The sequence below is a fragment of the Kitasatospora sp. NPDC056181 genome, from assembly GCF_042266225.1.
In the GTDB taxonomy this organism is placed as follows: Bacteria; Actinomycetota; Actinomycetes; order Streptomycetales; family Streptomycetaceae; genus Kitasatospora.
The window spans coordinates 1-56623 of the sequence record NZ_JBHJUK010000040.1; the positions used below are offsets into that span (position 1 = coordinate 1).

Here is a 56623-nt window from a genome sequence, read left to right on the forward strand (position 1 = left end):
CGCCACCGGTGCGCGGGCCGGGTGCGACCGCCCGCTGTCCCGCCCCCCGCCGGCGCCCGGGGGGGGCGCATCGGCGCCATCGGCGCGCCCGCCGCCGTTTCAGGCCCCCCTCCAGCTAGGTTGGATTATCAAATTCTCCAGGCTAGGGTGAGTTCCGATTTCAAACCACCTCATCCGTCGGCGCCCTGGAGCCCCCAGTGACCCTCCCCCGCACCACCGCGACCCGTACCCCGGAGGTGCCCGATGCCGCGCACTGACCGCAGCGGGACCGTCCTGCTGGCCGCCTGCCTCGGCCTGTTCACCGTCTTCATGCAGACCACCCAGACCATCGGAACCCTCGGCGCCGTCCGCGCCGGCCTGGGTCTGGACGCCGCCGACCTGGTCTGGATCCCGAGCATGTACACCCTGGTCGTGGCCTCCGTGGTGCTCGGCGCGGGTGCCTTCGCCGACCGGTGGGGGCGGCGGCGGATCTTCCTGATCGGCACGCTGGCGATGGGCGTCGGCGGCCTGGTCCTGGTGTCCGCCGACAGCCTCGCCGCCGTGCTCGCCGGGCAGGCGGTCGCCGGCTTCGGCGGCGCGCTGATCACCCCCAGTTCGCTCGCCCTGGTCACCCACGCCTTCCCGGACCCGCGCCGCCGGGCCGGGGCGATCTCCGTCTGGGCCGCCGCGTCCGGCCTCGGCCTGGCGCTCGGGCCGGTCACCGCCGGTCTGGCACTGCGCTGGTCGACCTGGCACACGGCCTTCTGGCTCGGCCCGGCGATCGCCGCACTCGCCGCGGCCGCCGCCCTGCTGGGCGTGCCGGAGTCCCGGGTCGAGGGCGGCCGGCTGGACTGGCCCGGGCAGTTCCTCGCCACCGCCGGGCTGGCCCTGCTGATCTACTGGCTGATCGACGGCGGCCACCACGGCTACCTCGCGGGCAAGCCGCTGGCCGCCGCCGTCACGGCGGCCGCCCTGCTCGCCGGTTTCGCCGTCGTCGAACTGCGCCGCGACCACCCGCTGCTCGACCTCCGGCTGATGCGCAGCCCCTCGTACAGCGCCGCCCTGCTGCTGGCCGCCACCGTGCTGTTCGGATTCGTCGGCCTCTCCCTGCTCCAGGTGCTCTGGCTCCAGCAGGTGCGCGGGCTGACCGCACTCCAGGTCGGCGTCCAACTCCTCGCCGAGTTCGGCACGTTCATCGTCGCCTCGGCACTGGCGGGGGTCCTCGGACGGCGGGTCGGGCCGGCACCGCTGATCTTCGCCGGGCTGCTGCTGGCGGCGGCCGGCGCCGCACTCTTCGCCGGCGTCGGAGCGGCCGACGCCTTCGGCGACTACGCCCCGGCACTGGTGGTCTTCGGCCTCGGCTGCGGCCTGGCCAACGCGCCGTCCACCGCGCTGGCCGTCGGCCAGGTACCGCGCGGCAAGGAGGGCGTGGCGGCCGGGACGGTCAACGCCGCCCGCCAGGTCGGAGCGGTGCTCGGCACCAGCATCCTCGGCACGCTGATGACCACCCGCTTCGCGTCCGGCCTGGGCCGCCTCCCGCGGCCCGAACCGCTGGACGTGGCACGGGCGTTCACGGACGCCGTCGGCCACGCCGCCACGGTCTGCGCCGTCGTCCTGCTGGCCGGAACGGCGGCCGGCGCGGCCCTGTCGGCCCTCACCCGCCGCAACCGGCCGGCGCCGCCCGCGCCCGCCCCGGCCCGTCCGGAGACGGTCTCCGCACTGAGTTGACGGATCGTCAGCCCCGGGGCGCGCGCCGCCACCACTACGGAGGGCGACGCTCGGCCGGGGCCCGGCCGTACCCCGGCTCCTGCCCCGGCCGTACCCCGGCTCCTGGCCACGACCCGGCCACGACCCGGCCACGACCCGGCCCCGGGGACCGTCGTGGGCGCGGGATGCTCCGCCGTGGGCGCGGGCGCCGGGGAGGACGACAATGGAAGAAGATCCGGCCGGGCCGGCCCCGGCGGCAACCGTCATCGCGAGTCGAGTGGGGACGTGCCCATGGGACAGGCAGCCATCAGCGTCGTCGGTCTCACCAAGCGGTTCGGTGCGGTGGTCGCCCTGGACGGGGTGGACTTCGAGGTCCCGGCCGGCACCGTGTTCGGCCTGCTCGGGCCCAACGGCGCAGGGAAGACCACGGCGATCCGGATCCTGACCACCATCCTGCGCCCGAGCGGCGGCCACGCCGTCGTCCTCGGGCACGACGTGGTCCGCGAGGCGGCGACCGTGCGGCGGCTGATCGGACTGGCCGGCCAGTACGCCGCCGTCGACCCCAACCTCACCGGGCGGGAGAACCTGCGCCTGATCGGGCGCCTCACCCAGCTCCCCCGCGCCCGCCTCCGCCCCCGCGCGGCCGAACTGCTGGACCGCTTCGACCTCATCGAGGCCGCCGACCGCCCCGTCCGCACCTACTCGGGCGGGATGCGGCGGCGGCTCGACGTCGCCGCGGCCCTCGTGCCGGAGCCGCCGGTGCTCTTCCTCGACGAGCCGACCACCGGCCTCGACCCGCAGAGCCGCACCGCGCTGTGGGAGCTGATCCGCGAGCTGGTCCGCGACGGCACGACCGTCCTGCTCACCACCCAGTACCTGGAGGAGGCGGACCGGCTCGCCACTCGGATCGTGGTGGTCAACGAGGGCCGGATCATCGCCGACGACACCCCCGCCGTCCTGAAGACGCGGCTCGGGAACACCGTGATCGAGCTGGGGATGGGCGACGAGGGCCGGGCCGTCCGGGCGGCCGCCGTCATCGCCGGCCGCACCGGCGAGCCACCCGAGCGCGAAGGGGCGCTGCTCCGACTGGCCTCCCGGGACGGGTCGCGACTGCTCCTCGACGTCCTGCACTCGCTGGACACCGGTCACCTCGCCCCGCACACGGTGACCGTCCGCGAGTCGAGCCTCGACGACGTCTTCCTGGCCCTGACCGGGCACCGGACGCAGGACCCCGCGCCCGCCGCCGGGGCCGCTCCCGCCGGGACCGTACCCGCCGAACCCGCGCCCGCCGAAGGCGCCGCTTCCCCCGGAGGCCCGTCATGACCGTGACCGACGCCGGCCGGCTCGGCACCCGTGCCGGCGAGCTCGGCGACCGCATCGCCGCGCCGGTGCGCGACGGCCTCGCGGTGGCCTGGCGCAACCTGATCGCACTGCGCCGGGTGCCGCGGCTGCTGATCTTCTCCACCATCCAGCCGCTGGTCTTCGTGCTGATGTTCCGGTACGTGTTCGGCGGGGTGGTCGGCCCCGCGCTGCCGCCCGGGGTCGGCTACGTGGACTTCCTGATCCCGGGCATCTTCGTGCAGACCGCCGTGTTCGGGTCGATGAACACGGCGATCGGCCTGGCGACCGACATGCAGACCGGGCTGATGGAGCGGTTCCGCTCGCTGCCGATGGCGAGGTCGGCCGTGCTGTCCGGGCGCACCACGGCGGACCTCGCGCGGAACGTGTTCGTGGTGACGCTGATGACCGCCGTCGGCTTCGCGCTGGGCTTCCGGATCCACGCGGGCGTGGCCGCGTTCCTCGGCGGCGTCCTGCTGGTGCTGGCGTTCGGCTTCGCGATGTCGTGGATCTTCGCGGTGGTCGGCCTGGCGGTCGGCGACCCGGAGACGGCCCAGGCCGCCGCCTTCCCCGTCCTCGCGCCGCTGGTGTTCGCCTCCTCGGCCTTCGTCCCGGTGAGCACCATGCCCGGTTGGCTCCAGGCCTTCGCCGAGCACCAGCCGGTGTCCAAGACCGCCGAGGCGGTCCGCGTCCTGGTGCTCGGCGGCCCTGCCTCCACAGCGGTCTGGGAGGCACTCGCCTGGGACGCCGGGATCGTCGCGGTCTTCGCCCCGCTGGGCGTCTGGTTCTACCGCCGGGCGGTGTAGGGCGTCTCCCGCCCACCGGGTGCGCGCCGGCGTCCGGCCGACGGCGACTCCCGAGCCACGGGTTCCACCGGCCCATGGCGTTCACGGGCCCACGGGTTCCACCGGCCGACGGCGTTCACGGGCCCGCGGGGCCTGCCGTGTCTGGAGGACTCGCCGCGCCTACGGGAGCTCCTCGTGGTGGCCGCAGAGCCAGGCCAGCGCGCCGTACGCACCCAGGGCGTAGTCGGCGTCCACCCCGCGCCCGGCGCCCGCGCGGATCTGGACGGCGGCGGCCTGGAACTCCGCCAGCAGCTGGGCCCGGCACGGGCCGGCGGCGCCGACGGCCGCCGACGCGGTCACCGGGGCGCCCACCTGGGTCCCGACCGCCCAGCGGTAGGCGCCCAGGACGCCGTGCTCGTAACGCGTCCACGGCTGGCGGCGGCTGTTCACGGCCTCCAGGGCGGCGAACACCTCCGCCACCGAGCGCACCCCCACCGCCACCATCGTCGTCTCCTCGGCAGTCATGCCCCCGACGCTACGACCGCACCGGCGGCCCCGCCGCCCGGCGCCCTCCCGTGCTCCGGCCCGCCGACGGCCCCCGGACGGCCGGTCGGAGGGCCCCCGGGCTGCCGGTCGGACGGTCCCCCGGGCGGTCACGGCCGGGCCCCGGCGGGCGGTGCGCCACTGACCCGACCGGGTGAAAAAACGCGCGCACGGGGCCGCGGCCCCTCAACGGCTCTCGATGGCCACCGTCCCGTGCAGCAGCCGGCCCGCCACCCGCGCCCTCTCCAGGCTCCGGGTGAACGCCGCCACCCGCTCCTGCGGCTCCAGGCTCATCAGGCCGACCGGCCAGGTGCCGGGCGGGACCACGATCACCACCACGCCTCCCCGGCCCTCCGCGGCCGCCAGCCAGCCCGGCGACACCGCGACCCCCGCGGCCGGCTCCCACACCTGCCGCCCACCCACCAGGACCAGCCGCTCGAACCGCTGCGCGCCCACCTCGACCACCCCGGTGGTGGGCGGCGGCTCCCCCGCCGCGAGCACGAACCCGCTGTCGACGGCGTCCACCACCAACTCGCCGTGCAGCCGCGCGCCGACCTCCACGATCGCCTCCGCGACCAGCACCCCGGCCGATTCGCGCACCGCAAAGGCCCACACCATCGGCGCCCGCCGGGCGCCCTCACCCGCCTCGTCTCCCACACCCTCACCAACGAGCCGGCCGCCCCTGCGGCTTCCCCCGACCGGGAGAACGCGTCGCCGAAAGGCCCCCGCCGGGCTGCGCGGGCGCGCCGACCGTCACGGCACCGCGGTCGCCCCGTGTCGTGGTCGCCGACCTGCACGCCCTGTTTCGACCCTGCATCCCCGCCACGGCCGGGCGCACGGGGCCCCGGCCCGCCGCCCGACCACTCCCCGCAAAGGCCTAGACCATTGACGTCGGCGCTCGGGCGGGTTTAGATGGCGGGACCTCCGGTGCGACAGGGGGCCGCACCGCCCGAGTCCGGTGCGACGCACCGGGACAAGAGACGGCCTCCTGCCGAGCACCCTCCCCGAGGGCGGAAGGAGCCCCCGAGAAGGCGGTGCCATCCGTGGACGCTGTTGTCTCCGAAGTGCTGCACACATCCGGCCGCACTTCCCCCGCCACCCCCTCGAACCGGGCCGGGCGGACCGGCCCGCTCTGGATCGTCGAGATCCCCGTGACCGCCGGCGCCGGGAACGGCCGGCAGATCTGCGCCGTCCGCGCCCGCTCGGAGCGCGAGGCCCTCGACGAGGCCCTGCGGCGGGCCCTCGACCCCGCCGCCACGGCCCGCCGCCGCGGCGCCGCCCTGGACCCGGACCGGGCGACGGTCACCCCGTGGGACTGGCAGCAGACCCTCCTCTGATCCCTCCGGCCGTGACCCCTCCGGCCGGCAGTGCGCCCGAGCGGCGCACCGAGAAACGCCCCCCGGCTCAGCCCCGGGCCGGGCGCGGCGTCGCCGCCCGGGCGGCGAGCGCGAGCGGGCTGAGCGCCGCGCCGCGCCGAGCAGACGAACGCCGGTCCGGCCGGCCGCGACGTGCCACCGAAGGGTGAGGACTTCCCCTCGTCGTCGCACTCCGCCCCCTGGAGGTGCCGGCGCGGCCGCAAGCGTGCCCGCGGCGCCCGCCCGGCCGCCGCCGACGGGAGCGCCCGGCAGGACGGCCCCCGGGGGCCTCACGGCGGCCGGGGGCCGTCCAGGGTGCTCATCCTGACCCGTTCGGCGCAGCCCGGATCGTGGTGACGGCCCGGTGTTCACAGACTCGGATGCGGGGGTGGACTCAACCGGAGAGGCATCCTCATGACCAACGCTCTTCGCCGCGCCCTCGCGGTGGCCGCCGTGCTTTCCGTCGGGGCCGGCCTGGCGTCCTGCGGCAGCGCCAAGCAGTCGACCGGCAGTACGTCCTCGGGAACGGCGAGCGGGACCGCAGCCGGGGCGGTGAAGATCGGCCTGCTGCTGCCGGAGACCAAGACGACCCGGTACGAGCAGTTCGACCGCCCCCTGATCGAGCAGAAGATCAAGGAACTGGCCCCGAACGCGCAGATCGACTACTACAACGCCAACCAGGACGCGACGACCCAGCAGACCCAGGTCGACACCGCCCTGACCAAGGGCGACAAGGTCCTCATCCTGGACCCGGTGGACTCCAAGTCGATCCAGTCCTCCGTCCAGAAGGCCCACGACGCGGGCGTCAAGGTGGTCTCCTACGACCGCCTGGCCCAGGGGCCGGTCGACACGTACGTGTCCTTCGACAACCACAAGGTCGGCCAGCTGCAGGGCCAGGCCCTGGTGGCGGCGGTGGGCGACAAGGCCGGCGCCGGACAGATCATCATGATCAACGGCTCGCCCACCGACCCGAACGCGGCCGACTTCAAGGCCGGCGCGCACAGCGCCATGGACGGCAAGCTGAAGATCGGCAAGGAGTACGACACTCCCCAGTGGGACCCGAACATCGCCAACCAGGAGGCCGCCGCGGGCATCACCGCGATCGGTGCGAACAACGTCGTCGGCATCTACTCCGCCAACGACGGCATGGCCGCCGGCATCGCCACCGCGCAGAAGGCGGCCGGGATCAACGTCCCGCTCACCGGTCAGGACGCCCAGCTCGACGCCATCCAGCGGATCCTGATCGGCACCCAGACCATGACGATCTACAAGCCCTTCAAGCCGGAGGCCGACGCCGCGGCCGAGATGGCCGTCAGCCTGGCCACCGGTGCGACCCTCAACCCCACGGTCGTGCCGACGACGGCGACCAACGGCAGCAACAACAAGACGCTGGCCAACCTGATCACGCCGATCGTCGTGAACAAGGACAACATCAAGACCACCGTGGTCCAGGACGGCCTCTACACCGTCGCCCAGATCTGCACGCCGGACTACGCCGCCGCCTGCACCGCGGCCGGCCTCCAGTAGTCCGACGCTACCCCGACACGAGCATGCCCCGTCTCCGAGCCGGAGACGGGGCAAGGGAGTTGGTCACTGTGGCAGGTGAGACCGTACTGGCCCTGCGCGGGGTCTCCAAACGGTTCGGCGCCGTCCAGGCGCTCACCGACATCGAACTGGAGGTGCACGCGGGCGAGGTGGTGGCCCTGGTCGGCGACAACGGCGCCGGCAAGTCCACCCTGGTCAAGGCGATCGCCGGGGTACACCAGCCCGACGACGGCGTCATCGAGTGGCACGGCAAGCCGGTCACCATCCACCGCCCGCAGGACGCCCAGCAGTTGGGCATCGCCACCGTCTACCAGGACCTCGCGCTCTGCGACAACCTCGACGTGGTCGGGAACCTCTTCCTCGGCCGCGAGATCCGGCGCTTCACCATCCTCGACGAGGTCGCGATGGAGAAGCGCTCCCGCACGCTGCTGGACACCCTGTCCATCCGCATCCCCAGCGTGCGGATCCCCGTCGCCTCGCTCTCCGGTGGTCAGCGCCAGGTGGTCGCGATCGCCCGCGCGCTGATCGGCTCGCCGAAGATCGTGATGCTGGACGAACCCACCGCCGCCCTCGGCGTCGAGCAGACCGCCCAGGTCCTCGACCTGGTCGAGCGGCTGCGCGAACAGGACCACGGCGTGATCCTCATCAGCCACAACATGGCCGACGTGATGGCCGTCGCGGACACGGTCGCGGTGCTGCGCCTCGGCCGCAACAACGGTGTCTTCGACAAGCGCTACACCAACCAGGAAGAGATCATCTCGGCCATCACCGGAGCCACGGACAACGCCGTGACCCGCCGGAAGGCCCGTGGCCAGGAGGATTCCCAGTGAGCGAGAACTTCCCCGGGGGCACTGGGGGCGGCGAGCCCGAGCGCCACCACGTCCCGCTGCCCGAGGACAGCATGCCCAAGGGCGGCGTCAACGCGCCCGTCCCGGTGGCGCCCGAGGCCACCCCGGCCATCGATCCCCGACTGATCGTCCGTCAGGAGGGCGTCAAGGGGTACCTCGGCGAGTTCCGCCGCCGGCTCGGCAGCGGCGAACTCGGCTCACTGCCGGTGGTGCTGGCCCTGATCGTGATCTGGGCCGTGTTCGGCAGTCTCAACAGCAGCTTCCTCTCCGCCCAGAACCTCTCCAACCTGTCCCAGCAGATCGTCGGCACCGGCATGATCGCGATCGGCGTGGTCTTCGTCCTGCTGCTCGGCGAGATCGACCTCTCGGTCGGCTCGGTCAGCGGGCTGTGCGCGGCGATCTACGCCGTCCTGAGCGTCACCGACGGCGTCAACCAGTACCTCGCGCTGCTCACCGCCCTCGTCGGCGGTGCGGTGGTCGGCTGCATCCAGGGCGTCTTCTTCGCCAAGGTCGGCGTCCCCGCCTTCGTGGTCACCCTCGCCGGTAACCTCGGCTGGAACGGCCTGATGCTGCAGATCCTCGGCACCAACGGCACGGTCAACCTGCCCGGCAACGACTTCGTCTCCAAGCTCTACAGCACGATCTACGGGCAGCAGATCGCCGCCTACGGCACGGCGGCGGTCGGCGTCCTGCTCTTCCTGGGGGCCTCGTTGTTCGACGCGCGCCGCCGCCAGGCCGCGGGCGTGCCGTCCCGCCCCGTGTCGGACATCGCGCTGCGGACCGTGGTGCTGGCGATCATCGCCTTTCTCGCCGCCTACACGCTCAACCAGTACAAGGGGCTCCCGCTGGCGCTCCTGATCTTCCTGATCTTCATCGTGGTGCTGGACTTCGTGCTGCGCCGCACCGCCTACGGCCGGCAGGTCTTCGCGCTCGGCGGCAACATCGAGGGCGCCCGGCGCGCCGGCATCAACGTGTCCGGGATCCGGATCAGCGTGTTCACGATCTGCTCCACCATGGCCGCGGTCGGCGGCCTCTTCCTGGCCGCGCAGATCCAGTCGGCCAGCCAGACCTCCGGCGGCGGCAACCTGCTGATGAACGCCATCGCCGCGGCCGTCATCGGCGGCACCAGCCTGTTCGGCGGACGCGGCTCGACCTGGTCGGCCCTGCTCGGCGCGCTGGTGATCGGCTCGATCCAGTCCGGGATGAACATCCAAGGCCTCAGCAACGCCATCCAGTTCATGGTCACCGGCTTGGTGCTGCTGGCCGCGGTGGTCATCGACTCGCTGGCCCGACGCACCCAGAAGGCGGCCGGCCGCGCCTGAGCGGCGGTGTGCCCCCGGCCTCAGGGTCCCGGCCGGTCGACTCAGCCGGTCGACTCAGCGAGTCACCTCAGCCGGTCGACTCAGCCGGTCACCGCGAGTTCGGCGACCACGGCGCGGTGGTCCGTCCCCGGCAGCCGGTGCTCGGCGACGGACACCGCCGTCAGCGCGTCACCGTGCAGCACGTGGTCGATCTGGATCACCGGCGGCAGGTACGGGAAGCCGGCGTTGTCCTCCGGCCAGGTGGGCGAGACCCCGCGGCCCAGTTCGGCGTGGGTGTCGGTGAGGCCGGTGGCGAGCAGCTCGCGCATCGGGGCGTGGTCGAGGGTCGCGTTGAAGTCGCCGAGGAAGACGGCGTTGCGAGTGGCGCCGGTGGCCGCCGCCCGCAGGCCGGCGAAGTCCCGCGACCAGCGCCCGGCATCGCCCAGCGGGTAGTAGGTGTGCACGGCCGTCAGCCGCACCGTCCGCCCGCCGACCGCGACGTCGGCGGCCACCTGGGCACGGGCCGCCTCCGGCGCCGAGGCGTCCAGCGGCGCGAGCGGCAGCCGGGAGTAGAGCGCGCTGTCCCGGCCCGGCCGGACCTGCCGGTAGGGCAGCAGCTCGGCGATCCCGGCCCGGTCGAGCGCGGCGGGCGCTGTGCCCCAGAACTCCTCCACCGCGAGCACGTCCACCCGCTGCTCCCGTACCAGCCTCACCAGCGCGGCGGCGTCGACCTGGCCCTTGAAGGTGTTGCTGGTGGCCACCCTCAGCCGCGGCGCGTCGGCCGCAACAGAACCGCTGTCCGGCACGAACCTCGGCGCCAGCCAGCAGAGTTGGAGTACGGCGAGCGCTCCGGCCACTCCGGCCGCCCACCACGAGCGCACCGCGAGCAGCACGGCCAGCGCCACCAGGGTGCCCGCCGCGACGTAGGGCAGCAGCACCATCGGCATGGCCAGCGAGGTGCCGTCGTCCCAGCCGCCGAGCCGGACCACGGCCAGCGCGGCCGGCACCGTCAGCCCGACCGCGCAGAGCCCGACCAGGACCCGCCTGGCCCAGCCCCACCGGCCCAGCCCGGCCCCGTCCCCCGCCGCCTGCTTCCCCACCCGCCACTCCCGTCACTCGACTCCGCCGGGAAGACGCCGACGGGCGAGGTCCGGTTCCCGGCGCCCGCCGGGCAGGCGGGCACCAGGCACACGGACAGACGGGCAGACGGGCAGACGGGCAGACGGGGACGCCGTAGCCAGGTCCGGGGCCCTACCGGGCTGCCGCGTCAGGCGGAAGCGAGGCGGGCGGCCCACTTGGCGCGCCAGGCGAGGGCGTCGGTGACGCCCTCGGCGATGGTGCGCTGCGCCGTCCAGCCGAGCAGCTCGCGGGCGGTGTCGACGGCGGCGTAGCAGCCGATGACGTCGCCGGGGCGCGGGTCGGCCTCGCGGACGTCGAGCTTGGCGCCGACGGCGTCCTCGAAGGCGGTGACCAGCTCGCGGACGGTGGTGCCCTCGCCGGTGCCGACGTTGATGACCCGGTAGCGGTCGTCGGCGGCGGGCTTGACCACCTCGTCGAAGCGGGTGAGGGCGGCGACGTGGGCGTCCGCGAGGTCCTGCACGTGGATGTAGTCGCGGATGCCGGAGCCGTCGCGGGTCGCCCAGTCGACGCCGGTGACGGTGAACGGCGTGCCGTTGGTGTGGGCCTCGATCAGCTTGCCCAGCGCGTGGGTGGGGTTGAGGTCCTGGAGGCCGGTGCGCAGCTTCGGGTCGGCGCCGACCGGGTTGAAGTACCGCAGTGCGATGACGCGGATCCCCTCGGCGCCGTCGCCGCGGGTCCAGTCCTGGAGGACGTGCTCCATCATCTGCTTGGTGCGCGCGTACGGGCTGTTGGCGTCGACCGCGCAGGTCTCGTCCACGCGGGCGTCCGGGGTGGGGGCGTAGATGGACGCGGAGCTGCTGAAGACGACCCGGGTGCAGCCGTTGCGCTGGAGGGAGTCGAGCAGTTCGACGGTCTTGGCGACGTTCTCGCGGTAGTAGAAGAGCGGCTTGGCGACCGACTCCGGCACGACGATCCGGGCGGCGCAGTGGAGGGCGGCGTCGATGTCGGGGTGTTCCGCGAAGATCCGGTCCAGCAGCGCACCGTCGGCGGTGTCGCCCTGGTAGAACACCCGGCCCTCGACGAACTCCGCCCGGCCCTTGGACAGGTCGTCGAGGATGACGGGCGTGATGCCCTGGTCGAGCAGCGCGGACGCCACGGTGCTGCCGATGTAACCCGCGCCACCGGTGATCAGGACCTTCTTCATACGCGGATGCTCCCTTGCCTGGTCGGGCGCCTCCGTTCGGCGGCCCGTTGACAGCGGGGACGACCGGGCCGGACGTGTCGGTTCCCCGGCCCGCCGATCGGTCCGCGCGGCGGCGGTCAGGCCCGGCGGGAGCAGCGGCGGCGCAGCCAGAAGCCGGTGGCGACCAGGACGACGGCCGCGGCGGCGGTGCCGATGGCCGCCCAGGTGGCCGCCTCGGAGGTGCCGGCACTCTTCTCGTCCTGCGGGGTCTGCACCGAGGTGACGGGCTTTCCGGCGCTCTGGGCGGAGGGCGTGGGCGCGGCGGTGACCGTCGGCGTCGCTGCGGCGGTCACGGTCGGCCCGGCCGTGGGCGCGATCGTGGTCGTGGGCGCGGTCGTGGTGCTCGGCCCGGCGGTGGTCGGCCCGGAGGTGGTCGTCGGCGGGGTCGGCAGCACCGGGTCGACGATGGCCGCCGCCTCGACGTCCATCTCGCGCTCGCCGTGCCCGAGGGAGGGGAACGCGCAGTCGACGGTGATCCGCCAGTGTCCGGCGGGCAGGATCTCCCGGGTGGTGTAGGAACCGGGGTGCCCGGGGACGGCGACCAGCCGCCACGGTCCGGCCGAGCGGCCGTCCGCGGAGGTGGCGGCGAGCGTGCCGGCGAACTCCTCGACGACCGGTTCGTGGTCGTTCTCGAAGGTGGCGACGGTGGTGACGTGGCCGCCCTCCTGGCCGGTGACGTCGAGCAGGACGTTGTCCCCGTGGGCGGCGGCCGGGAGGGCGGCGGGTCCGAGGACGGCCGCCCCGGCGAGGGCGAGGGCGACGGCGAGCGGTCTGATGCGCATGTCGGGGGTTCCTCGTGGGGGGATGGCCGGATGCGGCCGTCGCCGGTGTGTCGTGGCGACGGCCGCACCCGGGTGGGTGGTGGGGGCGGGCCGGCCGGAGCCGGCCCCCGGTCAGCTGGTCTTCTGCAGCGTCCAGGACTGGTAGGCCTGGCCGTTGGGCTTCTGCAGCTCCAGCAGCCAACCGCCGTAGTACCAGCGGTTGCTGACACCGAGGACCAGGGTCGAGCCCTCGGCGCTCAGGGTGAACCCGCCACCCGACGGGGTGAGCACCCACTTCTGGGAGGACGCGCCGGAGCAGGGCTGCTGGGCGAGGTACTGGCCGGCCACCGGGCCGCCGCCGAGCTGGAGGCACTTGTCCGAACGGGCGGACTTGATCCGCACCGCGCCGGATCCGGCGTCCTCGAAGGTCCACTTCTGGTTGGCGTAGCCGGTGCGCTGGTAGGCGATGGCCACGGTGCCGTCGTTGAGCGAGCTGCCCCAGAGGTCGGCGGCCTGGCCGGTGAGGCCGTTCACCATGGTGTACCGGGTGCCGGGCTGCGGCCGGCCGCCGTCGGCGAGGGTGCTGAAGGTGGCCGCGCGGCCGGGCTGCGAGACCGTGCCGGCGGCGTCACGCACGGCGACGGCCACGGTGTACGAGGTGCCGGGGGCGAGCCGGACCAGGCCGACCACGGTGGCGCGGACGGTGCCCACGGACTGCCCGTTCAGCAGCACGTCGTAGCCGGCGGCGGACGGGACCGCGGTCCAGCTCAGCACGGCCGAGTTCTGGGTGATCTGGCTGACCGTCATGGCCGGGGCGGTGTTACCGCCGGTGGGCGTCGCGGTCGGGGTGGGGGTCGGGCCCGGCGTGGTGGTTCCGGTCGGCGACGGGGTCCTGGTCGGGCTCGGGGTGGTGCTCCCGGTGGCCGTCGGGGTCGGGGTGGTGGGGGACGGCGTCGAGGTCGGGGACGGGGTCCGGGTCGGCGTGGCCGTCGGGGTGGGCGTGGGGGTCGGGTTCGGACCGGTGCCGCCGCCGGCGATCAGGAAGCGGTTGTTGGCGACGTTCCAGTGCGTGGCCAGGTAACTGCCGGCCGCGGGATTGGTGTTGTAGTAGTCGTCGTGGTGGCAGTCGAGCCGGTTGTCACTGGCGTTGTCCGGGCAGACCGTCTTCATCGCCGGGTAGTACGGGGCGTCCGAGTAGCACATGAGGTCCCACTCGTCGACGCAGTGGCCGGCCTTGCTCGAATTGGGTGCGCTGTTGCTCACCGCACCCAGGTTGTGGCCGAGTTCGTGCGCCGCAGTGGAGCCGCCCCAGCAGCCGGAGTCGGTCCGCCCGTACGAGGGGCCGAAGTTGCTCAGGTTGTCCTGGCCGGGCCGCTCGTCGCCCGCGAAGGTGCCGATGCCGCAGTACACCTTGGCGTCGGTGAACATCATGTACTTGCGGTCCTTGCGGTTGAACCCCTGCGCGGCGAGCGCGCGGTTGCTCGCGTTGAAGTCCTGGATCTCGGAGTCCGAGATCTGCACGTTCAACACCGATGCGGTGCAGTCGGATTCGGTGACGAAGCGCACGTGTCGGACGCCGCCGGTCTCCTGGGCGCTGGCGTTGTAGATGACGTCGACGTCCGCCGCCCACTTCTTGAACGACGGCAGGTACTGGGCGAAGCGGTCGTTGCCCGGGGAGTGGACGTACACCACCTGGATCCGGTTGCCGGTGCTGCCGTCACCCTCGCAGACCAGCGCGGACCCGCCGGCGGCGGGAGTCTGCTGGGGCGCTGCGGAGGCTCCGGCCGCCGGGGTCGCGGCCTCGCCGAGGAGGGCCTTCTGGCCTGCGTCCAGAACCGGGGCGCCGCCCTTCAGCAGGTCGGCCGCGGCGGGCGGCTGGGCGTCGGCGGGCGGCGTCAGCGCCGCCACCGGGGCGGCGGCCGCGGCGACCGGCGGGACGTCCTTGTGGATGTCGATGTCCTTGGGCGGCGCGTCCGGACCGTGGCTGCACAGCTGGCCCGTGGTGACCTCCAGCGAGCCGGCGCAGCGGTCGCCCGTCGGCAGCGTCAGACCTGCGTAGACCAGACCGCGCTCCGGCTGGTCCTTGGGTATCTCGTGCAGCGGCGCGGCCTTCTGGTCCCGCTTCGGGGCGGGTGCCTGCGTGGCGCCCTCGGCGGTGCCGGTCTCGCCCGGTCCGCCGTCCTCGCTGACGACTCCGGCCGTGCCCGCCTCCGCCCGGTCGGCCGATCCGCCGGCTGCCGCAGTGTTGCCGGCCCGGACGGCGGCCGGCTCCAGCGCGGTCTGGATGCCCAGTGCGCCCGCCACCAGTCCGGCCACTACCGCCGCCGCCAGCAGCGCCGTCCGGCGCCCTGACTTCTTGCGCCGCCTGCGGCGGGCCTCCGTGCTCCGGTGTCCCATCGCACTCTCTCCTGTCCTCGGTGTGACGGTCCGTTCGCCGTGTGACGTGGTGTCCGGACCTTCCGACACCCTGGAGACCGAGGAGGACGGGAGGAGATAACAGAAACCTCTTTCGAAATTCGATCGGGCGGATCGGCGTCGCACCACGACGGGTTGCCCGGCGTGGTCCGCGACGGGTCCGCGGCGGGGTCCACGACGGGATCCGCGCGGTTGGCGTGGGGGTGGCGGGGGTGCGCAGCGGGTCGCACAACGGCGAGCGGCGGGGCGCGGGCATGGGCGCGCGAGCGGGCTTACGGGCCGGCATGCGAGCAGGCGCGCGGCGGAGCCGGGGAGCGCGCTCGGGGGGTACGCGCTCCCCGGCAGGGGGTGGTGGCGGCCACCCGGCCGGGCTGCCCGGGGGTCCGGGTTCCGGCTGCCGTGACCGGAATGCTAGACCCGCCGGGTGGCCGTGGCCATAGCTCTGACCAGCTGATTTTCCGCCCCGGACATGCCACTGCGACCCACCGGGCACAGCCGCACCGTCGTCACCTTCGGCCGGACGTCACCCCCGGCCGGACGTCGCCCCCGGCCGGACGTCGCCCCCGGCCGGACGTCGCCCCCGGCCGGACGTCGCCCCCGACCGAACGTCACCTCCGGCAGGACGTCACCTTCGGCCGGATGTCACCCCGGCAACCACGACGGCGCGGTCGGCAGACGACGTGGGGCGGCACGACAACGCGGTCAGGCCGCCGTCCGGCCAGGCCGCCACCCGATCCGGACCGACGTCCGGTCAGGCCGCCACGCTCAGCACGGGGGCGGCGATCCGACGGGCGACCGGGGCGTGCATGGTCGCGAGGGAGGCGGCCAACCGGGCCGGGTCGCCGGCCAGCCAGAGCCGCAGCGCGGCGGCGAGCGCGGCGCTGGCGGGGCACGTCCGCAGCCCGCCCGCGAGGGCGATCCGGTCGCCGAGCAGCGGGAGCAGGTCGGCGACGGGCGCGGGCAGCCAGAGCATGACGGCGCAGGGCGTGGGACGGGCGAGGACGCGCAGCAGCCGCAGCGCCGCGGTGTCGTCGTGCAGGGCCGGAATGACGTCGAGCAGCCCGTCCGCCGCCACCTCCGAGACGTCGCTGCCGTGGCCGCGCGCCAGTTCGCGCAGCAGGGCCCGCTCGGCCGCGGTGATCCGGACGGTCAGCATGACTTCTTCGCAGTCCATGGTCCTGGTCCCGCCTTCCGCTTGAGGGGTGTGCCCGTCGGTGGGTCACGCGCGCGCTGGTCCCCGGCGCCGTGGGGCGCCGAATGGGTTCTGCCCGTCAGGAGGCCTCCGTCACCGGCGCAATCAGGCCGTAATGGCCGTCGTAACGGCGGTAGAGCACCCGGCCGCGGCCGTCGTCCGGATCGGTGTGGAAGACGAACGGCCAGCAGGTGAGCCAGAGCCGCCGGGCGGCCTCGGCCACGTCGAGGCGGGGCGCGGGGTGCAGGCTCTCGGACAGCGGGAGGGCGGATCCGCCGAGCCGCGCGGTCGAGTGGGCACGGATCAGCCGCAGGCCACCGCTCATCGGCCGGCGGTGGACCAGGCTGTCCTGTCCGGTGAGCGCGTCCACGAAGAGGTGGAAGCCGTGGTCCAGGGCGAGCAGTTCGCGGGCCGCCTCGTCGGGGGTGCGGCGGGCGAGGACGACCGACTTGCGCCGGACGATCTGCCGTTCGGCCAGCGGGCGCGGGGTGAACTGCGGCCGGTAGGCGCTCTCGTACACCGCGGCCAGCCCGATGTCCCCCTGCTCACGCAGCCGGGCGGCCCGGGCGGCGAGCGTGCCGAGCGCGAGGTCCACCGCCTCGCGGACGGTCCTGGCGGACAGTTGGACCCGGACCGGACCGTCGCCGTCCAGCACGACAGCGGCCTGCGCCACGACCGGCCGGGTCACCGCCCGGTCGCGCATCCGGGTGAGCCGGACCCTGGCCCCGTGCACTCCCGGGCCGAGCGCCGCGAACAGTTCCAGCGCCCGTACCCGCGCGTACTCGGCGTCCTCGCGAGGCAGCTCGCCGCGTATCTCCACCCGTACCTCAGGGGCGGGCCGGTGGCGCAGACGGGTCATCAGGGTCCTCCTCGGGGCCGGACCATGCCGGGGTCTCCGGCACGTGCCGGACGGTTCCGGACCATGCTGGACCGTCGGAGGCCCTCCGGCCGAGGGCCTAAAGACCCTGCCTGTGGGGCAACGGCGACCGGCCCCGCCCGGCCCGTCCGCCCAGGTCAGACCCGAACCAGGATGCGGCGGCGTCCGGGGGCGGGCGCGCCGCCGTCCGCGCCGCTCCGCCGTACCGGTCACAGCACCCGACGGCCGGTTGCGGACGTGCGCCGTTCCGGGCCAAACTCCCGTCCGTGACCGAGACGATCCCCCTGGACCAGGGCGACCCGCGCTGGGTCTTCCCGGCCCTCACCGAGGCCGAGGCCCCCGCCGTCGAGGCCGCACTCGCCCTCGCCGCCGGCCGGATCCGCCGGATTGCCACCGGGCTCGGCGTCCGGGCGGGCCGGACCGGGGCCGGCCTGGAGTATCACCGGAACGAGTGGATCGTCGCCGCCACCGTCACCGGCTTCGTCGAGACACCGGGCCTGCTCGTGGTCTGCTCACTCGGCTTCCCGCGCCGCTGCGGGTTCGACCTGAGCTGGGGGCCGCCCTGGCGGGCGGGGACCGAGGTCGAGGTGGCGGGCGAGGTGGTGGACGGCTGGGAGGAGTGGTTCGGGCAACCCGTGGCGGCCGCCGAGGGGTTCGCCGCGGCGGCCGACCGGCTGACCGGCCGGGTGACTGCCGCGGTCCGGCGCGGCCACCGGGCCTGACGGTGGAGCCCGCTCGATCCGCCGGCGGGTCGCCGACTATGCCGGTGAAGCCGCCGGGCCTGACGGTGGAGCCGCCGGATCTGCCGACGGGGGGTCACCGGTGCGTGCCGCTACCACACCACCGTCGGTCAACGCGCCCACCGCGCGCGCCGCGCCCGGGCCGGGGCGGCACGATCCACCGATGGGGTGATCCCCCCGCGTACGGCGCAACGCTCACGGGACCGGCGCGTTTTCTATGACGTGCGCCCTCTGTCTGTGGCGCGCGCGGGGGTCCGCGCTGGCCGGGGCCCCCGGATGCCGCCTGTCGCGGCGGCGGCTCCGGCGGGCCCGCCGCGCAGGTCCAACTGCTTGAGAGAGAATGTCATGTCCCTGACGACCGAGCCCCGTAGACCGATCGCCCCCTCCAGGGACGCCCCCCAGCCGGGAGCGCCGACCGTTCCCCCGCTCGCGCCGGGCGCACTCCCCGTCCTCGGCCACGCCCCCGCCCTGCTCCGCGACCCGCTCGGCTTCCTCGGCTCGCTCTCCCGCCACGGCGGAGTGGTACGGATCCGGCTCGGTCCGCGCACCGTCTGCGTGGTCACCGACGCCCGCCTGGTCCACACCCTGCTGGTGGCACGCGCCCACGACTGCCCGCGCGGCGCCGTCCAGGACACCCTCAGGACCGCCTTCGGCGACGGCCTCCTGATGTCCGAGGGACAGGCGCACCGCGACCGCCGCCGGGTCGTCCAGCCCGCCTTCGGCCAGGACCGGATGGCCGGCTACCTCGCGGTGATGCACCGGGTCACGGAGGAGCGCGCGGCACACTGGCGGCCCGGCCAGGTCCTCGACGTGGCCAGGGAGATGAACCACCTCGCGCTGGAGATCGTCACCCGGACGCTGTTCGACGCGCGGCTGAGCGAGGACGCGACGCTCGCCTTCCACCGGGCGCTGCCCGACCTGGTGAAGGGCCAGATCGTCCAGTCCCTCTACCCGCACCCCGCCCTCGCCCGGGTGCCGCTGCCGGTCAACCGGCGGTTCGACGCCGCCGTCCGGGTGCTCAACCAGGTGGTCGACCAGGCCGTCGACCAGGCCTCCGACCGCGGCGCCCGGCCCGCCGGCTGCCCCTTCGGCGGCGAGGAGCAGCCCGGCCGCAACCCGGCCCACACACTGCCCGCCCTGCTGCGCGCCGCGACCGACCCCGCCACCGGCCGCCCGCTCACCGAGGCGGACGTGCGCTCCGAGGCGATCACCATGTTCGGCGCGGGCACCGAGACCGTCTCCACCACGCTCACCTGGCTGATCGACGAACTGCTCCGGCACCCGCGGGTGGAGGCCCTCGTCCTCGCCGAGCTGGACGAGCACCTCCCGGCGGGCACCGTCCCCACCCCGGAGGCGCTCGCCCGGCTCACGTACACGCACAGCGTCACCCGGGAGGTGGTGCGGCTGCACGCGCCGAACGCCTTCCTGATGCGCACCGCGAGCGTGCCGGTCGAGCTCGGCCGCTACCGGATCCCGGCCGGTACCGAGCTGCTCTACAGCCTCACCGCGCTGCACCGCGACCCGCTGCTCCACCCGGACCCGCTGCGCTTCCACCCCGGCCGCTGGCACGAGGGCGGCGGCTCGGCGGGCACCCGGCCGCGGGCGTTCCTGCCGTTCGGGGCGGGCAAGCACAAGTGCATCGGCGAGGCGTTCGCCTGGGCGGAGCTGACCGTGGCCGCCGCCGCGATCCTGCGCCGCTGGCGGCCGACGGCCGTGCCGGGCGCCCGGGCCCGCGAGGTCGTCTGGACCACTGTCCAGGCCCAGGGCCTGCGCGTCCGACTCGCCCCGCGCGAGGCCCCCGGTGCAGCGGCACGACCGGAGGCACGAGGGGGCGGCGCGCAGACGGACCCCGCACCACCTGGCAGCGCGCAGGCAGGCATCACTCCCGCGACCCCCGCACCAACCGGCACCGCCGAGGCACGCCCCCTGCAGGCGGACCCGACACCGACCGGCACCACCCGGGCCGCCGTCGAACGGGCCGCCGCCGCTTCCGCAGGTACCGCCGGCGCCCCGCGGATCGCCGCCGTCCCGCGGCCGGCCGCGCCCGCGCATCCGGCGCCACGCCCACCCGCCACGGCCGGCCGCCTTCCCGGCGAACTGCTCACGGCCACCACCCGGCACGCCGACTGGGCACTCCACCACGGCCTGCTCCGCCCCGCCGAGCTGCCGCGCTACCAGGCGTACGCGCTACCCGGGTTGATCGGCCACGCCTACCCCCGGGCGCGCGGCGCCGAGCTCGACCTGCTGGTCGACGTCCTCGGCTGGTTCACCATCCTCGACGACCGCTTCGACGGCCCGCCGGGACACCGCCCGGCGCAGGCCCGTGCCGTCGTCCACCCGCTGCTCGCCGTCCTGACGGGCGACGTTCCCGCTCCGGCGGCGGGCGACTCCCCGCTGCTGCACTCCTGGCGGGAACTGTGGGAGCGCCAGTGCGACGCGATGTCGCCCGTCTGGCGCGGGCGGAGCGCCGCCGAGTGGCGTTCCTGTCTGGAGACCTTCCTCACCGAGTCCGCGCACCGGGCCGGACGCACCTCCCCCGGCCTGACCGAGACCCTGCGGCTGCGCCGTCACGCCAGCTGCCTCTACCCGTTCATGAACATACTGGAGCGCGTCCACGGCGCCGACGCGCCGGCCCGGCTGCACGCCGACCCCGCGCTGCACCGGCTGCGCGCGCACACCGCCGACGCCGCGACGCTCATCAACGACCTCTACTCGCTGGAGCGGGAGGAGCGGCAGGCCGCGGCCGCCTTCAACACCGTGCTGACCCTGCAACGCGTCCGCGGCTGCACCCGCACCCAGGCCGCGGCCGAGGTCCGCGACCGGGTCGCGCGCCTGCGGGAGGAGAGCGACACGCTCCGGCGGCGCCTGCTGCTCCGCCACCCGGCCGGCCACTGGTACCTGAACGGCACCCGGGAGCTGGTCGACGGCGTGCAGGCCTGGACCAGCACCTCCCGCCGCTACGTCGGTGACGGCCCCCGCGCCGGTGACGGCCCCCGCGTCAGTGATGATCAGTGCCTCAAGGACGGTCACCGCCGCAGGGACGGTCAGCGCCTCGGTGACGGTCACCCCCTCAGCGACGGCCTCCGAGACTGAACAGCAGGATGACGAACCCGGCGAAGAGGTGCGTGGCGAAGATGTAGATGCCCGCGCGGATCAGCATGGCCTTGCGCCTGCTCTTCTCGTCGCTGATGCCGTCGGCCATGGCCGGGTCTCCTTCGGGTCGGGCGGTCGTCGCGCATGGTCCGGGCGGGCGTCGGCACGACGTCCGCCCGGTGCTCACCGACCGGGCGCGCGGAGCTCGGTGAGCAGCGTGCCCTGGTCGGCGATCAGGTCGGTGAGGATGCGCCGGGCGGCGCGCAGCAGGTCGGCGACGTCCGGCGTACTCAGCGCGTAGACCACGGTGTTGCCCTCGCGGGTGGCCGTGACCAGCTGGGTCCGGCGCAGCACCGCGAGCTGCTGGGAGAGGTTGGAGGCCTCGACCTCGATCTCGGCCAGCAGTTCGCGCACCGGCCGCGGCCCGTCCTGCAGCAGCTCCAGCACGCGGATGCGGACCGGGTGCCCGAGGGTACGGAAGAACTCCGCCTTGGCCTGGTACAGCGGGACCGCCATCGTCCGCCTTCTCCCTGCTGTTCGCTGGTGCCCGGGGGCGCGCGATCGGCGGGCTGCCCGGTGGCCCGGTGCGGCCGGGAAGCATCATCCCTTGCGGATGAAGAATTCTTCAAGTCGTCATCGCACCCGGCCGCCGACCGCCGCCGCCACCCCTCCCCCGCCGGACTCCCCCTGCCGGCCCCCTCCGGTCCCCTCCCCGACGAACGAACAGGGCCCGGGAGTCCGCCAACCCCCGGGCCCTGCTGCACTACCGGCGAGTCATCAACACGGCACCACGACGTCGACGGTCACCGGAGCCGGGTTCCACGGGAAGTCGGCCACGCTGAAGCTGCCGTGCACGGTCGAGCCGCACGTCACCGTGCCGCCGACACCCCGCACCTGCACCGTGCTGGCCTTGAACAACGTGCCCCCGCTCACCGAGCCGAGCGAGGCGCCGCCCACCACCTGGCCGGAGAGGCCGGTCAGCAGCTGCCGGGTCGGCAGCTCCGGGCTGCCCGGGCTCGGCGGCCCGGCCAGGGAGATCTGGCCGTAGAACGCGACACCGGTGCCGGTGATCTCGGCGCACACCTTGGTCGACAGACCGGCCTGAAGGCCGGAGGCGCCGCAGGTGACGGTCGTGGTCGTGGTCGTGGCGGTCGCCGCGCCGGCCTCGGCGGGGATGGCCAGGAGGGTCGCCGCCCCGGCGACACCGGCCGCGAGCAGGGTGAGTCGGTTCATCCGCTTCTCCGTTTCACAACGTCATACAGTTCCGCACATGTGACATTTCACATGTGCCATGCCGTAACCCTGGCACATGATTCGAATGCCCACCGGCGATTGGGCCATCGACTCATCGGACAGACCGGAAAACAGCCTTTCGATGGCGTGATCTTGGCCCTTGACCGCAGGTGAATGCCGCCGAACAACACCGAGGTGGCCCGTGCCCTCGACCCGGCCTCGGGCGTTGGACGGACGTGAAGCGACTCCTCCGGATCACCGCCGTTCTGACCGCCGCCCTGGCCGTCACCTTCACGCCGACCGCGGCGGCCGCCCCACCCGCGTCGTTGCTCGGCGGCGAGGTCCGCCGGCTGCCCACCGAGGAGCGGGTGGTGGCGCTCACTTTCAACGCCGCCTGGGACGAGACCGGCCTCGACGCCGTCCTGGCCGAGCTGCGCGAGCGTGCCGCACCCGCCGCCTTCTTCCCCACCGGGCGGTTCGCCGAGCAGCACCCCGACGCCGTCCGGGCGATCGCCCTCGCCGGGTACGGCCTCGGCAACCACTCGTACAGCCACCCGTACTTCACCGAGCTCGGCCCGCAACAGGCACGCGCCGAGGTCCTGCGCGCCGACGCGGCGATCCGCACCGCCTCGGGCGCCGAGCCGCTGCCCTTCTTCCGCTTCCCCTACAGCGAGACCACGCCGCAGCGGATCGCCGACGTCAACGCGCTCGGCTTCGCCGACCTCGAATTCACCGCCGACACCAACGGCTACCTCGGCCCCGCCGGCGGCATGACCCCCGCCAAGGCCGCCGACCGCGCCCTCGCCGCCCTCGTTCCCGGCGCGATCCTCCAGCTCCACGTCGGCGCGCCCGACGAGAGCCCCGACCACGGCTGCCTGGACGCCGAGGCGCTGCCGCTGATCATCGACGCCGTCCGTGCCCGCGGCTACCGCATCCTCGACCTGCGCGAGCTGCTCGACCCCGAGAGGGCGAGCGGGTGATCGGCGAGGACGCCGGCCGTCTCGCCGGCGGGCTACCGGCCGCCCGCAGCAAGGCCGGAGCGCAGGGCGTCGACCCGGTGGAGGGCGTCGAGGAAGGCCTGGCGGTCCAGGCGGCCGCTGTCCAGGGCGTCGGCCAGGGCGACGGCGGCGGCATCGCCCTGCTCGATGTCGCGGGCGGAGCAGAGCAGGAGGTCCATGCCCGCCTCGGCGGCGGCGAGGGCCCGGACGGGGGTGTCCCCGAACGGGTCCAGGGCGCCGGCTTCGAGTGCGTCGGTGACGGTGACGCCCCGGAAGCCGAGGCGGTCGCGGAGTTCGCCCTGGACGACGGTGGGCGACAGGCCGGCCGGGCGGTCCGGGTCGAGGGCGGGGTAGACCGCCCAGGAGGTCATGACCAGGCGGACGCCGGCCGCGATGGCGGCGCGGTAGGGCTCCTCGCCGCGGGCGCGGAGTTCGGCGAGGGGGACGGGCAGGGTGACGGGCTCCACGTCGGTGTTCTGGTCGCGCGCGGCGGCGCCGAGGCCCGGGAAGTGCTTGGCGGTGGCCGCGACGCCGAGGTCCTGCTGCGCGGCCAGGAAGGCGGCGCCCAACCCGGCCACCACGGAGGGGTCCTGGCCGTAGGAGCGCTCGAAGTGGTCGATGAAGTTGTCGGGGGTGTCGAAGACGTCGAGGACGGGCGCGAGGTTGGTGTTCAGGCCGGCGTCGGCGAGGTTGCGGCCGGCGCCGACGCCCGAGCGGGCGGCCTCGGCGACCGGGTCGGGCGCCAGCCCGGTGCGGCGGGCGGAGAGTTCGGGAGCACCGGGCAGCCGGCGGACCTTGCCGCCCTCCTGGTCGGTCATCAGCAGCAGCGGGAGGGCGCCCGGGGCCTCGGCGGCGGCCTGGCGCAGCTGCCCGACGGCCGTGCGGAGCTGGTCGGGCGAGGTGATGTTCTCGCCGAACAGGATGACGCCTGCCGCCCGGCCCTCGCGGATCGTCTGCAGCAGGGCCGCCGGCGGGGTCGGCCCGGCGTAGGAGTAGACGATGCGCCGGCCGGCGAGCCGGCGGGAGTCCTCGTTCGGCATGGGGCTCTTCCTCTCCACAGTGGGCGGCGGCCGGTGGGTTCCGCGCGCGGAACCGGCCGGGGCCGGGGTCATGGCGGTCAGCAGCAGGATGAGGGCCGTGACCCGGACGGTCCGTCGGAGCGACGGCATCGGACCTCCCGGACAGGGGGACGGAACCGCGGAGGGACGGGACCGCGAGGGGACGGGACTCTGGAACGGTGTGAAACGAAGGAGCTGGTGAAACGAAGGAGCGGTGTGAACGGAGGAGCGGCGTGATCGAATCCGGGCGCGGGGCCCGCCGGGGCCGGCCGCTCCGGTGCGTCAGGCTACCGGGATCCGGCCCGCCCGGGCTCCGCGCAACGCGCCCGCTACCCCATCCGCCGTAGCAGTCCGCCCAGCACCGCGACGCCCTCCGTGATCTCGCCCGGCGCGCCGGCCGCGTAGCCGAGCACCAACCCGGGCGGGTGCGGCAGCCGGGCGTGCCAGGAGAGCGGCTGCACCTTGACGCCGTGGGCGAGCGCGGCCGTGGCGAGTTCGGTGTCCGTGCAGTCGAGCCCGGCCGGGAAGGTGACCATCAGGTGCAACCCGGCCGCCGCACCGTGCACGACGGCGCCCGGCAGGTGGGCGCCGATCGCGGCGATCATCGCGTCCCGGCGCCGACGGTGACGCGGGCGCAGCAGGCGCAGGTGGCGTTCCAGCTCGCCGGTCTCCATCAGCCGGGCCAGCACCAGCTGCGGCAGGACCGCGTTGCCGAGGTCGGCGAAGCGCTTGGCCGCGAGGACGGCCTCGCGGTGGCGGGGCGGGACGATCAGCCAGCCGGTGCGCAGGGCGGGGGCGAGCAGCTTGGAGACGCTGCCGGTGTAGCAGACCTGTTCGGGGAGGACGCCGCGCAGGGCGGGCACGGGTGCGCGGTCGTAACGGTGTTCGGCGTCGTAGTCGTCCTCGATGACGAGGCCGCCCTCGCCGGCCCAGCGGAGCAGTTCGCGGCGCCGCTCGCCGCCGAGCACGACGCCGGCCGGGAACTGGTGGGCGGGGGTGAGCAGGACGGCGGGGGCGCCGGTGGCGCGGAGCGCGTCGACGCGGATGCCGTCGGCGTCGACCGGGACGGGCGGGGTGGCGGTGAGCCAGTGGCCGAGGTGCTGGCGGGTGCCGAGCGAGCCCGGGTCCTCGACGGCGACCTCGGTGAGGCCGGCCTGCCCGAGCACCTGGCCGAGCAGGGCGAGGGCCTGGGCCGCGCCGGCGACGATCAGCACCTCGTCGGGGTCGGCGCGGATGCCCCGGTTGCGTGCCAGCCAGTGGGCGACGGCCCGGCGGAGCGCGGGGGTGCCGCGGGGGTCGCCGTAGCCGAACTCGTGGGCGGAGAGCCCGTCGAGGACGGCGCGTTCGGCGCGCAGCCAGGCGGCGCGGGGGAAGGCGGCGAGGTCCGGGACGCCGGGCGAGAGGTTGATCCGGGCGGGGGCGGCGCGCAGCGCGTCGAAGCTCGCGGGGACGGGCGCGGCGTCGAACGGGGCGGGTGCCGGTGTGGGAGGCCCGGCCGGCGGGGGCGGCGGGGCCGGGGTGGCGACGACGACGGTGCCGGCCCTGCCCCGGCCGGCGATCTGGCCCTCCTCGGCGAGCCGCCCGTAGGCGTCGGTGACGACCCCTCGGGAGACCCTCAGCTCGGCGGCGAGCACCCGGGTGGCGGGCAGCCGGCTGCCGGCGGGGAGGCGGCCGTCCGCGATCGCCCGGCGCAACCGGCCGGCCAGCCAGTCGGCGAGGCCGCCCGGCGGTGCGTCGGCGGTGTCGAGCTGGAGGAAGTCGGCACCGACCAGTTTGGACCTGTCGAGGGCCGGCTCTATGGACCTGTTCACCGGTCCATTGTGGACGCCAGGGTGGGGACATGACGACGGAGAAGGAATTCCAGGAGACCACCGCGCAGCCGAGGACCGCCGCCCCCGCGGAGCGCCACGGCTACGTCCACGGCTATTCGGCCACCGAGGCGCAGCGGCTCGGCGACCAGGCGGACACCCTCGCGGAGCTGCTGCACGCGGACACGGCGTACCCGGCGGGCAGCCGGGTGCTGGAGGCGGGGTGCGGCGTCGGGGCGCAGACGCTGCACCTGCTGGCGGGCAGTCCCGGCGTGCGGCTGACGGCGGCCGACATCTCGGCCGACTCGCTCGCCGAGGCGCGTGCCCGGGTGGCGGCGCACGCGCCCGGCGCCGAGGTGACGTGGCACCACGGGGACCTGCACGAACTGCCGTTCGCCGACGGCGCGTTCGACCACGTCTTCCTCTGCTTCGTGCTGGAGCACCTGGCGGACCCGGTGGCCGCCCTGGCCGCCCTGCGCCGGGTGCTGAGGCCGGGCGGCACGGTCACGGTGATCGAGGGGGACCACGGCTCGGCCTTCTTCCACCCGGAGAGCGCCGCCGCCCGCGCGACGGTGGACCACCTGGTGCGGCTGCAGGCCGGCGCGGGCGGCGACGGCCTGATCGGGCGTCGGCTGCACCCGCTGCTGACGGCGGCGGGGTTCGACGACGTCGCGGTCCGCCCGCGGACCGTCTACGCGGACGGGAGCCGCCCGGCACTGATGGAGGGGTTCACCCGCCGCACCTTCGTCGCGATGGTCGAGTCGGTGCGCGACGACGCGGTCGCGGCCGGCCTCACCTCCCCGGCCGCGTTCGACCGGGGCGTCGTCGACCTGCGCCGCACGGCGGAGGCGGGCGGGACGTTCCACTACACCTTCTTCAAGGCCCTCGCGGTCAACCCCTGAGGGTGTGTCCGGCGATCCGCGCCGTGCGCCCGGCGGGGAAGGTCGGACGCGCCGCGGAGGGCGGGCCGGTCACCCGGCCTCGTCGCCCTCCCCCAAGGTCGCGAGCACCGTCCGCAGGGCGTCGATCAGGGCCTCGGTCTGCTGCGGGTCGAGGTCGGCCAGGATGCGCCGTTCGGTGGTGAGGTGATCGGGGAGGGCGCGGTCGACCAGGGCGTGGCCCTCGGGGGTGAGGGCGACGTCGCGGCTGCGGCCGTCGGACCCGCTCGGGGTGCGGGTCACCAGGCCTCGGGCCTCCAGCCGGTCGAGGCGCTGGCTGATCGCCCCGGAGGTGACCATCGCGGACTCCATCAGCCCGGTGGGGGTGAGCCGGTAGGGCGGGCCGCTGCGTTTCAGGGTGGCCAGGACGTCGAAGGACGGGGTGTCCAGGTCGTGCGCGGCGAAGTTCCGCTTCAGCTCGGCCTCCACCAGGCGGGTGAGGCGTTTGAGCCGGCCGATCACCTCCATCGGGGAAACGTCGAGGTCGGGGCGCTCCGCGCCCCACTGCCGCACCAGTCGGTCCACATGGTCTGCCACCGCTCCAGCCTAGACGACCCCCAAACGATGTCTTAGCGGTGAGATACCTCACAGCACCCGATTCACCCGGCCGGACCCAGATGTCTTAGCGCTGAGATACATTTGCCGGGTGCTTAGGAACCGACTCGGAATCGTGCTGGTGACCGCGCTCGCCCCCGCCGTCTGGGGGTCGACCTACCTCGTCACCACGGAACTGCTCCCGCCCAACCGCCCGCTGCTGGCCGCGGTGCTCCGCGCACTGCCCGCCGGACTGCTCCTCATCGCCATCACCCGCCGTCTGCCGAAGGGCAGTTGGTGGTGGCGCTCACTGGTGCTGGGCGCGCTCAACATCGGCGCGTTCATGGCCCTCCTCTTCATCGCCGCCTACCGCCTGCCCGGCGGGGTCGCCGCCACCGTCGGCGCCGTCCAGCCGCTGATCGCCGCAGGGCTCTCCGCCGGGCTGCTCGGCGACCGGCTCTCGCTGCGCACCCTCCTCTCCGGCATCGCCGGCGTGATCGGGGTCAGCCTGCTGGTGCTGCGGGCCAACGCCCAGCTCGACGCCCTGGGAGTCGCGGCCGCGCTCGGCGGCGCCGTCGTGATGGCCACCGGCGTCGTCCTCTCCAAGCGCTGGACCTCGCCCGCCCCGCTGCTCGCCACCACCGGCTGGCAGCTCACCGCCGGCGGCCTGATGCTCGCCCCGGTCGCGCTCCTGGTGGAGGGCGCACCGCCGTCCCACCTCACCGGCGCCAACCTGCTCGGCTACGCCTACCTCGGCCTGATCGGCGCCGCCGTCTCGTACGCGCTCTGGTTCCGCGGGATCCGGGCGCTGCCGCCGACCTCGGTCACCTTCCTCGGGCTGCTCAGCCCCGTGGTCGCCACCGCCCTCGGCTGGCTGGTCCTCGGTCAGGACCTCTCGCCCGTCCAGGGGGTCGGCGCGGTCATCGTGCTCGGATCACTGGTCGCCGCCCAGAACCAGCGCCCCCGGACCACCGCCCCGGAGAGCCCGCTCCCCCCGGCCGGGCGACCCGCGTCGGCCGAGGCCGCCGCGACGCAGCAGCCCGTCGCCGAACCAACCCGCTGAGCACGCACACCGCCTGACCGTGCACGCCGCCCGAGCGCGTGCACCGCCCGGGACCGTACGTCCCCCTTCCGGAACTGGAGAACCCCATGCGCATCACCGTGTTCGGCGCCACCGGCAACGTCGGCAGCCGGGTGGTGGCCGAGGCCGTCGCCCGCGGCCACCAGGTCACCGCCGTCCTCCGCGACCCCGCCAGGCCGCACAGCCTGCCCGGAGCCGCCACCATCGCCATCGGCGACGCCCGCAACCCCGAGGACGTCGCCCGGCTGGCCACCGGCCAGGACGTGGTGATCAGCGCCACCCGCCCGGCGCCCGGCAGCGAGGGCGAACTGGCCACCGCCACCAAGGGCCTGCTGGCCGGCACGGCCGGAACGGGCGCACGGCTGCTGGCCGTCGGCGGCGCGGGCAGCCTCACCCTGCCCGGCGGCGGCGGTGCCACCGTCATCGACGGCCCCGACTTCCCGCCCGGCTGGCTCCCGATCGCCCTCGCCTGCAACGAGCAGCTCGCCCTCTACCAGGCCGACACCGAGGTCGACTGGGCCTACCTCAGCCCCGCCGCCCTCCTCGAACCGGGCGAGCGCACCGGCTGCTACCGCCTCGGCCGGGACGAGCTGCTGGTCGACGCCGACGGCGTCTCCGCCATCTCCATGGAGGACCTCGCCGTCGCCCTGCTCGACGAGGCCGAGCGACCCGCCCACCACCGCACCCGCTTCACCGCGGCCTACTGAGGCGGGCGGCCCGGCCGCCGAGCGGTCCGGTCGTCGGCGGAGCGTGCATCGCCGCCGGCGGGAGGACCGGGTTCCTGTCACACCGTGAACATCTGGAGGTTTCGTGAAATCGTGCAGTGCAACTGCTGCTGACGTGGCGTCGGCGGACCGGTTCACCCGGTCCGGTGGGACGGGGCCGGGTGAGACGGCGTCCGGTGAGCTGATGCTCGTCGCGCCCGGCACGGAACACCTGGCCGGCTTCCGTGCCGAGATCACGAACCTGGGACTGGGGCCCGTGCAGGTTTCGACGTTCGCCTTCTCGCCGTTCCGGTCACACCACACCCCGGTCCGTGTCCCACGGGGTGATCCCGAGCAGTACCAGCTGGTGCTGACGACGAAACGCGCCCTGCGGGTGCCCCGGCCCGGCCGTGGGACGGTGATCGCGGGGGACACGTTATGGACGGACGCCTCACGTGCTGTGGAGAGCCACGGCAGCTCCGACGGCGGCGAAGTCCGGGCGATCGTGCTGCAGATACCCCGGTCCGTCCTGCCGCTGCGGCCGAACAGGGTGGACCGTCTCCTCGCACAGCCCATCCCCGTGACCGGAGGAACAGGAGCGATACTCGCCGATTTCCTGGGCGCACTCGTCGCGCACGGTCCGGACTGCCAGGCCGAGGAGACCAGCCGCCTGGGATCCATCGCCGTCGACCTGGCCGCCGCCTGCCTGGCCCAGCATCTCGGAGCCCTGGGCGAGGCACCGGCCGAGGCCCGCGCCCAGGCCATGCGGCAGCGGATCACCGGCTTCATCGAGCACAACCTCGGCGACCCGGACCTCACGCCCCTGGCCATCGCCGACCGGCACAACATCTCCTTGCGCGGCCTCTACGCACTCTTCGAGGGGCAACCCCTCAGCGTCGCGGCCTTCATCCGCCGACGCCGGCTCGAACGCTGCCACGCCGACCTCGCGCGCCAGGAGCTGAGGAACCACTCCGTCCAAGCGATCGCGGGCCGCTGGGGCTTCTCCAACGCCACCGCCTTCAGCCGCGCCTTCCGCGAGGCGTACGGCCTCACTCCGACCGATCACCGCGAGAACGCCCTCCGGCCCGCACTGCATGCAGTGTCAGGAGACCCTGCACGGCACGCGCACCGGAGCATGCCGATCGAGCCTAGATTTCCTAGCGCTGGAGACAACAGGCCGACGTAAGCGCCGGTCAGGGGTGAGAAGTTGACGGCCTGCCGCCGCATCGGGCGGCCAGGGCACGGTCGTACCCCTTCACGCCGCGCCGCCGTCGCCGTCCATCGGAAGAAGAGGAACACTCCGTGACCATCCGCCTCAAGCTCGCCGCCGTTCTCGCGGCTGTCGCCGCCACCACCACGCTCGGCACCCTCGCCGCCCCGGCGAACGCCGCTTCCCCCGTCCAGGCCGCCGCCGGCCGCCACGGCTACAACCCGCAGGCACCGCTCGGATCGTTCGACAATCCGGTCATCATCGGCGGCAACCAGCAGCTCGCCGTTCTCACCCCGGCACAGCGCGCGGCCACGGACCAGGCGAAGATCAAGCTCGCCGCCGAGGCCAAGAACCACGAGGAGGGCACCCGGCTCAACACCGGAATGCAACCCACCACCGAGCACAACTGCAACCTCGGCGTGTACTGGGACCAGTGCGACAGCGTCAGCTGGGGCCGGTGGACCCTCGCCACCACCCTGGACAAGAACCACCACGAGTGGGCGACGCAGCAGGGTTACGCCGCCAACGCCAACTTCGACACCTACATGGACCGGTCCTACGACGGCGGCAGCACCTGGGACGGCATCATCAGCACGGTGGTGAACACCTCCGCCTGGGGCGAGCCCATCTACGACGGCCCCGGCAACTGGGTCCGGGCCTGTATCTACAACATGGACACCTACGTCGTCGCCTGCGACGCATGGCACTGACCGGCAGCTCTCCACGCTCCTGAGTGAACACCGCTGATCCGCAGGCCCCCTCACCCCGGTCCGGCCGGGGTGAGGGGCCTCGGCCGTTCCCCGGGACGCGGTACCGGCAAGCCGGGCACAGCGGCCCCGGGCGCCGGCCGGCGGTCACGGGGTGTCCCCGGCACCACCCGAAGAAGGAGGTGCGGGCCGGGAATCGCGGGGGTGCGACCGCGTGCCGGGGCCCCTGGGCCGGCGGGGCAGGGGCCCCGGCACGTCCGCCGTCAGGCGCCGAGGCGCTCGACGGTCACCTTCGTGAGGACGACCTCCTCGACCGGGCGGTCGCTGCCGTCGGTGTCGACCTTGGCGATCGCGTCCACCACGTCGGCGCCCTCGACGACCTCGCCGAAGATGGTGTGCTTGCCGTAGAGGTGCGGGGTCGCACCGACCGTGATGAAGAACTGCGAGCCGTTGGTGCCCCGGCCCTGCCGCTTCCCGGCGTTGGCCATGGCCAGCAGGTAGGGCCGGTTGAAGTAGAGGTCCGGGTGGATCTCGTCGTCGAACTCGTATCCCGGACCGCCGACGCCCAGGCCGAGCGGGTCGCCGCCCTGGATCATGAAGCCGGCGATCACCCGGTGGAAGACGGTGCCGTCGTAGAGCCGGTCGGTCGACGTCTGCCCGGTCTCCGGGTGCGTCCACTCGCGCTCGCCCTGGGCCAGCTCCACGAAGTTGCGGACGGTCTTGGGCGCGTGGTTCGGGAACAGCTTGACCTTGATCGTGCCGAGCGTCGTCTCCAGCGTCGCGATGAGGGTCTCTGCCACGTGGTGTCTCCATGCTTCGTCGGGCCGGGGGCCTCGCGCCGCGACCGCCCCCGCATTTCCGCGCATACAGTAGTCGACCGGTCGCGCCCGGAGACCGGCCCGGTGCCACCGGCGCCCTCCCGGGGCGGCTCGTCGGCGGCACCCGGCCGGGGCCGGTCACCGGGCCGGGCGTCCCGCAGCGGGAACGGGTTCGAGGCCGCGCCTGCCCACCGCGGGCCGGTGGCCGTCCTCCTGCCGGAACAGCCGGCCGGGCCACCACATCCACCGGCCCGCGTCCAGGGTCAGGGCGGTGACCAGCACCGAGCGGACGACCACGGTGTCCAACAGCACGCCGAACGCCACCGCGAACCCGAGCTCGGCCGCGAACACCAGCGGCAGCGAGGCCATCGCCGCGAAGGTGCCGGCCAGCACCAGACCCGCCGAGGTGATCACACCCCCGGTGGCGGACAGGCCGGTCAGCGCGCCGCGCCGGGTGCCGTGCAGCAGCGCCTCCTCGCGGACCCGGGTGACCAGGAAGATGTTGTAGTCGATGCCCAGGGCGACCAGGAACACGAACGTCAGGAGCGGGAAGGAGGCCTCCGCGCCGGCGAAGTGGAACACGTGGTCGAACACCAGGCTGCTCACCCCGAGGGCCGCCCCGAAGGACAGCACCACCGTCGCCATCAGCAGCAGTGGTGCGACGACCGCCCGCAGGAGCAGCGCGAGGATCAGGAACACCACGACCAGCACGACGGGGATGATCACCCGGGAGTCGCGGGCGGCCGCGTCCTGGGTGTCGAGGACGACCGCCGCGTTGCCGCCGACCTGCGCGTCCGCGCCCCCGATCCGGTGGACTGCGGCCCTGGCCTGCTCGACGGTGCGCATCGCGGCCGTGCTGCCGGGGGCGTCCTTGAGCTCCCCCAGCATGACGGCCTCACCGTCCTTGACCATCGGCGTCGAGACCCCGGCGATTCCCGGGACACCGGACAGCGCGGCCCTCACCTGCTCCGCCGAGGCGGCCCCGGCCACCACGACGACGGGGTCGCCCGAGCCGGCCGGGAAGTGCCTGGACTGGATCTCCTCGCCGACGACCGTCTGCGGCCTGCCGGTGAACTGGTCCGTGGCGGAGAGCCCGTCGGCCTTGAGCCCGAACACCCCGGCCGCCATGGCGCCGAGGACGAGCGCGGTGCCGATCCACACGATCCGCGGCCGGCCGGAGACGGCGGTACCGACCCTGGTCCAGACGCCACCCTCGGCCGCCCCGACCGAGCCGTACGACGGCCGAACCGGCCAGAAGACCCAGCGGTCGCAGATCACCAGCAGGGCCGGCAGCAGGGTGACCATGGCGAGCAGCCCCACCAGGATGCCCACGGCACAGGCCGGCCCGAGTCCCTTGGTGGAGTTGAGGGTGGCCAGCATCAGCAGCATCAGGCTGACCGCGACGGTCGCGGCGCTGGCGACGATCGCGGGGCCGGAACGGCGCAGCGCCTCCGCCATCGCCTCGTGCCGGTCCTCGTGCCGCCGCAGCTCCTCCCGGTACCGCGAGACGAGGAGCAGCGCGTAGTCGGTGGCGGCGCCGAACACCAGCACCGTCAGGATGAAGCCGGTCTGCTTGTTGACGGTGAGTCCGGCGTGCTTCGCCAGCAGGTAGATCACCGCCTCCGAGGTGACCAGGGCGCCGCCCGCGGTGAGCAGCGGCAGCAGTGGCAGCACCGGGCTGCGGTAGGTGACCAGCAGGATCAGGACCACCACCACCGAGGTGATCACGGTCAGGCCGCCTCCCCCGCCGAAGGCCTTGATCGAGTCGGACGCCTGACCCGCCGGTCCGGTGACGTGGAACCCCAGACCGTCGGCGTTCGCCTCGCCGACCCTGCTCATCGCGTCGACGGCCTTGCCGATCCCCTCCCAGCCCGTCCTGTCCTTCCGGATCCGGACCACGGTCTGGACGGCCTTGCCGTCCTGCGCCTCCACCGGTCCCTCCGGCTGCCCCACGACGTTCTCGATGCCCTGGAAGGCCTCGGCGTCGGCCCGGACCTTGGCCAGGTCGGCAGCGGTGACGCCCTCGGGCCGGTCGTAGACCACGATCGCGGGGAGGGCGTCGGCGAGCCCGAAGCCCTCGGCCCGTTCGACGACCCCGGTCGACTCCGCGTTCCCGGGCAGCCAGGCCGAGTTGTCGTTCTCCTCGACGTCACCGAGCCGGCCGGCCAGCAGGACGGCCGGGACCAGCAGGACCGCCCAGAGGGCCAGGACGACCCACTTCGCCACCCTGCCGCAGGGCAGGGCCGCTGTCTTCCGCATCACGTGCACTCCTTGGCGTTCAGCCGACGTTCCGGCGGGTGCGTTCCGAAGGGAGAGGAAGCAGGCGCCCGGAGTGTGACATCCGGTCGGGAGATGTGATCCACCTCTCAGCCGCGGCCACGGCGCACCGTCAGCAGGGCGGGTGCGACGCACCGTCAGCAGAGCGGGCGCGATGCACCGTCAGTAGGGCGGGCGCGACGCACCGTCAGTTGGGCGGGCGTGGCGAGGCCACCGGGCCCGGCCGGGACCCACCCGGGTGCCTGCACACCATGCGGGGGTGTCCCTGGCACCACCCCCAAGACGGGTGCGCGCCCTATCGATCACGCCGTTCCGGGTCGACATGATCAACGACGTGACCTCGAATGCGACCCTCACCGCCCCGCCCGCCCGCGCCCGCCGACGCCGGGCGCCCCTCGCCGCCCTGGCAGCCGTGCTGCTCGCCGCCGTCGCCCTGCCCGCCACCGCCGGGGCCACCGGCGCCTCGGCCGCGCCCGCCGTCCCCGCCCGCTACGCCCAGCAGCACCTCGCCTGGCAGCCCTGCACCGAGGAGCCCTCGCTGGAGTGCGCCACCATGGCCGTCCCGCGCGACTGGCACCACCCGGCGGACGGCCCGGACGTCACCGTCGCGGTCTCCCGGCACCGCGTCGCCGACCCCGCCGAACGGCGCGGCACGCTGCTGATGGCAGCCGGCGGCCCCGGCGGCACGGGCCTGCTGCGCCCGGCCGGCTTCGTCCACGACGCCCCGGCCCTCGGCGCCGCGTACGACGTGGTGGGCTTCGACCAGCGCGGGGTGGGCCACAGCACCCGGGCCGTCTGCCAGACCCCGGAGGAGTTCCAGGCCTTCTTCGCCGGGGACTTCCGCGACGACTCCCCCGCCGCCCGGGAGCGCGTCATCGCCAACTCCCGCAAGCTCGCGGCCGACTGCGAGGAGCGCAGCGGCGGTCTGCTGCCCTACCTGACCACCGAGCAGACCGCCCGTGACCTCGACCTCTTCCGCGCCCTTCTGGGCGAGCGGCGGATCACCTACTACGGGCCGTCCTACGCCACCATGATCGGGGCGTACTACGCGACGCTCTTCCCCAACCGGGTCGAGCGGATGGTGCTGGACAGCAACATCGGCTTCGACGGCACCTGGGAGCAGTTCCAGCTCGGCCAGCCGATGAGCTTCCAGCGCCGCTTCGAGGAGGACTTCCTGCCCTGGCTGGCGGCGCGCGACAGCACCTACCACTACGGCTCCACGCCCGCCGAGGTCAAGGCCCGCTGGGAGCAGCGGCGCGCCGCCCTGCACGACGCCCCGCTCGTCGACGGCACGCTCACCATCGGCCCCAACCAGCTGGACAACGGCTCCATCCAGGGCATCTACCGCATGAACAACGGCTTCTCCCTGCTGGCCACCGCGCTGACCGCCCTGGAGGACTGGCCCGGCGCCGACCCGGCCGCCCGGACGACGGCACGGCGGGTCTTCGGCGACTACCTCAGCCCGGAGTTCCTCGCCGAGTACTTCTCGGTGACCTGCAGCGACACCCCGTGGACCCGTGACCTCTCGGTCTGGACGGCCCGGGGTGCCGAGAACACCGCCCGCTGGCCGCTGGTGGGAGCCCGGACGCTGGCCTTCTCCGCCGTCTGCGCCGCCTGGCCGGCCCCGGCCGCACCGAAGGTCCGGGTCACCGGCGCCGGGCTGCCGCCCGTCCTGATGCTCAACTCGGTGCACGACCCGGCCACGTACTACGAGGCCGCCCTCTCCGCCCACCGCGCGCTGCGCGGCTCCCGCCTGGTGACGGTCACCGGCAACGGCGACCACGGCCAGTACCCCGGCCCGAACACCTGCGTCCGCGAGGTCGTAGAGTCCTACCTGCTGGCCGGCCGGACACCCGCCCGCGACCTCACCTGCCCCTCCCCGCAGGCGGGTTGATCCGGGCGCCCGCCCCTCGGCCGCCGGTGAGAACGGCCGGAGCCCCGATGCCACCGCCCGCGGACGCGGCGTGGCCGCCGGACGGATCCGGCGGCCACGGGCGGGGCAGGGCGGGGCGAAGGGGTGGGTGTCAGCTGCTCAGGGGCGGTCGAGGGTGATGGAGTTGACCGGGGTGAGGTCGGCCCAGACGCCGTTCTGGGCCGGCATGTCGTAGTTGCAGTTGGTGCCGTTGTAGCCGAGGCACAGGTGGGCGTGAGCGCCACCGGACTGGTTGTTGAGGACCCAGTGCCAGCCGGTCTTGTTCTGCAGGTTGTGGGCGCCGTAGCTCCAGAAGACGTCGGTCGGCGGGGTGGAGGTGGGCGCGCCCTCGCCGTAGACGCAGACCGCCCCGTACGGGCAGCCGTCCCACGAACCGTCGGCGGCCTGGGCCCCGGTGGTGCCCAGGGCGGTCACGGCGGCGGTCGCGAGGGCGAGCGCGGCGGCGGCGTGGATGATCTTGCGCATGGGTGGATCTCCCTCTGGTGTGGCTGTGGCTGATCTGGCCAGTGATCAGCAGCGTAGGAGGGGTGCGGCGGCAGCGGTCCCTGACGGATGACAGGGTGACGGCCGCGGATCCGGCCGCTCGGCACCGGGCCCGGCGGCGGGCGGCGGGCAGCAGGCAGCAGCAGCTCCGGACGGCGGCGGTCACACGGGAACGTTCCCCGCCTCCGCGGCACCGAGGTCCTGCCGGCCGAGGACGCGCAGCAGTTCCAGCCGCTCCGCCGTCTCCGAGCCCGGGTCGGCGGTGTACACCAGCAGCAGTTGGTCCCGCCCACCGGTGGCCAGCACCTCGCAGTCGAGGTCGAGCCGGCCGACCACCGGGTGCAGGACCGTCTTGCGGCTGCTGCGCCGCACGGCGACCTCGTGCTGCTCCCAGTAGGCGGCGAACTCCTCACCGGTGGCCCGCAGCCGGTTCAGCAGGGCGACGAGGTGCGGGTCGCCGGGCCGGGCGGCGTGGGCCGCGCGGAGGTGGGCGACATGGGCGCGGGCGAGGGCGTCGTGCTCCTCGGGCGGGAAGAGGGCGCGGGCGGCGGGGTCGGCGAACCAGCGGACCGTCACATTGCCAAGGTGAGACGCCCGGTCGGCCACGTCGCCGAGGAGCGCGGCGGCCATCGGGTTCTGGACGAGGACGTCGCCGACGTCCGAGACGACCTGGGCCGGGGTGTCGTGCAGGCGGTCCAGGATCAGCAGCAGTCCCGGGCGGATGTGGCTCAACGGGCTGTGACGGCGCGGGGGTTCGTGGCCCGCGAGGTGGAAGAGGTGGTCGCGCTCGTCGTCGGTCAGGCGCAGCGCACGGGCGAGGGCGGCGGCCAGTTGCGGCGAGGGCTGCGGACCGCGCCCCTGCTCCATCCTGGCGTAGTAGTCGACCGAGAGCCCGGCCAGTTGGGCGACCTCCTCGCGGCGCAGGCCCGGCGTGCGGCGCCTGGCACCGGGCGGCAGGCCGACGTCGGCGGGGGTGAGGCGCGCACGGCGGCGGGTGAGGAAGTCGGCGAGGGCCGGTCGGTCGATCACGCGTTCCAGCATGGCGCATCGGCTGCCTTCTCAACCAGGGACTGCCGATCCCTGGTTGAGGAGGTCTCTCCCGCCGCCGCGACAACCCCGGCAGAGTCGGTCTCGGCGGCCGGAGCTACCGGCCGCCGGACGGACGGGCGACGGGGAGTCGACGATGACGGTTTTTCTGGTGACCGGGGCAACGGGGCAGGTCGGGCGCAGGTTCGTGCCGCGGCTGGCGCAGTGGGCCGGTGCGGGTTCGGTCCGGGTGCTGGTGCGGGACGAGGCGCGGGCCGCCTCGCTGGCCGCGCTCGGCGTGCAGGTGGTGGTCGGCGACCTGCGGGAGCGGGCGGACCGGGCCCGGGCGCTGGCCGGCGCGGAGGTGGTGGTCAACGTGGCCGCCGCGCTGCGCGGGGTGACGGACGAGGAGGCGTTCGCGGTGAACCGGGACGCGACGGTGGAGCTGGGCCGCGAGGCGGCCGGGGCCGGTGTGCGCCGGTTCGTGCACACCAGCACCAATCTCGTCTACGGACGCGGGCTGGGCCGCCCCGCGGTGGAGGCCGACCGGCTGAACCCGGACGCCGCGTGGGGCGCCTACGCCGCGTCGAAGGCCGAGGCGGAGGCGGGGCTGTGGGAGCTGGGCGACCGGCTGCCGCTGGTGGTCGCCCGGCTGGCGTTCGTCTACGGCGAGGGCGACCCGCACCTGGCGGACTCGCTGCACTGGGCCGGCCGGTGGCCCTCGCACCAGCGGCTGCCCGTGGTCCATCACGCGGACGTGGCCCAGGCGCTGTGGCGCGCGGCGGTGACGCCCGGCGTGGAGGGCCGGACGTACAACGTCGGCGACGACGCGCCGGTGACCGCCTGGGACCTGCACGAGATCAACGGCGCGCCGCAGCCGGCGGGCGCCGCCGGGCACACCCCGGCCGACCCGGCCGACCCGTGGGAGGGACAGGTCTCGACCGCGGCGATCCGCCGGGAGCTGGGCTGGCGCCCGCTCTACCCGTCGGTGTGGACGGCCCGCGACGCCGGTGCGCTGTAGGGATCGCCCCGGGTTCCCGCCCGTCCCGCCCCCGCCCGGCCTGCCCGTCTCGACCGCCGTCCCGCCCGCCGTCCCGTCCCGCCCCGCGCATGTCGAACCGCGTGCGGCGGACGGCACCGCGCCGGGGGCGGGCTCCGCGCGAACGGAACCCGCCCCCGGCCGTCGGCCGCTACCGCGGTGCCGGGGCGTAGCCGGCGGGCCGGGTGGTGAAGGTGCCCCGGCCCTGGGTACGGCTTCGCAACCTGGTCGCGTAGCCGAAGAGTTCGGCCAGCGGCACGGTCGCCGACACCACCGCGGTGCCGGCCCTCGGCGCCGAGCCCTGAACCCTGCCGCGGCGGGCGGCGAGGTCGCCGAGCACGCCGCCCACCGCGTCCTCGGGCACGCTCACCGTCACCTCGGCGACCGGTTCCAGGAGCAGCGGGCCGCACTTCCGCAGCGCCTCGCGCAGGGCGAGCCGCCCGGCGGTACGGAACGCCAGGTCCGAGGAGTCCTTGGGGTGGGTGGCCCCGTCGGTCAGCGTGACGAGCACGCCGGTGACGGGGTGGCCGCCCAGCGGGCCCTCGGCGAGCGCGTCCCGGCAGCCGGCCTCGACCGCCTGGACGTACTCCTTCGGCACCCGCCCGCCGGTGACGGTGGAACGGAACTCGAAGCCCTCGGCCACGTCACCGTCCAGCGGCGCCACGTCGAGCACGAGGTGGGCGAACTGGCCGGCGCCGCCCTCCTGTTTGACGTGCCGGTACACCAGGCCGCGAACACCGTCGGCGATGGTCTCCCGGTAGGCGACCTGCGGCCGTCCGACGGTGACCTCCAGACCGTGGACCCGGCGGATCTTCTCCACCGCGACCTCCAGGTGGAGTTCGCCCATGCCGGACAGCACCCGCTGGCCCGTCTCCGGGTCGGTGCGGACCACCAGCGACGGGTCCTCCTCGGCGAGCCGGGCCAGCGCCGTGGCCAGCCGGTCGGTGTCGGTGGCGCGCCGGGCCTCGACCGCGACGGTGACGACCGGATCGGCCGCGACCGTCGGTTCCAGGACCACCGGCGCGGAGGGCGCGCACAGCGTGGAGCCCGCCCGGGCCGCCTTGGCGCCGACCACCGCGACGATGTCCCCGGCCACCGCCGAACCGGTCTCCGCGTGCCGGTCGGCCTGCACCCGGAGGATCCGGGCGATCCGCTCGGTGCGTCCCGTGCCGGCGTCCAGCACCGTGTCCCCCTTCCGCAGTGTTCCGGAGTAGACGCGCAGATAGGTGAGCCGGCCGGTGGCGGTGGCGTTCACCTTGAAGACCAGCGCCGCGAACGGCCCGGCCGGATCGGCGGCCCGCTCGACCTCCGCACCGCCGGCCGCGCCGCGCACGGCGGGTACGTCGAGCGGCGAGGGCAGGTACGCCACCACGGCCTCCAGCAGCGGTTCGATGCCCCGGTTGCGGTACGCCGAGCCGCAGAGCACGACCACGGCCTCGCCGGTGCGGGTGAGGTCGCGCAGGGCGGCGGCCAGCGTGCCGGGGGTCAGCGACCCGCGGTCGCAGAACTCCTCCAGCGCGCCGGGATGGAGCCCGGCCACCGCCTCCTCCAGCATCCGGCGACGCAGCTCGGCCTCCTCCCGCAGCTCCTCGGGCACCGCGCCCTCCTGGTACGCGTCCGGGCCGGGCCGGTCCGCCCAGGTCAGGGCGCGCATCGTCAGCAGGTCGACCACACCGGTGAAACCGTCCTCCCGCCCGATCGGCAGCTGGACGGCCAGCGGGGCCGGGTGCAACCGTTCGCGGATGGAGGCGACCGCCGCGTCCAGGTCGGCGCCCGCACGGTCGAGCTTGTTGACGAAGGCGATCCTCGGCACACCGTGCCGGTCGGCCTGCCGCCAGACCGACTCGCTCTGCGGCTCGACGCCCGCGACGGCGTCGAACACCGCCACCGCCCCGTCGAGCACCCGCAGCGAGCGCTCGACCTCGTCGGCGAAGTCGACGTGGCCCGGGGTGTCGATCAGGTTGATCCGGTGGCCGTCCCACGCGCAGCTGACGGCCGCGGCGAAGATGGTGATGCCGCGGTCCCGCTCCTGCGGGTCGAAGTCGGTGACGGTGGTGCCGTCGTGGACCTCGCCGCGCTTGTGGGTCTCGCCGGTCAGGAAGAGGATCCGCTCGGTGACGGTGGTCTTGCCCGCGTCCACGTGGGCGAGGATGCCGAGGTTACGGACCGTCGCGGTGGTCTGGGCGGTGCTGGTCTGCACGGCGGCGGTCTGGGCGGCGGCGGTCTGGGTGGTGGCGGTCTGGGTGGTGGCGGTCTGGACGGCGGTGGCGAGGTCGGTGCGCATGGCCCGGTGCCTTTCGGGGTGTTCCGGAAAAGGGCGGCGCGATTACGGCGACGGAACAGCCTCGGCATGTGGCCGGAGAGCACACGGCCGGCCGAACCCGCTCCCGTGCCCAGGACAACTGGGCCAGGAGGGCGGGTGGTTCAGGCGTTCGTCGCAGTCATCCGATGCCGGCCGCGCAGCGGGCACCGGACGCACGAGGACACCAGGATCACCTCGTACCGCGAGGAGGGAACGACGACAGCGGTGCGGTAACGCACGACTGACCCTCCCTCTACTCGTCACGGTGGTACCGCCCCCGGAACGGCGGCGGCGTACGGCTGCGACCCGAGTCTAGGAAAGCCGCCCCGTCCCGGTCACCGGGTTTTCCGGGCCCCGGACGCCGACCCCGGACGAGGGGGACCGCCCCGGCCGTGCGCCCCGGCCGTGCGCCCCGGCGTTGCCCGACCCCGCCGCCGTCGGCAGGACGCCGCTTCGTAGAGTGGCGGGCATGATGCGCCCGAACCCTGTGACCGCCCGCGACGCACGGACGCTCCGCCGGTTGATCGGCGAGGCCGGACTGGCCCCGTGGGAAGGCGAGTTGACGGGGGTGGCCGAGCACGGCATCGCCCTGGGGCCACGGCCGGACGGGTTCGGGGGGCCGGAGCCGTTCTCCCGCTGCGGCGGTGTCCCGGCCGTTCCGCCCGGCTTCGTCTGGCCGCGCTCCGGGTCCGGTCCGGATGCGCTGCCGGACTGCTTCGTCGCCCAGATCGACCTGGCGGAGGTCGCCCGCGAGGACGTCAACGGGCTGCTGCCGCCCCGCGGCCTGCTCTACTTCTTCTTCCCCGGCCACGACGGCTTCGGCGGCCGTGACCTGGTGACCGTCCGCTTCCACCCGGACCGGTCCGCCGCCGACACCGCACCGTACGACGTGGCCGCCGACCCCGCGTTCGCCGATCCCACCGCCGGGTGGGGCGCCCCGCCATGGGAGTTCACCGGCCCGCCGGCCGCGCTCTACGCCGCCGGCAAGGCGATGTCCGCACGGGTCGAACGGTTCCACGACCAGCCGCTCCTCGACCTCCCCGACGAGGCCGCGCACCGGCTGGCCGCGCTGGGCTCCGCCGCCCTCGACGTCGCGCCGGAGCACGGCGCGTACATGGTGCTGCTCGGCCCCGACCGGGAGACGGACCAGTACGTGGTCCCGCCGCACGGCGCCGGACCGGACCGGATCCTGCTCGATGCGGGAGTCCCGGACTTCACCGGGTGCCCGCTCTACTACGTCATCCGCGACGAGGACCTGGCCGCCGCCGACTTCAGCAGGGTCGAGGCCGTCACCGTCCAGCGGTGACGGATCGTCCGGGGCACCCGAAATCCCGCCCTCGCGTGGAGAGCGAGGCCTGCGGTGCTATTCCCGGGAATGATCTCGGGTCTGCCGCGGCCGGGGCTCGTCGACTCACCAGCTACTACGACCCATGCCGCGCAGCCGTGGGACGTCGACGACGGACTGGGAGCGCGGATCGAGCCGGTGCTGTCAGCCGTGTCGGAGGTCCAGGCCGATGTCGAGGATTGGCGCGGAGTGCGTGAGGGCTCCGACCGCGAGGTAGTCAACACCCGTCTCGGCGTACGCGCGGGCCGTGTCGAGGGTCAGGCGGCCGGAGGACTCCAGCATCGCCCGGCCGTTGACCAGGGCCACCGCCTCGGCCGTCTCCGCCGGGGTGAAGTTGTCCAGGAGGATCAAGTCCGCGCCGGCGTCCAGGACTTCGGTGACCTGGGTGAGGGTGTCGACCTCCACCTCGATCGCGAGGTCGGGGAAGCTTTCGCGTACGAGCGTGAAGGCCTCGGCCACGCCGCCCGCCGCCACCACGTGGTTGTCCTTGACCAGGGCCGCGTTCGAGAGGGACATGCGGTGGTTGACGCCGCCGCCGCAGCGGACCGCGTACTTCTCCAGGGAGCGCAGGCCCGGGGTCGTCTTGCGGGTGTCCCGGACCTCGGCCTTGGTGCCTTCGAGTGCGTCCGCCCAGGCGCTGGTGGCCGTCGCGATGCCCGAGAGGCGGCAGAGGAGGTTGAGGGCGCTGCGCTCAGCGGTGAGCAGGTCGCGGGTGCGGGTGGTGACCGAGAGGAGTTTCTGGCCCGCCTCGACGCGATCGCCGTCCTCGACGTGGCGCTCGACCTCGAGGGTGTCCGTGCAGACCACCGAGAGGACCGCTTCGGCGATGTGGATCCCGGCGACGACACCCGCCTCACGCGCGGTGAAGTCGCCTGTCGCCACGGCCTCTTCGGGGACCGTGGCGACCGTGGTGACATCCACTCCCCCGGCCAGGTCCTCGCCGAGGGCCATGTGCGCGATGCCCTCGACCTCGACCGGGTCCAGGCCCGCGTCCTCGAGGAGCCGGGCGAGGGCGGGGTCGAGGCCGCATACGAGGTCGCCCGCCTCGCCGCAGCCGCAGTCGTCGGCGCAGCCGTCGGCCGGGAGGAGGGGGAGGTCGGGGGTGCTCACGGTTGTGCTCATGTTGGTGCTCACGGCTGTGCTCACGGTCGCTGCTCCTGGAGGAGGGGAGGAGAGGTCGGGGGGAATTCCGCGGTGTCCGTGGTGTGGACCGCGAGCGAGCGGTCCGGCTGCATCCGTACGACCAAGTGGCGGCGCCAGCCCGCGTCTTCGCGGTCCGGGTGGTCCTCGCGCCAGTGGCAGCCGCGGGTCTCCTCGCGACGTTGGGCTGCGGCGACCAGGGCGCGGGCCACGCACAGGAGGTTCGTCGCCTCCCAGGCCTCGACGCCGGGGACGGCCGGCTTGCGGTCGTCGGGGGCCTCGGCGTCGGCGTCCGCCCTGATCGCTTCGAGGTGCGCGGCCGCCTCGGCGAGGCTCGCCGCGGAGCGGATCACTCCGGCGCCCCTCGTCGTGATCCGCTGGATCGCGAGCCGGGACTCGGGGGCCAGGAGCGGGAGCGTGGTTCCCCCGGGGATTACCGGGTCGGTGCGCTCGCGCGCGGTCGCCGCGATGTCCTCCGCGATGCGTTCGGCGAAGACCAGGCCCTCGAGGAGGGAGTTGGAGGCGAGGCGGTTGGCGCCGTGGACCCCGGTGCACGCGACCTCGCCGCAGGCATAGAGGCCGGGGACCGTGGTGCGGCCGCGCAGGTCGGTACGGATGCCACCCGATGCGTGGTGGGCGGCCGGAAAGACGGGAATCGGCTCCGTGACCGGGTCGATGCCGTGGCTGCGGCAGGCGGCGAGGATCGTGGGGAATCGAGTCCCCCACATCTCTGCGCCGAAGTGGCGGGCGTCCAGGTACACGTGCTCGGTGCCGTGGAGCTGCATCTGGCGGGTGATGGCCTTGGCGACGATGTCACGGGGGGCCAGTTCGGCCAGTTCGTGCTGCCCGAGCATGAAGCGGGTGCCCGTCGCGTCGACCAGGTACGCGCCCTCGCCCCGTACCGCCTCGGAGACCAGGGGTTGCTGGCCCCCCGCGCCCGATCCCAGGAAGAGGACCGTGGGGTGGAACTGGACGAATTCGAGGTCGGAGATGTCGGCTCCGGCGCGCAGGGCGAGTGCCACGCCGTCTCCGGTGGAGACCGAGGGGTTGGTCGTCGCGGAGAAGACCTGGCCCATGCCGCCCGTCGCGAGGACGACGGCCGGGGCGCGGACCGCGCCGACGCCGTCGTGCCGGCCCTCGCCCATGACGTGCAGGCTGACGCCGGCCGCGCGGCCTTCGGCGTCCGTCAGCAGGTCCAGGACCAGGGCGTTCTCGATCGTACGGACCACTGCGGCACGGACCGCTTCGACCAGGGCGCGGGAGACTTCCGCACCCGAGGCGTCGCCGCCCGCGTGGACGATGCGGCGGCGATGGTGGCCGCCCTCACGGGTGAGCTGGAGGTCGCCCTCGGGCGAGGTGTCGAAGTGGGCGCCGGTGGCGATGAGGCGGCGCACCGCGTCGGGACCCTCGGTGACCAGGGCACGGACCGCGCTCTCGTCGCAGAGTCCGGCCCCCGCGACCAGCGTGTCGTCCAGGTGCTGCTGAGGGGAGTCGCCCTCGCCGAGCGCGGCCGCGATGCCGCCCTGGGCCCAGCGGGTGGAGCCGTCGTCCAGGCGGGCCTTGGTGACGACGACGGTGCGCAGGCCGGCTGCCGTACAGCGGAGGGCGGCGGTCAGGCCTGCCACGCCGGAGCCGACGACCACGACGTCCGCGTCGATCGACCAGCCCGGGGCCGGTGCGTGCAGGCGTATGCCGGTCGCGGTTCCTGTCCCGGTTCCTGTTGCGGTTCCTGTTGCGGTCACCGGGTGCCCCCGAAGGTGAGCGGGACGGTGTCGATGAGACGGGTGGTGCCGACCCTGGCGGCCACCGCGAGGACCTCCTCGCCGGTGTGGCCGTCGGGGGCCCCGGTGACGTCGGAGGGACTGATGAGGGCCAGGTGGCCGGGGGTGCGCCCGGCCTCGGCGAGGACTTGGCGGGCGGCGGCGCGCACGGCCGCGGGGGCCGGGATCTCCGCGGCGCCGGCGAGGGTGCGGGTGTCGGCGCGTGTGTGGGTGTCGGCGAGTGTGGGGGTGTCGGCCGCGGCGCGGGCCTCGCCCAGTGCGGGGAGGGCGGCGGTTCTCCTACGGGTGGCCGGGACCACCTCCGCCCGTGCACGTTCGCGGGCATCGTGCGCGCGAGTAGCGCGCCGGCTTGGTGGGCGTAAGGCGGTTCCTGCAAGGGCTGTTCGCGACATCGGCGCTCCCGTTGAGGTTGTTTCTAAATTAGAAACACGGGATGAATGCTAGTGTTTCGAATAACGGAACGCAAGGAGAGCCATGCCGACACCGCGCCCAGGAACACCGGTTCGTGGATCGACTACCGGCCGTCCGATCATGGCCGCAATGGATCTCTTCGGCCGCCGATGGGCGCTGCGAATCATCTGGGAGCTGCGGGCGGGGCCGGTCGGTGCGCGTGAGCTGCTGACACGGTGCGCAGGCCTGTCATCCAGCGTCCTCTACCAGCGGCTTCGCGAACTCACGTCAGGCGGGATCATCGCCTCCTCGGCAGATGGCTACGAGCTCACTCAGCTGGGGACAACACTCGGCCACGCCCTCCGACCGCTCAGCGAATGGGCGAACACCTGGGCGCAGGCGCAAGAGCAGAACGACCAGGATCCCGTGGAGGGATGAAGGTCGCTCGCTCTTCGATCGTTTCCGGTCTGGGCCCGGTTGTGCGAGGAACTGTCGCACGCTGACGACCGCGTTGCCCGGGGCCCGTCAGCTGCACGAACTCCTGACCTCCTGACTGAGATCGATCCCGTTCTTCGCCCCGCTCATGACTCCTCCGGTCGATCATGTGACTGTCGCCGGTCTTGCTCGTTGGCTCGGGGCATGGGGCGGGGTGATCCGACGGATGCCGAGTGGGAACGGCTGCGGCCGCTCCCTCCGGTCGGCAACAGGCGTTGCGGCCGGTGGCGCGACCGTCGGCCGAGGGCACAGGGAAATTCGGTTGCCGCGGGCCGCCCTCTCGATCATGATCTCCCGCATGGACTTTTGATGACTGCCACGTAGTACGTACCTGTCGCGCGATCGACCTCGGAGCCTGAAGACCCGGCCCCGGGGCGATGGGTCGCGCCCCTCGTGAGCATCCGTCAGAGAGCGGGAGCAGCCGAGTGAGTTCGGCATGCCCTCCTGCTGAGTCCTGAAAGCATCCAACACACATGAATACCGACCGCAAGGCCCTGTGGGCCGTGCGTCAGTCCGCCCTGCCCACCGTCGTCCGGTCCTGCCCGGACTGCCCCGGCATGCGGCACCGCGCCTCGGGGAAGATCCGCGTCAACGCGAGCGGCAAGCTGCTCGACGTCTGGCTGCTGCTGAGCTGCGCGACGTGCGACCGGACCTCGAAGGTGCCCGTCCACGAGCGCGTCCACGTCTCGACTCTGGAGCCGGCCCGGCTGGTGGCGTACGAGATCAACGACCCGGCAGCGGTGGGGGAGGTGGTGATGAGCGCGTCTCTCGCGGCGAAGAACCGGTACCGGCTCGACTGGACCGGCACGTGGGAGCTGGAGACCCGCATGCCGCTGTACGCGCTCGACGACCCGAACCCGCTCTCGGTGCAGGTGCGCTTCGAGCTGCCCGCGCCGGTCCGGGTGGAGCGGCTGCTCCAGCTCGGTCTCGGCCTGAGTCGGGCCGAGGTGCGCCGTCTGGTCGCGGACGGGCGGATCCGCCTGCCCTTCGCGCCGGACGCCAAGGCACACCAGGACTTCGAACTCACCATCCACGGACCCGGTTCCGTCGATGCGGCCAAGCACGCGAAGTCCCTCGGTGCGGCCGACGCCGAACGCACCGACCTGGCTCGGATCGGGCTGCCGCCCGAACCCGTCCGGGAGCTCCCACGCCGGGCCGCGGCGGCTGGGACCAGTCCGGTCGATCGTGTGCGGAGCCAGATGACGAGGGCGGCTGCGGTGACGGTTCCGAGGTAGGCGTATCCGCGTTCGTCGTATCGGGTTCCGACTGCTCTGGCGTGCTTGAGCTTGTCGATGGCCCGTTCGACGGTGTTCCGGTTCTTGTACCGCTCCAGGTCGAATGCCGGTGGCCGCCCTCCGCGCGATTCCTGGCGCAGGCGGGCGGCCAGGCTGTCGGGCTTCTTACTGTCGGGCTTCTTGCGGGGCCCGCCCGGGCCGATCCGCGGGACACGGATCTTCTCCAGCACCGGCTCGAACTGCGTGCAGTCCGCCCGCTGCCCTGGTGTGATGATCAGGGACAGCGGGCGGCAGCAGCCGTCCGCACTCGGGTGGACCTCAGTGGTGACCCCCCGCATGCGGCCGGCGCCCGTGCCGAGGCCGCCACCGGCTGCGCCTGCCTTGCCTTCCCGCCCCTCCCTCGTCCTCGGGCCGGCACCCGGTGCTCGCCAGGCTCCGAAGAGCAACGGTCAAGACTCGTGGATGAGTTGGCTGCGGTCAGCGTCGGCCGGGCTGCTTCAGGCCGGCCCGGGCGGCGTTGCGGATCCGCTTGGTGCGACCGCGGTCGGCGAGGATCTCAAGAGCGGCGGCGTTCGGCGCTGCGGCCGTCAGAAGCTGAAGCCAGTCGGAAGACGCGAGCAAGGCGTCCGGACTCCACGACCGCCTCAGCCTGACGGCCCGGTACAGGGACCATTCGTGCAGGCGCCGGGCCAGGAACGGATGCCGCGTCGTGGCCCGGGACATCCTCTCGGCCCACGGCTCGTAGGCGGGACCCGGGTGGAGGTCGGCGGCTCGGCGATCGAGGTGCCGCACGACGGCGGACTGTGCCATCGCCTGGTCCGGATCAGTGAGGACCTCGCTGACCAGGTCGACCTCATCGGCCTCCGTGACCTGCTCCAGCCTGCTCAGGTAGTCCCAGAAGCGGAGGTGCTCGGCCGGCTCCTCCTCGCCCTCCTCGTGCAAGGCGTCGTCGTGCAGCGCGCCGTCCTGCAAGGCGTCGTCGTGCACGGCGTCGTCGTGCAGTGCGTCGCGGTGCAGTGCGTCGCGGTGCGTCATGCGGCCTTCTCCTGTCGCTCGACCAGCGAGCCGTTCTCGAACGTGGCGCCCGTCCGGACGGGGCACGCGGTGGCGCCGGTGACCGCGCGCAGGCGGGCCCGGATCCGCCGAACTTCAGTTCGTCCGCGGTGATCGCTAGTGTGCCCCGGTGAACAGCAGTGACAACCTCCCCGTCCAGGACCGCCCCACGCCGCAGAAGCCGGTGTGGCCGCGTAACCTGGCGCTCTCGCTCGCCGCGGCCGCCGCCGCGTTCGGCGTGATGAAGACGATCGAACCCGCCGAGGGCGGCACGGGCCGTGCCGCGGCCACACCCTCCCCGGCCTCCGCCTCCCCTGCCGCCCGCCCGGCGGTGCCGCTGGACCAGGCGTTCCCCGCCGAGGTGAAGGGCCCCTCCGGCGCGGTGTACACCCGGGTGACCGCGAAGGCTCTCGACTCCTGCGCCCCCGAGGGCTCCGTCGGCCCCCTGCTGAGCGAACTGGTCAGGAAGAGCAAGGGCTGCGTCGGCCACCAGACCGCGCTCTACACGGACGCCCAGAACAACCGGTTCAGCCTCTCCGTCCTCACCATGCAGGACCCCAGGGACACCGCCCACCTGCTCGCCCAGCTGTCCATGGCCTTCGGCGACCAGCAGGTGTCCCCCCAGACCCCGCCGCTGGGCTGGGGGCTGCCGGCGCTGCCCGCCGGCAGCGGGAAGGTCCAGGCGTTCAGCGGCATCGGGCGCGCGTTGGTGGTGGGCCTCGGTCAGTGGTCGGACGGGCGGACGGCCGATTTCCAGAAGCTCACCGACCGGCTCAGCCCCCTGCTGGACGGCGTCACCGACAAGGTCGCCGCCCACGAGGCACCGCCGACGGCCGGCACGGCCGCTGCTTCGCCGTCGGCCACCCACCCCGCCGGCCCGTCGGCCACCCCGTCGGCCGGCAAGCCGGCAACCCCGTCGGCCACCGCATCGGCCACTGCGTCGACCGCTGCGTCGACCACGAGGCCGGCCACCCCCTCGGGCCCCTCGGCCGGCGCCTCGGCCGGTCCGTCGGCCGGCCCCTCGACCGGTCCGTCGGCCGGCCCCTCGACCGGTCCGTCGGCCACCAAGCGCCCGGGGGCCTGACCCGGTGATTCCGGCCGTTCCCCGCGATACGGTCCGTCCGTGACGGAGAACGGTTGGGACATCGTGTTGCTCGGCGGGGCGTCGGGCGTCGGCAAGAGCCGGGCGGCCGCGCGACTGGCCGGGGCGTCGGGCGCGTTCGTGGTGGAGTTCGACGACGTGGTCAGCGCCGTCCAGGAGACCACCACGGCCGCCCAGCACCCGCAGCTCCACCTCTTCGCGGGCCTGCCCGACCCCGACGGTCTCCCCGCCGCGCAGGTGCTGGAGCTCCAGATCGCCACCGCCCGCGCCCTGGAGCCCGCGATGCTGGGCGTCGTGCGCAACCGGCTCACGGTCGACGTGCCCGCCGTGGTCGAGGGCGACTACCTCACCCCGGCCGCCGCCGCGCTGGCCGTCGAGGCCGGGCGGGCGGCCGGGCGCAGCGTCCGGGCGGTGTTCCTGCACGAACCGGACGCGGCCCGGATCACCGCCAACTACGCCGCGCGCGAGCCGGGGTGCGGCACCCAGGCACAGCGGGCCGAGGTCAGCTCCCGCTACTCGCACTGGCTCGCCGGACAGGCCCGCCGGTACGCCCTCCCGGTGGTGGCCTGCCGCCCCTGGGACACGTTCGACGCGCGGCTGGGCGCGGCCCTGCGAACGGATTCGCCGACCCCGGCGGGCTCGCGCGCGCTCGGTACTCCGGCTGAGGTTCGGTACGTGTCCTAGGGATGTTGCCCATCGTCGCTGGTAGTGGCATCGCTGGGCGGTGTGCTGGTGGTGCGGTACTGGGCCCACCTCGGCAAAGACCCCTGTCGATCACGGTAGGGGGGATTTCGCACCCACGGTTGACACCGATCCTCTGGCTACCCGCTCCTGCCGTTGGCTAGAGGCGTGTCGCGGTGCGGACCAGGTCGGCGACGGCTTTGGACCTGCTGTGTGGTGGCCAGGCGATGACGGTCGTGACAGTCGGTGCGTCCGGCACCGGCACCGTCGCATGATGGTCGCGCAGGTGGGCCCGGAGGGACTCGGGCACGACCGCGCAGGCCCGTCCGAGCGCGATCAGCTGGAACAGCTGGGTGTGGTCGCGCACCTGCGGGCCGGGTCCGTCCGGATATCCCCCGCCCCGTCGAGGCCAGCGCGGCAGGGGCAGGTCCGTCAGGGCGGCGACCTCGGCCATCGACATATGGGGTCGGCCGGCCAAGGGGTGCCCCGCGGGCAGGACCACGACCTGCTGTTCGGTGTGCAGGTCCTCGGTGTCGAGTCCGGCCGTCGTGTCGAAGGGCCGATGAAGCAGGGCAACGTCGGCACGCCCGTCGCGCAGCAGCCCTTCCTGTTCGCCGGGCCCGCACAGCACCACCTCGACGGCGACCGCGCCGGGCTCGGCGGCGTAGGCGTCCAGCAGCTTCGACAGCAGTTCGCTGGACGCTCCGGCCTTCGTGGCCAGCACCAGACCGGGCAGCTCGGCAGCTGCGCGGCGGGTGCGGCGCTCGGCGGCTTCGACCGCGTCGAGTGCGACCCGGGCCTCCCGCAGAAGCACCGACCCGGCCTCGGTCAAGGTGACTGCGCGAGCAGCGCGGTGCAGCAGAACCACTCCGAGCCGCCGCTCGAGCTGCTGGATCGCCCGCGACAGCGGTGGTTGCGCCATGGCGAGCCGCTGCGCCGCCCGCCCGAAGTGCAACTCCTCCGCGACGGCGACGAAGTATCGCAACTCCCGCGTCTCCACCGCGTCATCGTATACGGCGCTCACCACGACCGATATCCGTGCGGTATCGCCGCCCACCCAGTCGGTCTTGGACGTCCCACCCGAGTCCGCACCACGATGGACGACATGAGTGAACGGACGATCGCACTGGTGACCGGTGCGAACAAAGGAATCGGATACGAGATCGCGGCGGGCCTGGGCGCCCTCGGCTGGCGCATCGGCGTGGGCGCGCGGGACCAACAGCGCCGCGACACCGCGGTGGAGAAGCTGCGCGCGGCCGGGACCGACGCGTTCGGCGTTCCGCTCGACGTGGCGGACGACGCAAGTGTGGCCGCCGCGGCCGAGCTGATCGCCGACCGCGTCGGAGGGCTCGACGTCCTGGTCAACAACGCCGCGATCACCGGTGTTATGCCGCAGATGCCCACCACGGTCGATCCCGCGACCGTACGAGCCGTCGTGGAGACCAACGTGATCGGGGTCATCCGCGTCACCAACGCGATGCTGCCCATGCTGCGCGGCTCGGCATCGCCGCGGATCGTGAACATGTCCAGCAGCGTCGGCTCGCTCACCCTGCAGACCACGCCCGGCATCGACATCGGCCCGATTTCCGCTGCGTACGTGGCGTCCAAGACCTTCCTCAACGCCGTCACCGTCCAATACGCCAAGGAACTGAGCGACACCGACATCCTGATCAACTCCGGCTGTCCCGGCTTCACCGCCACCGACCTCAACGGCTTCCGGGGCGTCCGCACTGCCCACCAGGGCGCGGCGATCGCGATTCACCTCGCCACCCTGCCCGACGACGGACCGACCGGCGGATTCTTCGACGACGCCGGAACAGTGGCCTGGTGACAGGCTCACCGGCCCCTGGTGGTCCGGTCGAGGTTCGCTGCTTGTGAGGCCGGAGGGGCCGGAGGGGCCGGAGAGACGTGGCGGCCACCGCAGATGACGGCGATGTTCCGACGCCGGCCGGCCGCGGTGCGGCGCACGGCGGGGCCGGGCCCTCCGCCTCCCACGGGCAGCGGGCCGACGACCCGTCGGTCAGTCCGCCCGCTCGTCGTCGTAGGCCTCGCGGGCCGCCAGCACCTCGGGCATGTGCTGCTCGGCCCACGCCTTGATCGACTGCATCAGCGGGAGCAGGCCGGTCCCGAGCGGGGTGAGCGCGTAGTCGACCCGGGCCGGCACCGAGGGCGTGACGGTCCGGGTGAGCAGGCCGTCGCGTTCGAGGGCCCGGAGGGTCTGGGTGAGCATCTTCTCGCTCACGCCGGCGAGGCGTCGGCGCAGGTCGCTGTAGCGCAGGGGGCCGTCGGCGAGGGCGTTGACGACCAGGCTGACCCACTTGTCGCCGATCCGGTCGAGCAGTTGCCGGGCCGGGCACTCGGCGAGGTACGCGTCGAAGCCGGCGCGCTCGGCCGCGCGGCGCTGGGCGGCGGTCGTGGTGGCCATGGGCTCTCCTCCCCGTACGGTACGCACTTTCCGGTGCGTGCTTCCCCGTGGAGAGCAACTCTCCTTAGTTTGGGAGCCGTTCGCAACCTCCGGTTCTGCCGGTTCCCCCGACTCAAAGGAGCGCGCCATGCGTGCCGTTGTCGTTCGTACCTTCGCCGGCCCCGAAGCCCTGGAGCTGGTGGACGTTCCCGTGCCCGAGGCCGGCCCCGGCCAGGTCCGGGTGCGGGTGGAGGCCGCCGGGGTCAACCCGGTGGACGCGGTGACCCGGGCCGGGGTCCTGACGGAGGCGGGGCTGATGCCGCCGCGCGAGGTGGTCGGGATCGGCTGGGACGTGGCCGGCGTGGTCGACCAGGTCGGGCCCGGGGTAGCCGGATTCGCCCCCGGCGAGCGGGTGATCGGCCTGCGCGACCGGCTGGACGTCCCGCTGGGCACCTACGCCGAGTACCTGGTGCTGGACGCCTCCGTGCTGGCCCCGGCACCGGCGGGGGTGCCGGCCGTGGAGGCGGCGACGCTGCCGCTGAACGGGCTGACCGCCGTCCAGGCACTGGACCTGCTCGGCCTGCCGGCCGGTGCCACCCTGCTGGTGACCGGTGCGGCGGGCGCGGTGGGCGGCTTCGCGGTCGAGCTGGCGGTGCTGCGCGGGCTGCGGGTCGTGGCCCTGGCGGGCGAGGAGGACGAGGCGCTGGTAAGGGAGTTGGGCGCCGAGTGGTTCGTCCCGCGCGGCACCGCCGATCCGGCCGCCGCCGTCCGGTCCCTCGTCCCGGGCGGCGTGGACGGCGCACTGGACGCGGCTCTGCTGGGTGTCGTCGCACTCGGCGCCGTCCGGAACCGCGGGGCCTTCGTCACCGTCTCCGGGGGCGCACCGGTGGGCCTGCGGGGAATCCGGGTGGCCAACGTATGGATCGCCGCCGACGGCCGCGCGCTCGCCGGCTTGTCCGACCTGGCCGCCCGGCGCCGCCTCACCCTGCGGGTGGCCGACGCCCTCCCGCTGGAACAGGCCGCCGAGGCGCACCGGCGGCTCGACCGGGGCGGCCTGCGCGGGCGGCTGGTCCTCGTCCCCTGAGCCTGCGTGCCACCCATGGGCCCGGGGCCCACCACCTCGCCCCGGGCCACCCTCACCTCGGGCGCCCTCACCTCGGGAGCACCGCCACCCGAGCTGTTCGTCCAGCGGACTAGCTGCGCCCGGAGCGTTGTTGGCGGAGCCAGGCCACGGCGGCGACCAGGCCGACGGCGCCGCCCGCGCAGAGCTTGACGGCGCCCTTGGCGAGCAGCCAGCCGAGACCGGGGAGGGTCCAGCCCAGCCAGTGGAAGACGGCCAGCATCACCGCAGCCGCCCCCACCGCCGCCAGCACGGTGCCCGCCACCATGGCCCCGGTGGACAGCTCGCGCTCCCCCGAAGCCGTTTCCGCCGTTTCGTTCGTGCCCCCAGAATCCATGAAGGGCATCCTAACTCGGCGTCAGCGAGGTGCGTGGTGGGTATCGCCGGTGTGCTCGCCGGTCTCGTGGTCGGGGAAACTGACGGCCAGGGTGACGCGGTACTCGAAGACGTCGTCGCGGTGGCCGGGGACGCGGGCCCAGGCCAGCGAGTGCACCTCGGCGTCGGGCGCCTGCCGGCACCAGGCGGCGGCCTCCTCCAGCGTCCGGGCCGCCGAACGGCCGGTGCAGACCACGGCGGTGTAGGCGGCGACCGCGATGTCGCCGCCGCTGCGGCCGGCCCGCGAGACCGCCCGGACCGCGGCCGCGGCGTGGGTGAGGTCGCGGGCGAGGTCCTCGACCACCCGGGGCGGCGCCGGCAGGAGGGCCGGACCCTCCGCCACGGTCTCCGGCAGGTTCGTGCTCACTGTCTGGGCCTCCGTCCGCCTGGTCACGGGATCCACCTGGATCGGGGTCCGCCTGAAAAGGGTCCGCCTGGTCACAGGGTGCGCCTGGTCACGGGCCCAAGGATGCCGGGCCGCCGTTCCTGGCATGACCACTTTCACTGGAACATCACCCGTCCGTGGAGCGGATGGTGTAGAAGAGGACGCCTTCGGGCGCGCCCTGGTATGGAACGGCCGGCGCATCGGGCCAGGTCAGGCTGCTCGCGGGCGGGCGCCGCCCGGAGCCCGACCGCGCCTGCACCCGCCACCGCTGTGCCCCGGACCGCCCGTTCGGCTCCCGGTCGCGCCCGGTTCACGTCCGCCGCCGGGCGCCCGCCGTGACGGAGTCGTACAACTCCCGTTGCAGGAAACGGAAATACCGACCGAGGCCGGACACTAGGATCCTCCCCTAGGCAGTCCGCCGCCGGGGCGGACGCCGCCCGAGGGGGAACCCATGCAGCTCAAGTCACCGCCCCAGTACGGTCGTCGGCACCTCTGGCTGCCGGCGCTGGCGCTCGCGGGCGCCGCGCTGGCCGGGTGCTCGTCCGGCGGCGGAAGCGGGTCGGCCGCGGCCGCGCCCTCCACCGGCAGTGCGGCGTCCACCCCGGCCGCCGCACCCACCACTGCGGCCCCGGTGCCCACCTCCGCCGCGTCCACCCCGGCCGCGCCGGCCACCACCGCGGCGCCGACGGGCGCCGCCGCCAAGCGCCCCACGGACGCCTGCACGCTGCTCAACTCCCCCCAGGTGATCGCCGCCGTCGGCACCGGCGGCCCGTTCGCCGGCACCCACCCCGACCCGGCGAGCGACGGCAGCCCGGTCTGGGGCTGCACCTGGGGCTCCCGCCAGTCGTACGCGTCGATCCGCGAGGTGAAGCCGACCGTCCTCGCCACCGTCAAGGCGAACCCGGACATCCAGATCACCCCGGTGCCGGGGGCGGGGCAGGAGGCGGTACTGACGCAACGCAAGGACGGCACCCACCCCGAGGTGTACTTCGTCGCCGACGGCCGCACCTACTCCGTCGAGGTGGTCAAGGACCGCGGGCCGGGCGACAACGTCAACGCCCCGGCGGAGGCGTTGGCCGAGACCGGGCTGGCCGTGGTGCTCGCCAAGGCGCTCGCGGGCTGAGCGGGCGGACGAGCGGGCCACCGGAGCAACCCGTCCGCAACGGCGGGCCGGTCGGCCGGACCGACCACGCCGGCCGACCGGACGGACCGGCCTTCGAACGGCGCCGCGGCCCTGGTGGCCCGGGCCGTTCGAAGGCCGTCCGGGGACGCCGGGCGGCGCAGCCCGTTCCCTCCGGGGCGTGAACGGGGCCGGGCGGGGGCTGCGGGCGGATGCGGGTGCGGCGCGGGCGTTCACAGAATGACGCCACGGCGCCGTACCCCGTACTCCCCCGACAGCCAAGGCGGATCGTATGAGCCGATTCCACCCGTCCCCGTCCCGGCCCACGAGGCCGCTGCGCACGGAGCCCCGGGCCCCGCAGCTCCGGCCCCCGCAGCCCCGGCCCACGAAGGGCCTGCGCCGAGCGGCCTCCCTGCTCTCCGGTCTCGCCCTGCTCGCCCCCGCCGCCGCGGCCGGGGCGCTGGCCACCGCGATACCTGCGCGGGCCGACAATCCGACCATCTCGGGCACCAGCATGCGCTACGCCTGGGACTCGGCCGAGCCGGGCCTGAGCCCCGCACAGGTCTCGGCCTCGGACTTCGGCCGGCGCTGGTCCACGGCCGTGGACGGCGCGGTGTACGCGCAGCCGCTGGTGGCCGGTTCGACGGTGGTGGTCGCCACCGAGACCAACCACGTGTACGGCGTCGGCGCGGCCGACGGCAAGGTCCTCTGGCAGCGCGCGCTCGGCACCCCCGTGGCGTCGTCCACGGCCTGCCTCTCCCCGGGGACCGGGATCACCTCGACGCCCGTGTACGACAAAGCGACCGGCACGGTCTACCTGGTCACGAAGTCCAACGAGGGCGGCGCGCACTTCTCCGTGCACGCCCTGGACGTCGCCTCGGGCGCCGAGCGCAGCGGCTGGCCGGTACCGGTCCAGGGCGATCCGGTGAACAGCCCGGGCGTCCCGTTCAACGCGGCCACGTCCGCCCAGCGCGCCGGACTGCTGCTGCTGGACGGCGCGGTGTACTTCGGCTTCGCCTCGGACTGCGGGGTCGGCACGTACGTGG

General features: G+C 74.2%; 53 protein-coding genes (1 of these 53 cut by a window edge). 26 read left to right on the top strand and 27 right to left on the bottom strand.

What is annotated here, in order from left to right:
* Nucleotides 1-243 precede the first annotated feature (243 nt).
* The 3 genes from ACFC1F_RS17300 (at nt 244) to ACFC1F_RS17310 (ending at nt 3830) form a co-directional block, all read left to right on the top strand.
* The gene (locus tag ACFC1F_RS17300; protein WP_376159163.1) at nt 244-1707 is read left to right on the top strand and encodes an MFS transporter; all 1464 of its coding nucleotides are present in this window, start codon (nt 244-246) and stop codon (nt 1705-1707) included.
* A gap of 270 nt (nt 1708-1977) precedes the next feature.
* Nucleotides 1978-3009 (top strand): ATP-binding cassette domain-containing protein, encoded by a 1032-nt coding sequence (locus tag ACFC1F_RS17305; RefSeq protein WP_376159165.1) that lies wholly within the window; start codon nt 1978-1980, stop codon nt 3007-3009.
* A complete protein-coding gene (locus ACFC1F_RS17310; protein ID WP_148640854.1) occupies nt 3006-3830 on the top strand; it encodes an ABC transporter permease in 825 nt (274 codons plus the stop codon). The genes ACFC1F_RS17305 and ACFC1F_RS17310 overlap by 4 nt, the downstream gene beginning before the upstream one ends.
* A 159-nt stretch (nt 3831-3989) precedes the next feature.
* On the opposite strand, the gene ACFC1F_RS17315 is transcribed toward ACFC1F_RS17310, so the two are convergent.
* Nucleotides 3990-4334 carry a hypothetical protein gene (locus ACFC1F_RS17315; protein ID WP_209411005.1) on the bottom strand — a complete coding sequence of 115 codons (345 nt, stop codon included), beginning with the start codon at nt 4332-4334 and terminating at the stop codon, nt 3990-3992.
* Between the two features lie 204 nt (nt 4335-4538).
* Nucleotides 4539-5009, bottom strand: a complete 471-nt coding sequence (locus ACFC1F_RS17320) for a hypothetical protein (RefSeq protein ID WP_376159167.1) — start codon at nt 5007-5009, stop codon at nt 4539-4541.
* Between the two features lie 386 nt (nt 5010-5395).
* Between ACFC1F_RS17320 and ACFC1F_RS17325 the strand changes: the two genes are divergently transcribed.
* The 4 genes from ACFC1F_RS17325 (at nt 5396) to ACFC1F_RS17340 (ending at nt 9422) form a co-directional block, all read left to right on the top strand.
* Nucleotides 5396-5689, top strand: a complete 294-nt coding sequence (locus ACFC1F_RS17325; protein ID WP_376159169.1) for a hypothetical protein — start codon at nt 5396-5398, stop codon at nt 5687-5689.
* Nucleotides 5690-6121: 432 nt separating this feature from the next.
* On the top strand, nt 6122-7234 hold the full coding sequence (locus tag ACFC1F_RS17330; protein WP_376159171.1) for a sugar ABC transporter substrate-binding protein: 1113 nt from the start codon (nt 6122-6124) through the stop codon (nt 7232-7234).
* A gap of 23 nt (nt 7235-7257) precedes the next feature.
* Nucleotides 7258-8082, top strand: a complete 825-nt coding sequence (locus ACFC1F_RS17335) for an ATP-binding cassette domain-containing protein (protein WP_374105957.1) — start codon at nt 7258-7260, stop codon at nt 8080-8082.
* A 71-nt stretch (nt 8083-8153) separates the two neighbouring features.
* The gene (locus ACFC1F_RS17340; protein ID WP_376159244.1) at nt 8154-9422 is read left to right on the top strand and encodes a sugar ABC transporter permease; all 1269 of its coding nucleotides are present in this window, start codon (nt 8154-8156) and stop codon (nt 9420-9422) included.
* An 80-nt stretch (nt 9423-9502) separates the two neighbouring features.
* Here ACFC1F_RS17340 and ACFC1F_RS17345 read toward each other — a convergent pair whose 3' ends face one another.
* The 6 genes from ACFC1F_RS17345 to ACFC1F_RS17370 form a co-directional block, all read right to left on the bottom strand.
* Entirely contained in the window at nt 9503-10501 is a 999-nt protein-coding gene (locus ACFC1F_RS17345; protein ID WP_376159173.1) for an endonuclease/exonuclease/phosphatase family protein, read from the bottom strand.
* A gap of 167 nt (nt 10502-10668) precedes the next feature.
* Nucleotides 10669-11685 (bottom strand): UDP-glucose 4-epimerase GalE, encoded by a 1017-nt coding sequence (galE, locus tag ACFC1F_RS17350; RefSeq protein WP_209411010.1) that lies wholly within the window; start codon nt 11683-11685, stop codon nt 10669-10671.
* 116 nt (nt 11686-11801) lie between these two features.
* Nucleotides 11802-12506 carry a hypothetical protein gene (locus ACFC1F_RS17355; protein ID WP_376159175.1) on the bottom strand — a complete coding sequence of 235 codons (705 nt, stop codon included), beginning with the start codon at nt 12504-12506 and terminating at the stop codon, nt 11802-11804.
* Between the two features lie 111 nt (nt 12507-12617).
* Nucleotides 12618-14882 (bottom strand): RICIN domain-containing protein, encoded by a 2265-nt coding sequence (locus ACFC1F_RS17360; RefSeq protein ID WP_376159177.1) that lies wholly within the window; start codon nt 14880-14882, stop codon nt 12618-12620.
* Nucleotides 14883-15651: 769 nt separating this feature from the next.
* A complete protein-coding gene (locus ACFC1F_RS17365; RefSeq protein WP_209411012.1) occupies nt 15652-16074 on the bottom strand; it encodes a hypothetical protein in 423 nt (140 codons plus the stop codon).
* Between the two features lie 97 nt (nt 16075-16171).
* On the bottom strand, nt 16172-16951 hold the full coding sequence (locus ACFC1F_RS17370) for a sigma 54 modulation/S30EA ribosomal C-terminal domain-containing protein (protein WP_376159179.1): 780 nt from the start codon (nt 16949-16951) through the stop codon (nt 16172-16174).
* Nucleotides 16952-17235: 284 nt separating this feature from the next.
* Here ACFC1F_RS17370 and ACFC1F_RS17375 point away from each other — a divergent pair, with 284 nt between their 5' ends.
* Together ACFC1F_RS17375 and ACFC1F_RS17380 are read left to right on the top strand one after the other, a co-directional pair.
* A complete protein-coding gene (locus ACFC1F_RS17375) occupies nt 17236-17691 on the top strand; it encodes a hypothetical protein (RefSeq protein WP_376159181.1) in 456 nt (151 codons plus the stop codon).
* Between the two features lie 363 nt (nt 17692-18054).
* Complete coding sequence (locus ACFC1F_RS17380) at nt 18055-20802, top strand: cytochrome P450 (RefSeq protein WP_376159183.1); 2748 nt, start codon at nt 18055-18057, stop codon at nt 20800-20802.
* Here the strand turns inward: ACFC1F_RS17380 and ACFC1F_RS17385 are convergent.
* The 3 genes from ACFC1F_RS17385 to ACFC1F_RS17395 all read right to left on the bottom strand — a co-directional run bounded on the left by ACFC1F_RS17385 (nt 20780) and on the right by ACFC1F_RS17395 (nt 22035).
* A complete protein-coding gene (locus ACFC1F_RS17385) occupies nt 20780-20911 on the bottom strand; it encodes a DUF6126 family protein (protein ID WP_241002330.1) in 132 nt (43 codons plus the stop codon). The two genes, ACFC1F_RS17380 and ACFC1F_RS17385, sit on opposite strands and share 23 nt — an antisense overlap.
* Nucleotides 20912-20985: 74 nt before the next feature.
* A complete protein-coding gene (locus ACFC1F_RS17390) occupies nt 20986-21318 on the bottom strand; it encodes an ArsR/SmtB family transcription factor (RefSeq protein ID WP_376159185.1) in 333 nt (110 codons plus the stop codon).
* Nucleotides 21319-21579: 261 nt separating this feature from the next.
* A complete protein-coding gene (locus ACFC1F_RS17395) occupies nt 21580-22035 on the bottom strand; it encodes a hypothetical protein (protein ID WP_209411017.1) in 456 nt (151 codons plus the stop codon).
* Between the two features lie 236 nt (nt 22036-22271).
* On the opposite strand from ACFC1F_RS17395, the gene ACFC1F_RS17400 reads away from it, so the two are divergent.
* Nucleotides 22272-23015, top strand: coding sequence for a polysaccharide deacetylase family protein (locus tag ACFC1F_RS17400; protein WP_376159187.1), 744 nt, complete (start codon nt 22272-22274; stop codon nt 23013-23015).
* A gap of 32 nt (nt 23016-23047) precedes the next feature.
* Here the strand turns inward: ACFC1F_RS17400 and ACFC1F_RS17405 are convergent, their stop codons facing one another.
* Both ACFC1F_RS17405 and ACFC1F_RS17410 read right to left on the bottom strand, forming a co-directional pair.
* Nucleotides 23048-24073 carry a glycoside hydrolase family 3 N-terminal domain-containing protein gene (locus ACFC1F_RS17405; RefSeq protein ID WP_376159189.1) on the bottom strand — a complete coding sequence of 342 codons (1026 nt, stop codon included), beginning with the start codon at nt 24071-24073 and terminating at the stop codon, nt 23048-23050.
* A 347-nt stretch (nt 24074-24420) separates the two neighbouring features.
* Nucleotides 24421-25902, bottom strand: coding sequence for a PLP-dependent aminotransferase family protein (locus ACFC1F_RS17410; RefSeq protein WP_376159191.1), 1482 nt, complete (start codon nt 25900-25902; stop codon nt 24421-24423).
* Between the two features lie 29 nt (nt 25903-25931).
* Between ACFC1F_RS17410 and ACFC1F_RS17415 the strand changes: the two genes are divergently transcribed.
* Nucleotides 25932-26801: a methyltransferase domain-containing protein gene (locus ACFC1F_RS17415; protein WP_376159193.1), complete on the top strand. Its 870-nt coding sequence runs from the start codon at nt 25932-25934 to the stop codon at nt 26799-26801.
* Nucleotides 26802-26870: 69 nt separating this feature from the next.
* Here ACFC1F_RS17415 and ACFC1F_RS17420 read toward each other — a convergent pair whose 3' ends face one another.
* Entirely contained in the window at nt 26871-27374 is a 504-nt protein-coding gene (locus ACFC1F_RS17420) for a MarR family winged helix-turn-helix transcriptional regulator (protein ID WP_148640870.1), read from the bottom strand.
* Nucleotides 27375-27483: 109 nt separating this feature from the next.
* On the opposite strand from ACFC1F_RS17420, the gene ACFC1F_RS17425 reads away from it, so the two are divergent.
* The 4 genes from ACFC1F_RS17425 (at nt 27484) to ACFC1F_RS17440 (ending at nt 31076) form a co-directional block, all read left to right on the top strand.
* Nucleotides 27484-28434 (top strand): EamA family transporter, encoded by a 951-nt coding sequence (locus ACFC1F_RS17425; RefSeq protein WP_376159195.1) that lies wholly within the window; start codon nt 27484-27486, stop codon nt 28432-28434.
* 86 nt (nt 28435-28520) lie between these two features.
* Entirely contained in the window at nt 28521-29159 is a 639-nt protein-coding gene (locus tag ACFC1F_RS17430) for an NAD(P)-dependent oxidoreductase (protein ID WP_376159197.1), read from the top strand.
* 202 nt (nt 29160-29361) lie between these two features.
* The gene (locus ACFC1F_RS17435) at nt 29362-30342 is read left to right on the top strand and encodes a helix-turn-helix domain-containing protein (RefSeq protein WP_376159199.1); all 981 of its coding nucleotides are present in this window, start codon (nt 29362-29364) and stop codon (nt 30340-30342) included.
* A gap of 116 nt (nt 30343-30458) precedes the next feature.
* Entirely contained in the window at nt 30459-31076 is a 618-nt protein-coding gene (locus ACFC1F_RS17440; RefSeq protein ID WP_376159201.1) for a hypothetical protein, read from the top strand.
* Nucleotides 31077-31336: 260 nt separating this feature from the next.
* Here the strand turns inward: ACFC1F_RS17440 and ACFC1F_RS17445 are convergent, their stop codons facing one another.
* Nucleotides 31337-31873, bottom strand: a complete 537-nt coding sequence (locus ACFC1F_RS17445; protein ID WP_376159203.1) for a peptidylprolyl isomerase — start codon at nt 31871-31873, stop codon at nt 31337-31339.
* 156 nt (nt 31874-32029) lie between these two features.
* Complete coding sequence (locus ACFC1F_RS17450) at nt 32030-34153, bottom strand: MMPL family transporter (RefSeq protein ID WP_376159205.1); 2124 nt, start codon at nt 34151-34153, stop codon at nt 32030-32032.
* 349 nt (nt 34154-34502) lie between these two features.
* Between ACFC1F_RS17450 and ACFC1F_RS17455 the strand changes: the two genes are divergently transcribed.
* Nucleotides 34503-36062, top strand: coding sequence for an alpha/beta hydrolase (locus ACFC1F_RS17455; RefSeq protein WP_376159207.1), 1560 nt, complete (start codon nt 34503-34505; stop codon nt 36060-36062).
* Between the two features lie 138 nt (nt 36063-36200).
* On the opposite strand, the gene ACFC1F_RS17460 is transcribed toward ACFC1F_RS17455, so the two are convergent.
* On the bottom strand, nt 36201-36566 hold the full coding sequence (locus tag ACFC1F_RS17460; RefSeq protein ID WP_209411028.1) for a hypothetical protein: 366 nt from the start codon (nt 36564-36566) through the stop codon (nt 36201-36203).
* 180 nt (nt 36567-36746) lie between these two features.
* A complete protein-coding gene (locus ACFC1F_RS17465; protein ID WP_376159246.1) occupies nt 36747-37610 on the bottom strand; it encodes a helix-turn-helix transcriptional regulator in 864 nt (287 codons plus the stop codon).
* 157 nt (nt 37611-37767) lie between these two features.
* On the opposite strand from ACFC1F_RS17465, the gene ACFC1F_RS17470 reads away from it, so the two are divergent.
* Nucleotides 37768-38631 carry an NAD-dependent epimerase/dehydratase family protein gene (locus tag ACFC1F_RS17470; protein WP_376159209.1) on the top strand — a complete coding sequence of 288 codons (864 nt, stop codon included), beginning with the start codon at nt 37768-37770 and terminating at the stop codon, nt 38629-38631.
* A gap of 169 nt (nt 38632-38800) precedes the next feature.
* On the opposite strand, the gene fusA is transcribed toward ACFC1F_RS17470, so the two are convergent.
* Nucleotides 38801-40933 carry an elongation factor G gene (gene fusA, locus ACFC1F_RS17475; RefSeq protein ID WP_376159211.1) on the bottom strand — a complete coding sequence of 711 codons (2133 nt, stop codon included), beginning with the start codon at nt 40931-40933 and terminating at the stop codon, nt 38801-38803.
* Between the two features lie 487 nt (nt 40934-41420).
* On the opposite strand from fusA, the gene ACFC1F_RS17480 reads away from it, so the two are divergent.
* The gene (locus tag ACFC1F_RS17480) at nt 41421-42257 is read left to right on the top strand and encodes a DUF1963 domain-containing protein (RefSeq protein WP_376159213.1); all 837 of its coding nucleotides are present in this window, start codon (nt 41421-41423) and stop codon (nt 42255-42257) included.
* Between the two features lie 183 nt (nt 42258-42440).
* Here the strand turns inward: ACFC1F_RS17480 and nadC are convergent, their stop codons facing one another.
* From nadC to ACFC1F_RS17495, 3 genes are read right to left on the bottom strand one after another with little or no spacing between them, the layout of a single operon-like run.
* A complete protein-coding gene (gene nadC, locus ACFC1F_RS17485; protein ID WP_376159248.1) occupies nt 42441-43406 on the bottom strand; it encodes a carboxylating nicotinate-nucleotide diphosphorylase in 966 nt (321 codons plus the stop codon).
* 32 nt (nt 43407-43438) lie between these two features.
* Nucleotides 43439-45178: an L-aspartate oxidase gene (locus ACFC1F_RS17490; RefSeq protein ID WP_376159215.1), complete on the bottom strand. Its 1740-nt coding sequence runs from the start codon at nt 45176-45178 to the stop codon at nt 43439-43441.
* Nucleotides 45175-45516, bottom strand: coding sequence for a hypothetical protein (locus ACFC1F_RS17495; protein WP_376159217.1), 342 nt, complete (start codon nt 45514-45516; stop codon nt 45175-45177). Before ACFC1F_RS17495 ends, ACFC1F_RS17490 begins: the two co-directional genes overlap by 4 nt.
* Before the next feature lie 232 nt (nt 45517-45748).
* Here ACFC1F_RS17495 and ACFC1F_RS17500 point away from each other — a divergent pair, with 232 nt between their 5' ends.
* Both ACFC1F_RS17500 and ACFC1F_RS17505 read left to right on the top strand, forming a co-directional pair.
* On the top strand, nt 45749-46045 hold the full coding sequence (locus tag ACFC1F_RS17500; RefSeq protein WP_376159219.1) for a winged helix-turn-helix transcriptional regulator: 297 nt from the start codon (nt 45749-45751) through the stop codon (nt 46043-46045).
* A gap of 530 nt (nt 46046-46575) precedes the next feature.
* Nucleotides 46576-47337, top strand: a complete 762-nt coding sequence (locus tag ACFC1F_RS17505; RefSeq protein WP_376159221.1) for a DUF1062 domain-containing protein — start codon at nt 46576-46578, stop codon at nt 47335-47337.
* Nucleotides 47338-47814: 477 nt separating this feature from the next.
* On the opposite strand, the gene ACFC1F_RS17510 is transcribed toward ACFC1F_RS17505, so the two are convergent.
* Entirely contained in the window at nt 47815-48372 is a 558-nt protein-coding gene (locus ACFC1F_RS17510) for a hypothetical protein (protein ID WP_376159223.1), read from the bottom strand.
* 148 nt (nt 48373-48520) lie between these two features.
* On the opposite strand from ACFC1F_RS17510, the gene ACFC1F_RS17515 reads away from it, so the two are divergent.
* Both ACFC1F_RS17515 and ACFC1F_RS17520 read left to right on the top strand, forming a co-directional pair.
* Nucleotides 48521-49474, top strand: a complete 954-nt coding sequence (locus ACFC1F_RS17515) for a hypothetical protein (protein ID WP_376159224.1) — start codon at nt 48521-48523, stop codon at nt 49472-49474.
* Nucleotides 49475-49513: 39 nt separating this feature from the next.
* The gene (locus ACFC1F_RS17520) at nt 49514-50176 is read left to right on the top strand and encodes an AAA family ATPase (protein ID WP_376159226.1); all 663 of its coding nucleotides are present in this window, start codon (nt 49514-49516) and stop codon (nt 50174-50176) included.
* 157 nt (nt 50177-50333) lie between these two features.
* Here ACFC1F_RS17520 and ACFC1F_RS17525 read toward each other — a convergent pair whose 3' ends face one another.
* A complete protein-coding gene (locus tag ACFC1F_RS17525; RefSeq protein ID WP_376159250.1) occupies nt 50334-51173 on the bottom strand; it encodes a LysR family transcriptional regulator in 840 nt (279 codons plus the stop codon).
* A gap of 105 nt (nt 51174-51278) precedes the next feature.
* Between ACFC1F_RS17525 and ACFC1F_RS17530 the strand changes: the two genes are divergently transcribed.
* Complete coding sequence (locus tag ACFC1F_RS17530) at nt 51279-52004, top strand: SDR family NAD(P)-dependent oxidoreductase (RefSeq protein WP_376159228.1); 726 nt, start codon at nt 51279-51281, stop codon at nt 52002-52004.
* A gap of 189 nt (nt 52005-52193) precedes the next feature.
* Here the strand turns inward: ACFC1F_RS17530 and ACFC1F_RS17535 are convergent, their stop codons facing one another.
* On the bottom strand, nt 52194-52598 hold the full coding sequence (locus ACFC1F_RS17535) for a winged helix-turn-helix transcriptional regulator (protein ID WP_376159230.1): 405 nt from the start codon (nt 52596-52598) through the stop codon (nt 52194-52196).
* 127 nt (nt 52599-52725) lie between these two features.
* Between ACFC1F_RS17535 and ACFC1F_RS17540 the strand changes: the two genes are divergently transcribed.
* The gene (locus ACFC1F_RS17540) at nt 52726-53661 is read left to right on the top strand and encodes an NADP-dependent oxidoreductase (RefSeq protein ID WP_376159232.1); all 936 of its coding nucleotides are present in this window, start codon (nt 52726-52728) and stop codon (nt 53659-53661) included.
* 109 nt (nt 53662-53770) lie between these two features.
* Here ACFC1F_RS17540 and ACFC1F_RS17545 read toward each other — a convergent pair whose 3' ends face one another.
* Both ACFC1F_RS17545 and ACFC1F_RS17550 read right to left on the bottom strand, forming a co-directional pair.
* Nucleotides 53771-54034, bottom strand: coding sequence for a hypothetical protein (locus tag ACFC1F_RS17545; protein ID WP_209411043.1), 264 nt, complete (start codon nt 54032-54034; stop codon nt 53771-53773).
* Nucleotides 54035-54055: 21 nt separating this feature from the next.
* The gene (locus tag ACFC1F_RS17550) at nt 54056-54439 is read right to left on the bottom strand and encodes a hypothetical protein (protein WP_209411044.1); all 384 of its coding nucleotides are present in this window, start codon (nt 54437-54439) and stop codon (nt 54056-54058) included.
* A gap of 469 nt (nt 54440-54908) precedes the next feature.
* Between ACFC1F_RS17550 and ACFC1F_RS17555 the strand changes: the two genes are divergently transcribed.
* Nucleotides 54909-55580, top strand: coding sequence for a hypothetical protein (locus ACFC1F_RS17555; protein WP_376159233.1), 672 nt, complete (start codon nt 54909-54911; stop codon nt 55578-55580).
* Nucleotides 55581-55869: 289 nt separating this feature from the next.
* On the top strand, nt 55870-56623 hold the 5' portion of the coding sequence (locus ACFC1F_RS17560; protein ID WP_376159235.1) for a PQQ-binding-like beta-propeller repeat protein. The gene runs 911 nt beyond the window's last position; 754 of the gene's 1665 nt are visible here — the first part of the coding sequence; its start codon is at nt 55870-55872; its stop codon lies off the right edge, out of view.

Coding starts and splice junctions, on each gene's coding strand:
- ACFC1F_RS17300 (WP_376159163.1), top strand. CDS start 244: ATGCCGCGCACTGACCGCAGCGGGACCGTCCTGCTGGCCGCCTGCCTC.
- ACFC1F_RS17305 (WP_376159165.1), top strand. CDS start 1,978: ATGGGACAGGCAGCCATCAGCGTCGTCGGTCTCACCAAGCGGTTCGGT.
- ACFC1F_RS17310 (WP_148640854.1), top strand. CDS start 3,006: ATGACCGTGACCGACGCCGGCCGGCTCGGCACCCGTGCCGGCGAGCTC.
- ACFC1F_RS17315 (WP_209411005.1), bottom strand. CDS start 4,334: ATGACTGCCGAGGAGACGACGATGGTGGCGGTGGGGGTGCGCTCGGTG.
- ACFC1F_RS17330 (WP_376159171.1), top strand. CDS start 6,122: ATGACCAACGCTCTTCGCCGCGCCCTCGCGGTGGCCGCCGTGCTTTCC.
- ACFC1F_RS17335 (WP_374105957.1), top strand. CDS start 7,258: ATGCCCCGTCTCCGAGCCGGAGACGGGGCAAGGGAGTTGGTCACTGTG.
- ACFC1F_RS17340 (WP_376159244.1), top strand. CDS start 8,154: ATGCCCAAGGGCGGCGTCAACGCGCCCGTCCCGGTGGCGCCCGAGGCC.
- galE (WP_209411010.1), bottom strand. CDS start 11,685: ATGAAGAAGGTCCTGATCACCGGTGGCGCGGGTTACATCGGCAGCACC.
- ACFC1F_RS17355 (WP_376159175.1), bottom strand. CDS start 12,506: ATGCGCATCAGACCGCTCGCCGTCGCCCTCGCCCTCGCCGGGGCGGCC.
- ACFC1F_RS17360 (WP_376159177.1), bottom strand. CDS start 14,882: ATGGGACACCGGAGCACGGAGGCCCGCCGCAGGCGGCGCAAGAAGTCA.
- ACFC1F_RS17365 (WP_209411012.1), bottom strand. CDS start 16,074: ATGGACTGCGAAGAAGTCATGCTGACCGTCCGGATCACCGCGGCCGAG.
- ACFC1F_RS17370 (WP_376159179.1), bottom strand. CDS start 16,951: ATGACCCGTCTGCGCCACCGGCCCGCCCCTGAGGTACGGGTGGAGATA.
- ACFC1F_RS17380 (WP_376159183.1), top strand. CDS start 18,055: ATGTCCCTGACGACCGAGCCCCGTAGACCGATCGCCCCCTCCAGGGAC.
- ACFC1F_RS17385 (WP_241002330.1), bottom strand. CDS start 20,911: ATGGCCGACGGCATCAGCGACGAGAAGAGCAGGCGCAAGGCCATGCTG.
- ACFC1F_RS17390 (WP_376159185.1), bottom strand. CDS start 21,318: ATGGCGGTCCCGCTGTACCAGGCCAAGGCGGAGTTCTTCCGTACCCTC.
- ACFC1F_RS17395 (WP_209411017.1), bottom strand. CDS start 22,035: ATGAACCGACTCACCCTGCTCGCGGCCGGTGTCGCCGGGGCGGCGACC.
- ACFC1F_RS17405 (WP_376159189.1), bottom strand. CDS start 24,073: ATGCCGAACGAGGACTCCCGCCGGCTCGCCGGCCGGCGCATCGTCTAC.
- ACFC1F_RS17415 (WP_376159193.1), top strand. CDS start 25,932: ATGACGACGGAGAAGGAATTCCAGGAGACCACCGCGCAGCCGAGGACC.
- ACFC1F_RS17430 (WP_376159197.1), top strand. CDS start 28,521: ATGCGCATCACCGTGTTCGGCGCCACCGGCAACGTCGGCAGCCGGGTG.
- ACFC1F_RS17435 (WP_376159199.1), top strand. CDS start 29,362: ATGCTCGTCGCGCCCGGCACGGAACACCTGGCCGGCTTCCGTGCCGAG.
- ACFC1F_RS17460 (WP_209411028.1), bottom strand. CDS start 36,566: ATGCGCAAGATCATCCACGCCGCCGCCGCGCTCGCCCTCGCGACCGCC.
- ACFC1F_RS17470 (WP_376159209.1), top strand. CDS start 37,768: ATGACGGTTTTTCTGGTGACCGGGGCAACGGGGCAGGTCGGGCGCAGG.
- fusA (WP_376159211.1), bottom strand. CDS start 40,933: ATGCGCACCGACCTCGCCACCGCCGTCCAGACCGCCACCACCCAGACC.
- ACFC1F_RS17480 (WP_376159213.1), top strand. CDS start 41,421: ATGATGCGCCCGAACCCTGTGACCGCCCGCGACGCACGGACGCTCCGC.
- ACFC1F_RS17500 (WP_376159219.1), top strand. CDS start 45,749: ATGGCCGCAATGGATCTCTTCGGCCGCCGATGGGCGCTGCGAATCATC.
- ACFC1F_RS17505 (WP_376159221.1), top strand. CDS start 46,576: ATGAATACCGACCGCAAGGCCCTGTGGGCCGTGCGTCAGTCCGCCCTG.
- ACFC1F_RS17510 (WP_376159223.1), bottom strand. CDS start 48,372: ATGACGCACCGCGACGCACTGCACCGCGACGCACTGCACGACGACGCC.
- ACFC1F_RS17530 (WP_376159228.1), top strand. CDS start 51,279: ATGAGTGAACGGACGATCGCACTGGTGACCGGTGCGAACAAAGGAATC.
- ACFC1F_RS17535 (WP_376159230.1), bottom strand. CDS start 52,598: ATGGCCACCACGACCGCCGCCCAGCGCCGCGCGGCCGAGCGCGCCGGC.
- ACFC1F_RS17540 (WP_376159232.1), top strand. CDS start 52,726: ATGCGTGCCGTTGTCGTTCGTACCTTCGCCGGCCCCGAAGCCCTGGAG.
- ACFC1F_RS17545 (WP_209411043.1), bottom strand. CDS start 54,034: ATGGATTCTGGGGGCACGAACGAAACGGCGGAAACGGCTTCGGGGGAG.
- ACFC1F_RS17555 (WP_376159233.1), top strand. CDS start 54,909: ATGCAGCTCAAGTCACCGCCCCAGTACGGTCGTCGGCACCTCTGGCTG.